Here is a 55,774-nt window from a genome sequence, read left to right as displayed (position 1 = left end):
CCGCAGCGGCCGCGAGCTGGCGCTGGCGCTCGCCGAGCCACAGCAGCAAAGGATTGCACGCGCCTTCGAGGGGATGACCGCTGACGACCGCAATGCCGTGATGCGTTTTCTTGCCGGAATGCAGAACGCGCACAGAGATTGAAACGGAACAAGCAGGACTGGATCGCGATGACGACAGTTGAAAGACTCTCTGACGACGCCGCACACCTTTTGATCGTGGATGACGACAAACGCATCCGCGAGCTCTTGAGCCGTTACCTGACCGGCGAAGGCTTCCGCGTAACGGTGGCCAGCGACGCCGACGAGGCGCGCCGCAAGCTGCAGGGGCTCGATTTCGACCTGATCATCATGGACCTGATGATGCCCGGCGAAAGCGGACTGCAACTGACCCAAAGCCTGCGCTCGATCCGCACCGTGCCGATCATCATGCTGACGGCGCTGACCGAGACCACCGCCCGCATCGAAGGGCTGGAGGCCGGCGCCGACGATTACCTCGCAAAACCGTTCGAGCCCCGCGAACTGGTGCTGCGCATCAACAACATCCTCAAGCGCAACGCTCAACCGACAACGCCGAAGATCGAGCAAGTCATGTTCGGGCCATACACCTTCTCTATCGTTCGCAAGGAACTCAAGCGCGGTGGCGATCCGATCCGGCTGACCGATCGCGAACAGGAAATCATGCTGCTCTTTTCGCTGCGCGCGGGCGAGACAATCCCACGCCACGAACTGATCGGCGAGGAGACGGACGTGGGCGAGCGGACGATCGATGTCCAGATCAACCGCCTGCGGCGCAAGATCGAGGATGACCCGACCAATCCCATCTGGCTGCAGACGGTGCGCGGCATCGGATACCGGCTAAGCACCGACTAAGATATGGTGTCCAGAGACGCGCGGTGTTTTTGGACATGACGAAAGCTGAGCAAGCGCGATGCAGAAATGACGACACTCGAAACCCTCAAGCGTGATCTCGAACGAGCACCATTGGCTGGCTGGCGGCGGTTCGCCAAATGGCTGCGCCGGCAATTGCCGACGGGACTGTACACACGCTCGCTGCTGATCATCATCATTCCGATGGTGCTGCTGCAGTCGGTTGTCGCTTTCGTCTTCATGGAGCGGCACTGGCAGCTCGTCACGCAACGCCTGTCGATGGCGGTCACCCGCGATATCGCCGCCATCATTGACCTGATCGACACGTTCCCGAACGACAGCGATGATGCAGAAATCGTCCGGATCGCTCGAGAGCGGATGGACCTCAACATCGCCATCGAGAAGGGTGACGATCTGCCCCCGCCGCGGCCGAAGCCGTTCTTCAATATCCTCGACCAGATTCTCAGCGAGCAGATCACAAAGCAGATCAAGCGGCCGTTCTGGATCGACACGCTCGGCGACAGCAATCTCGTCGAGATCCGCATCCTGGTGGACAATGACCGGACGCTACGCGTCTATGCCCGACGCAGTCACACCTATGCGTCGAACACCCATATCTTCCTGGTCTGGATGGTGGGCACCTCGCTGGTGCTGCTCACGATCTCGGTCCTCTTCCTGCGCGGGCAGATCCGTCCGATTCTGACGCTGGCATCGGCTGCCGAGAGCTTCGGCAAAGGACAGAAGATGCCCGAGGATTTTGCCCCGCGCGGGGCCGACGAGGTCCGGCGCGCCGGCCTTGCCTTCATGCTGATGCGCGAACGCATCGAGCGCCAGATGGAGCAACGCACCGCAATGCTGACGGGAGTCAGCCATGACCTGCGCACCATCCTCACCCGTTTCAAGCTGCAACTCGCGCTGGCCGGCAAGAATTCCGATCTGGACGGCCTGAACAAGGACGTCGAGGACATGCAGTGCATGCTTGAAGGCTATCTCTCCTTCGCCCGTGGTGAGGCCGAGGAGGATGTGGGACAGTTGAACCTCAGCGATCTGTTCGACAAGTTCGGGTTGGAGGCGGAGCTTCATGACAAGCAGCTGACGAGTGAAATCGACGGCGCGGACGAGGTCATGGTGCGGCCGCACGCGTTCTCGCGTCTGCTGGGCAACATCGTTTCGAACGCGCTGCGCTATGCCAACAAGGTCCATCTCCATGCCCGCCACAACGCCAAATGGCTGACGATCGTGGTGGACGACGATGGGCCGGGCATCCCGGAACGTTCGCGCGATGACGTGTTCAAGCCCTTCTTCCGCCTCGATGAGGCGCGCAATCTCGATTCCTCCGGCACCGGCCTCGGCCTCGCCATCGCGCGCGACATCGCCCGCAGCCACGGCGGCAACGTGACCCTGTCGGACAGTCCCTTTGGCGGCTTGAGGGCGACGGTGCGGATCCCCGTCTGAGCTGCGACTATGGGCTGATCAGATCGCCGCGCGCGTTTGGAGAGTGATCGCCGGCCGCGTCGTGGTGATGCCGTTGTCGTGGACCGGACGCAGCGATCGCACAACGAAACTCAATGCAGCCTTGCCCCGTTCGGAACCGGGCGTTCCGGCGCAGCCAGCACGACGGCGCCGGCCTCGTCGGCAAAGCCGAGCGTCAGCACCTCGGAGCGAACCGGGCCGATCTGCCGCGGCGGGAAGTTGACGACGGCCAGCACCTGGCGGCCGACCAGTTGTTCGGGCGCATAGTGGACAGTAATCTGCGCGGAAGATTTCTTCACGCCGATCTCCGGGCCAAAGTCGATCAGGAGCTTGTAGGCTGGCTTGCGCGCTTCCGGAAACTCGGCCGCCTCGACGATCGTGCCGACGCGGATATCGACCTGTTCAAAATCGGCATAGGAAATGGTTTCGGACATCTAGGACTCCCAGGAATTCTAACGGCAGGTCAGCTGCCGCGCCGGCCGGCGCGCAGCTTAGTAAAACGAGGCAGTCACCGTCCGAAGACGCAACCGCCGCGCTGCCTTTGCTGTTTCGGAAATGCGCAAGCGCGTCTTCAGCCGGCAAGTTCCTCGGCCCGCTTGCGGGCGGCGGCAATGGCGCGGTCGAAGATCGGCTGAATACCGTCGTCGGCCATCAGGACCGACAGCGCAGCCGCCGTGGTTCCGCCCGGCGACGTGACGTTCTGGCGAAGCTTCGCGGCGTCGTCGGGGGACTGGTGAAGCAGTTCACCAGCCCCCGAGACGGTTTCCCGCGCAAGACGCATGGCGAGGTCCGCCGGCAGGCCGAGCTTGCGGCCTGCCTCTGCCATGCACTCCACGAGATAGAAGACATAGGCCGGACCGCTGCCGGAGACAGCGGTGACGGCATCGATGTCGGCTTCGCTCGACACCCACTCGACCGGGCCGCTGACCTTCAAAAGCGCATGCACCTGGTCGCGCTTGGCGGCGCTGACGCCGTCATTGGCAAAGGCGCCGGTGACGCCGCGGCCGACCATCGCCGGTGTGTTCGGCATCGCGCGCACCATCGAGGCTTGCCCCAGATGCGCTTCGATATTGGCCAGCGTCTTGCCGGCCGCGACCGAGACGATGACGGTCTCGGGACCGACCAGGCTCTTCAAAGGAGGCAGAACGATATCCATGAGCTGCGGCTTGACCGCGATGAACAGAATACCCGCCGTGACATCCGCGGGGGCTGCCGTCTCGTGGCGCGCGCCATTGTCGGCAATCAGCTTCAGCATGGCCGGCGATGGGCCGGGATCGAGAACAAGAACCGAGGAGCCTGGGATGCCGCTCTTCAGCCAGCCGGCGAGCATTGCGCCCCCCATGTTGCCGGCTCCGACCAGTACGATAGGCCCCACAGATTCAACGCTCATGGCTACGCTTCTCCAACCGTCTCGAACATCACCGCTTCGACCGCGGCCTGCGCCTCCATACCCGACCAGACGACGAACTGGAAAGCCTGAAAATAGGCCTCGCAGGTATCAAGCGCGCTCGAGAGCAGGACTTCGACCTGCCGGTTCGTCGGCTCGGCGCCGCCGGCGAGCAGCAGCGACTGGCGGAAAATCACCACGTCCTCGTGCCGCCAGAGGTCGAAGTGCCCCATGAGGACCTGACCGTTGACGTGCGACAGCAACCGGATGACTTCATTGACACGGCTTTCGGGCACCTTGATGTCGAAGGCGCAGGCGAGATGCAGCGCTTCGAACTCCTCCATCCAGGAGAAGGAAACATGATAGTCAGCCCACCTGCCCTCGACCGTCATGGCGATTTCGTCTTCGCCGGAGCGCTCGAACGACCAGTCGTTGTTCGCCGCGACGAACTCGATCATGTCGACCGGGTTCGACTGGCGTGCGATTTCCAATTCCATCAGGCTCATGCGGCACCCTCTAGACCGGGAGACGCGCGTCGTCGCGATCACGCACGACACGAACGCAGCAACCTACCCGGAAACAACACTGAATGATTGCGCGACTACGCCAGTAACCTGACTTACTAACCCTGCCCCAAGCTGGCGTCGCCGTCTCGAATCATCATTTAAAATCAGTCTATAATGGTAGAGTCCCGACACCAGCCCCCACGCGGCTATTTTGTCGCTCACGTTGTGGACAGACGTTGTCAAAATGATTCAGCCCGACACCTTAACCGACTCTGCGATAAGGCTTTTTTAACGATGTCCACAGGGGCGAAAAAACGCCAAAAAAAGAGGCCGGCGCGAAGCAGATCGCGCCGGCCTCACGTAACGGAAGCGAAGGGGTCGGAAGCGGGTTATTTCTTGGCCGAAGCCAGTTTTTCCTCCAGCGCCTCGATGCGCTTGAGGAGTGCTTCATTCTCGTCGCGCGCCTTCACGGCCATTTCCCGGACAGCCTCGAACTCATCCCGCTTGACGAGATCCATCCCGTTCAGGAAACGCTCGGCCTGGGCATGGAAGACCGTCTCCATCTCCTTGCGCACACCCTGCGCCGCACCGGCGGCGTCGGTCATCAATTTGGCGAAATCGTCGAGAATTCGACTGGTTCCGGTTGCCATGGTCCGGCCCTCCTCGGCTTCAGATCTATGCTGGCGGCCCATGCCGCGTCCTGTTTCTGAGGTAGGGGGTCAATCCTTGCGATGCAAGCGGAATCGCATCCGCCCCCATCCAAACCGCCGGCAGGACTGGCGAAACCGCAAAACCGCTTGACCATCCCATGGCCGGACGCCATCTTCCGGCCAAGCCAACCGGACCCGAACCCTTGATCCCAGCTGCCGAACTCTTCGCCGTGATGGCCTTCCCGAATATCGACCCCGTCGCATTTTCGGTCGGTCCCCTTGCCGTCCATTGGTACGGCCTCGCCTATGTGACGGGCATCCTGCTCGGATGGTTCTACGCTCGCAGGCTGGTCACGCGCGCCGATCTCTGGGCGAAGGACTCGCCGATGACGGTTGCCCAACTTGACGACTTCCTCGTCTGGGCAGCGCTCGGCATCGTGCTGGGGGGTCGCATCGGCTATATTCTCTTCTACGATTTTGCAGCGATCGTGGACAATCCGCTGCGCGCAATCGAGATCTGGAACGGCGGCATGTCGTTCCACGGCGGCCTCACCGGAACGGCCATAGCCATCATCCTGTTTGCACGCAAGCACAAGATAGCAATCTGGAGCCTGTTCGACGTCGTTGCTGCCGTCGCCCCCATAGGGCTTTTCTTTGGCCGCATCGCCAACTTCGTCAACGGCGAACTCTGGGGCAAGCTGTCCGGCGCCCCATGGGCCTTCGTCTTCCCGAACGCCGGCCCCTTCGCACGCCATCCGAGCCAGCTTTACGAGGCCGGTCTTGAAGGGCTCGTCCTCCTGTCCGTGCTCGCCGTCGCTGTCTACGGATTCAAGGCACTGAAGCGGCCCGGCTTTGTCACCGGCCTGTTCGTCGCTGGTTACGCGCTCTGCCGCATCTTCGTGGAATTCTTCCGCGAGCCCGACGCCCAGATCGGCTATCTCTTCGGCGGCTGGCTGACGATGGGCATGCTGCTGTCGCTGCCGATGCTTGCGCTCGGCCTTTGGGCTATGCTGCGCGCCCGGCAGGTAGCCGTCCACGAGGGCTGACATGTCGACACCGCTTGCCCGTAAGATCAAGGCGCTGATCCACACCAACGGGCCGATCAGCGTCACCGACTATTTCTCGCTCTGCCTCGCCGATCCCGAGCATGGCTACTACCGGACGCGCGAGCCCTTCGGACGCGAGGGCGATTTTGTCACAGCGCCCGAGGTCAGCCAGCTTTTCGGCGAAATGCTCGGCGTCTTCATGGTGCACGCCTGGCAGAAGCACGGCATGCCGAATGGCGTGCGCTTCGCCGAAATCGGCCCCGGCCGCGGCACGATGATGGCCGACATGCTGCGCGTCATTGCCAGGCTCGCCCCCGCCCTCTACGACAGCGCCAGCTTCCACCTGATCGAAACGAGCGAGCGGTTGCGCGCCGTGCAGAGACAGACGCTGGGCACACATGGCGAACGGATCAGTTGGCACGACAGCTTCGACCAACTGCCCGTCGGGCCGCTGCTTCTTGCGGCAAACGAACTGTTCGACGCCATCCCGATCCGCCAGTTCGTCCGGACGCAAAATGGATTTCGCGAACGCATGGTCGGCCTCGACGCCGATGGCGAGCTTGCCTTTGCCGCAGGCATCGCCGGCATCGATCCGGCACTGCTGCCGGAGGGCTACAAGAGCCAGCCCGTCGGAGCAATCTTCGAGTTTGCGCCAGCCCGCGAGGCGGTGATGACGGCCATCAGCGAGCGGCTGCGCGATCACGGCGGCACGGCGCTGGTCATCGATTACGGGCACGTCGCCAGCGGCTTCGGTGACACGCTGCAGGCGGTTCTACGCCACGCCTTTGACCCTCCCCTCGCCCATCCAGGCGAGGCGGACCTGACCAGCCATGTGGACTTCGAACGGCTCGCCACGGTGGCTCGCGATGCGGGCCTGCACATTCACGGCCCTCAACCCCAGGGCGATTTCCTGATGGGGCTGGGTCTGGCCGAACGGGCCTCGGCGCTCGGTCGGGGACGGGACGAAAGCCTGCAAAGCCAGATCATCGCCGACGTCGAGCGGCTGGCAGGTTCGGGCGCCGGAAACATGGGCGACCTGTTCAAGGTTCTTGCCGTCACCAGCGCCGACGAGCCGCTCGCCCCGTTCCGCCGGGCGGATTGACAGCCCCAATCGCGGCGGTCAACATCGCCGCGATCCGAATCGGACACCGCATTGTCCGCAGCCCACCGAAGCGCCGGCAGCCTATTCCAGGGTGCTTCGAAGCGATGAAGGATAATGCCCTGTGCTTTCCCCCGTCCAGAGCCCGTTGATCGCCCGCTCCACCGGCAGTTCCGTTCTGCACGGCTTTTTCACACGCCATGGCGGCGTCTCCGAGGGCATCTATGCGGGCCTCAATGTCGGCCTCGGCTCCAATGACGACCGGGAACGCGTGATCGAAAATCGCACCCGTGTCGGTCAATGGTTCGGAGCATCCCCTGACCGACTGGCGACCGTCCACCAGGTCCATTCGCCGGACGTCTTCACCGTCGATGGCAGCTATGCCGGCGAGCGGCCCACCGCCGACGCGCTCGTCACGGCGACACCCGGCCTGGTCCTCGGCGTTTTGACCGCCGACTGCGGGCCGGTGCTTTTCGCCGACCCGACAGCCGGCGTCATCGGCGCGGCCCACGCCGGCTGGAAAGGCGCCCTCACCGGCGTTCTGGAAAACACGGTCGCCGCAATGGAGACGCTGGGCGCGTCCCGCAGGCACATCGTCGCCGGCCTGGGGCCATCGATCAGCCGTCGCCATTACGAAGTCGGTCCCGAATTCGTCGAGCGTTTCCTTGGAACAAACCCCACCTATGCGGATTTCTTTTCCCCGTCCCAGCGGCAGGGTCACGCCATGTTCGACCTGCCAGGCCTGACGCTGAAAAGGCTTGCCGAGGCCGGCATCGAGGCCGAGAATCTCGACATTTGCACCTACCCGGCCGAAGCGGACTATTTTTCCTATCGGCGAACAGTGCATCGCAAGGAACCGGACTACGGGCGGCAGATCTCGGCGATCATGTTACGATCGGATCGAGAACAGGACTAGGAGCAAAGCATGGCACTGCAATTCGACAGCGAGGAATATGCCAACAGGCTGCAACGTCTGACCGCCAGGATGCGCGACGAAAAGCTCGACGCCATGCTGCTCTTCGCCCAGGAAAGCATGTATTGGCTGACGGGTTACGACACCTTTGGCTACTGCTTCTTCCAGACGCTGATCGTGAAGGCCGACGGTGATATGGTGCTACTGACCCGCTCCGCAGACCTGCGGCAGGCCCGCCAGACGTCCAACATCGCCAAGATCGAGATCTGGGTCGACCGCGCGAATGCCGACCCGGCAATGGATTTGAAAAACCTGCTGTCCGACTTGGACTTGCTGGGATGCCGGATCGGCGTCGAGTACGACACGCATGGATTGACCGGCAGGAATGCCCGACTCCTGGACAACCAATTGCAGAGCTTCGGCGAACTGGTCGACGCCTCGCGGCTGGTCAGTCGCCTGCGGCTGGTCAAGAGCCCGGCGGAACTGGCCCATGTCGAGAAGGCCGCTTCACTTGCTGACGACGCGTTGGACGCCGCGCTGCCGCTGATCGGCCCCGGCGCCGACGAAGCGGCGATTCTCGCGGCGATGCAGGGCGCGGTGCTCGCCGGCGGCGGCGACTATCCGGCAAACGAGTTCATCATCGGCTCGGGAATCGACGCACTGCTGTGCCGCTACAAGTCCGGCCGGAGAAAGCTCGACGCAAACGACCAACTCACCCTCGAATGGGCGGGCGTCAGCGCACATTACCACGCCGCGATGATGCGCACCGTCATCATCGGCGAACCGACCAATCGCCACCGCGAGCTCTACGGTGCCTGCCGCGACACGATACAGGCCATCGAAACGGTCCTGCGTCCCGGAAACACCTTCGGCACGGTGTTCGACACGCATGCCAGGATCATGGACGAGCGCGGTCTCGCCCGCCATCGCCTGAATGCCTGCGGCTACTCGCTCGGCGCCCGTTTCTCGCCCTCATGGATGGAACACCAGATGTTCCACGTCGGCAATCCACAGGAAATCCTACCCGACATGTCGCTGTTCGTGCACATGATCATCATGGACTCCGACAGCGGCACCGCAATGACACTGGGGCAGACCTATTTGACCACCACCGACGAACCGAAGGCCTTGTCGCGCTACGGCCTCGATTTCATCAACGTTTAAACAGGTGATTGCGCGCCTCCAAGATCCTGCGATTGACACGCCGCATTACGGCAAAGCATAAATTTGCTCGGGTATGAAGGAACAACGCAACCTCCGGCACAGCGGACGGAAACGGATGTATCATCTGAAGCCATGGCTGGCTCTTGCCGGCCTACTCCTGGCGCTCGCGGGCTGCAACAGCACGGATGCGCTGACCCCACAGGTCGATGTCGGCAGCGGTTCCCCCCAGTCCTCGCCCGTCACTCAACGCGATCTCGACCAGGTGAGCGCTTATAATCAGCCCGTGGGCAGCGCGCAGGCGAATGCGATGGCCGGTCATCCGGCATCGGCCGGCACGCTGGAAGCGCAGGCCGACGCGCTGACCCATAACCAGACCAATCCCGTCGCGAGCGGCGAAGGCGGGATGGTCGTGGGCGGGTCTCAGGCCGACCACACATCGTCGCCGGCGCCGCAGGCACAGACCGCCGCCCTGACGCCCGCCACCGATGGCGAGAGCGTCCGATTTTTGCCGATCATCGGCGCACCGGTTGAGTCTGTGACCCCGCTGTCCAGGCAACTCGGGGCGCAGGCCCGCGCCAACGGCCTGACGATCAAGAGTTCCTCCGACAACACCAGCCGGTACATCCTGAAGGGCTATTTCTCCGCCATGCAGGATGGTAACAAGACGACCGTCGTTTACGTCTGGGACGTACTGGACAGCTCGGGCGGCCGCCTCCACCGCATCCAGGGCCAGGACAGTGTGAATGCGACCGCGTCCGATCCGTGGCGTGCCGTGCCGGCAGGCACCATGGAAGCGATCGCTCAACGAACGATCGAGGAGTACATGAGCTGGCGTAAACAGGCGGGTGGTTAGGGCATCGAGCATAACCAGTGGTGGTCCCGAACCGCCCCTCGCCAACCATCTTGCCTATCGCGACTGCGAAAGATTGGGAAAACCGTGCGGCACGGGACTTGCATTCACGCTCGGGAACGCTAAAAGGCAGCCCATCAGCATTCTCGTAGGCCATCACACAGGCGGACCATAGATGAAGGTTTTCGCGGGCAACTCGAACCGGCTGCTGGCCGAAGCGATCTGCAACTATCTCAATGTTCCCCTGGGCCGCGCCACCGTGCGCCGCTTCGCCGACCAGGAGATCTTCGTCGAGATCCAGGAAAACGTGCGCGGCGAGGACGTATTCGTCGTCCAGTCGACCTCGTTTCCGACGAACGACCACCTGATGGAACTCCTGATCATGATCGATGCGATGCGGCGCTCGTCCGCCCGGCGCATCACGGCCGTGATCCCCTACTTCGGCTATGCCCGTCAGGACCGCAAGCCCGGTCCGCGCACGCCGATCTCGGCGAAGCTCGTCGCCAACCTGATCACCGAAGCCGGTGCCGACCGCGTTCTGACGCTTGACCTGCATGCCGGCCAGATCCAGGGCTTCTTCGACATCCCGACCGACAACCTCTACGCCGTGCCGATCCTGGCGCGTGACGTGAAGGAGAACTACGACCAGAAGAACGTGATGGTCGTTTCCCCCGACGTCGGCGGCGTGGTGCGCGCCCGCGCGCTTGCCAAGCGGCTCGACTGTCTGCTCGCGATCGTCGACAAGCGCCGCGACCGCCCCGGTGAGTCCGAAGTGATGAACGTCATTGGTGATGTCTCCGGCAAGGACTGCATCCTGATCGACGACATCGTCGATTCCGGCGGTACGCTCTGCAATGCGGCCGAAGCCCTTCTGAAGAACGGGGCGATCAGCGTCACCGCCTACATCACCCACGGCGTTCTCTCCGGCGGTGCCGTCGCCCGCGTCACTTCGTCGAAGTTGAAGGAACTGGTGATCACGGACTCGATTCAGCCGACGACGGCCGTTCAGTCCGCGCACAACATCCGCGTTCTGACGACGGCGAATCTGCTGGGTGAAGCAATCAACCGCACGGCCGCCGAAGAATCCGTTTCCAGCCTCTTCGACTGAGCAACGCTAATACCGCACCGATCGTGCCACGGCAGCCCAGAACGAATGGGCTGCCGTTTTGCATTGGCGAAATGCACCCGCTCCCCTTCCGCACCGAGGCAAGCAAAACGCACGCCATCGGCCTACCCCAATTGTTGCCATTGATCCGACCGATGGATCGCTATAGGTGCAACCACGGCGGTGCGTTGATCAGTCAATCGCCACCGGCACCAGACGCCGAACAATATGACGCAGGAGGACGAGCTATGCTGATGGGACACCGAATTTCCAGGTTCGTCGCGAAGGTGCCCGGCTTGCTGCGCAAGACGCGCACGTGTGCAGCGCTTCTCCTGCTGCCGCTGGTCGCTGCCTGTACTGTGGAAACCTCCCCCGGTTATGTCGGCGGCGGGCGACCGGTGTCGCGACCACCTGTCTGCACGATGGAGTACGCCCCTGTCTGTGGTGAGCGCGGCGGACGTCTCCAGACCTTTGCCAACGCCTGCGAGGCGCGCAGCCGGGGCTTTGATATCGCCCATCGTGGCCAATGCCAACGGGAACCGACCCCGGACCGCGCCTGCACGCGGGAATATGATCCGGTCTGCGCCGAGCGCGGTGGACGCCGACAGACCTTCGCCAACGCCTGCACGGCGAGAAGCGACGGTTTTCGCGTCGTCAGCCGCGGCGAGTGCAGACGGGAGCCGGCGCCAGACCGCGCTTGCACGATGGAATATGATCCGGTCTGCGCCGAACGCGGCGGGCGCCAGCAAACCTTCGCCAACGCCTGCACGGCCAGGAACGACGGTTTTCGAGTTGTCAGCCGCGGCGAATGCAGGCGAGAACCGGTGCGGGACCGCGCCTGCACGCGCGAATTTTCACCCGTCTGCGCAGAGCGGAGCGGCACGCGACGCACCTTTGCGAACGCTTGCGAGGCTCGGACGGCGGACTTTCGGGTCGTGCGCCAAGGCGAATGCCGCCGCTGACGGGTGCCGTTGGCCGCTTGAAGGCGGCGGCGCGGGCGGGGTAGTTTCGCTTCCGCACGAAGTTGTGCTAGGACCACGGTTCCCGTCCACAACGCCCCGCCTCACGCCATGCTACGCGATTTCTCCGCACAAGCGCTCTTCATGGGCCTGCTGACCGCTTTCGTCGGCTTCGCCAGTTCCTTTGCCGTCGTACTGCATGGCCTCACCGGCGTCGGCGCAAGCGAGGCGCAGGCGGCCTCGGGCCTAATGGCGCTGTCGATCTCCATGGGCCTGTGCGCGATCGTACTCAGCCTATGGACCCGGCTGCCCGTCTCGATCGCCTGGTCGACGCCGGGGGCGGCGCTGCTCGCCAGCTCGGGTGCGGTCGAAGGCGGCTTTTCCGCCGCCGTCGGCGGTTTTCTCGTTTGTGCGGCACTGATCGTCGTCGCGGGCCTGTGGAAGCCACTCGGCCGCATGGTTGCGGCCATCCCTGCCACGCTCGCCAACGCGATGCTCGCGGGCGTCCTGCTCGGCCTCTGCTTCGCCCCGGTCAAGGCGGTCGCGTTCAATCCCCTCCTCGGCCTGCCGATCGTTGCAGCCTGGGTCGTCGTTGGTGCGGTCAACCGTCTCTATGCGGTCCCGGCGGCGCTCGTCGCTTTCGTCCTGGTGCTGGCCTTTGGTGTCGACATTCCGGATGGCGCCTTGCATGAGATCGCCCGCAACCTTTTGCCAAGCCCTGAATTCGTCGCTCCGGACTTCAACCTGGCCGGTCTCGTCAGCATCGCGCTGCCGCTATTCATCGTCACCATGGCCTCACAGAACATCCCCGGCATCGCCGTGCTGAAGGTCAACCACTACGAACCGACGCCCGGACCGCTGTTTGCCGTCACCGGCCTCTTTTCGATCCTGAGCGCCCCCTTCGGCGGCCATGCTGTCAATCTCGCCGCGATCACCGCGGCGATGTGCGCGGGTGAGGATGCCCACCCCGACCCGCGCCGCCGCTATTGGGCGGCGGTCAATGCCGGCATGTTCTATATTGTTTTCGGCCTGTTGGCTGGCGCCGTGACAGCCTTTGTCAGCCTCGCCCCGCCGATCCTCATCCAGGCCGTCGCCGGTCTCGCCCTGATCAATGCCCTCGCCGGCTCGGCGATGAACGCCTTCAAGGAGCCGGAGACGCGTGAAGCAGCCGCCCTCACCTTCCTGACGACCGCCTCGGGCGTCAGCTTCGGCGGGATTTCGGGCGCCTTCTGGGGCCTCGTCGCCGGCGGCCTGATGCTCGGATTGAACCGCCTCGTCGTCGCGCGCCGGGCACGCAAGGTGTAACGCTGCCGCGGGGCGCTCTACCCCCGGGCAGACCCTTGCATTTTCCGGTATTCTCCGCTAAGCGACCCCGTCCGCGCAGACACCCTTGGAGGCAACGCGGATGAGGTTTCCATCAGGATCCTCAAGTTTCTATCGGCCGGAGCGGAAGCTGCGACCGGCGAGACTCTCCAGTAACACTTGAAAGGTCAATGCTATGAGCAACGCATCCTACGAGCTCAAGGCCCAGACGCGCGAACGGGTTGGTAAGGGGTCCTCCCGCGAACTTCGCCGCAACGGTCTTATCCCGGCTGTCATCTATGGTGACAAGAAGGCCCCGCTTTCGATCGCCCTGTCGACGAAGGAAGTCACCCAGCGCATCCACGCCGGCGGCTTCATGACGACGATCGCGACGATCGACGTCAACGGCGAGAAGATCTCCGTCCTGCCGAAGGAATACCAGCTCGATCCGGTCCGCGACTTCACGATGCACGTCGACTTCCTGCGCGTGTCGGCCGACAGCAAGGTCACCGTCCAGGTTCCGGTCCACTTCATCAACGAAGAGAAGTCCCCGGGCATCAAGATCGGCGGCATGCTGAACATCGTTCGCCACGAAATCGAACTCCACTGCCCGGCCAACGCCATTCCGGATGCCATCACTTTCGACCTCGACGGTCTGAAGATCGGCGACAGCATCCACATCTCGCATGTCAAGCTGCCGAAGGGCACGAGCCCGGTCATCGCCGACCGCGACTTCACCGTCGCGACCATCGTCGGCACGGCTGCTGCCAAGGAAGAGGAAGCGGCCGAAGGCGAAGCATCGGCCGAATAATCGGCGGAAATTGCCAGCTACATTCGGAATCCGCCTTCGGAAACGGAGGCGGATTTTTCGTGTTTGCACAGCCCCCTTCAACAACATTTAAGGAATAAATGGAAAGCTGTTCTACCGATCGGGAGAAGGGCGCATCGTGCCGGCAATTGTGGAGAAAACCGTGGGGGCCACGGGATGAGGATGCACTCGGTGGAGAGCCGGTTCATCGCCATCGTTATCGGTGCGCTCCTCGTGTTCGTGGCGCCGCTTTTCTTTTTTTTCCTCGTCCTGTCGTCGGACCGCGTCGCGCGCGAAAGACTGAAGCACACCGAGGTGCTGATGCAGGCCAACGCCCAGGCGCTAGGCAAGCCGATCTGGGACTTCGACCTCGACAGCATTGCCCAGATCGTGGATACACTGAGGACCGGCGCCAACATAAATTACGTGCAGATCCGCGACACTTCGGGGCTGATCAACATCCGGGATCCCGAAGTCGAGCCGGCACGGGGCGCAATCCAGTCCATCGTGACCGCGGACATCCTTCATCGGACGAATGAGGGCATTCGCAAGGTGGGCACGGCGGAGATCGCGATTGCGCGGGATGGACCGTTTTCGCGGTTCTCCACGGACGAACTGGCTCTTTTCTCGATCTTCCTCTTCGCCGTCGGCACGCTCTTCACCGCAGCGATCATCGGCAACCGCATCACCATCATTCGGCCACTGATGCGCCTGACCGCCGCGATCGAAGCGACACGCAGGCTGGGCTCGCGCCATCACGTTGACTGGACGTCGAACGACGAAATGGGCCATCTCGCCCACAACTTCAACGAGATGCAGAGCAGGCTGGAGCAGGAAGAGAACGAGCTGAAGCTGGCGCACGCCCGCACCACCGAGATCTACAACAAGACGCCGGCAATGCTCTTTTCCACCGACCGGGACAATTCCATCACGGCGGTCAGCGACTATTGGCTCGTTGCCACCGGTTACAGCCGCGATGCGGTCATCGGCCATAGCTTCACCAAGTTCGTGGATGCCGCCGATCACCTGATCTACCGCGACCGGCACCAGACTGGACCGAGCAGCAAGGGGATTTGCGAAGTGACGGTGCGCTTCCATCGTGCCGATGCAACGGTGATGGACGTGCTCGTGCTCGAGACGGGACTGGCGATGGTCGACGCCGGCGCCGAAACCACCCTGTCGGTGATGACGGACGTGACCGATCTGAAGGAGGCGGAAAGCCGCAACCTCCGCCAGGCGATCACCGATCATCTCACCGGCCTTCTCAACCGCCAGGGCTTCGAGTCCGTGCTCGGCGAACTGATCCACAAGGCCGAGACCGAAGACCAGAACCTTGCCTGCCTGTTCCTCGATCTGGATCGGTTCAAGTGGATCAACGACAATCTGGGTCACGCCGTCGGCGACGAAGTCCTGTGCCAGGTGGCAAACCGGCTGCGCGACCAGTTGCGGTTCAACGACGTCGTGGCAAGGCTGGGCGGCGACGAATTCGCCGTCCTTCTGCTCTCCCCGGAAGCGGCACAACTGGCCGTGGACGTTGGCAGCCGGCTGTGTACCGCATTGAAAGAGCCCATTTTCGTAAAGGGCAGTCGGCTGAACGTCAGCGCCAGCATCGGCATCGCAGTCTACCCGGATCACGCTGCGACAGCGGCGGACCTGCTCCAAAAGTCCGACATGGCAATGTACGCACGAAAGCGCGGCGGCAAGAACGGAACGCAAGTGTACCACGACGACATCGTCGACATCGCCCGCCGGCGCCTCGAAATCGAGCAACGCATCGAAGAGGGCCTCCGCGAGAATAGGTTCGATGCCTATCTCCAGCCGATTGTCAGCCTGAGTGACGGCCGTATCGCCGGATTTGAGGCACTCATGCGCCTTTGCCACCCGCAGGATGGTATTCTCTCACCCAACGAGATCATCGGCGTGGCAGAGGAAAACGGGGCTATCGGAAAGATCGGTGACGTCATACTGGAAAAGGCGGTCCGCGATCTGGCGGCCATTTCGGCTATTGACGGAATGGCCAACAGCTATCTGGCGGTGAACTTCTCTCCCCTGCAGTTCGACGCAACCCTGCCGAACCGGCTCGCCGCACTCCTGCTGGGTTGCGGCGTGACACCATCGCGCATCGTTATCGAGATCACCGAAGCGGTGCTGATGCTCGACAATCCCGTGATACGCCAGACCCTGGACGCACTAACGGAATTGGGATGCAGGATTGCGCTGGATGACTTCGGTACGGGTTATTCCTCGATGAGTTACCTCAACCGCTTCCCGGTAGATATCGTGAAGGTCGACCAATCCTTTATTCGCTCGCTCGGTAGCGACCAGCAGAAGATCAGCGCAAAGAGCCGAACCCTGATCGAAGGCATCCGGATGATCTCGCATCAGATGGGTTGCGTCGTCGTTGCCGAAGGGATCGAAACCGAGAACGAACGGCAGGTGCTCGAAGAGATGGGGATCGACCTTGGTCAAGGCTATCTCTTCAGCGAGCCGCTGCCATTTGCCGAGTTGATGCGGGCGCTGGAGAACATCTCGGAGCGAACACGAGGGAAACAATCCGCGGGCCGCTGATCATTTGCGAACGGAAATGGGAATTGGGAATGATGTCGATAAAAAAGCTTGCAGGCTCGTTGGCCCTCGCCGCTCTCTTGTCACAGCCCGTTAAGGCGGGCGACATCACGTTCGTCACCGAGGAGTATGCCCCTTTCAGTTATTCCGACAGTGGAACGATCAAGGGCGTCGCCGTCGAGCAGGTTCATCAGATTGCCGTGGCGGCCGGCCTCTCCTACCGGATCGAAATCATGCCGTGGGCGCGCGCGGTTGTCTTGGCGGAACGCCGCCAGGACCATTGCGTCTTCACCACCGGTCACAACCGGGCGCGCGACAAGAGGTTCCGCTGGGTCGAGCCGCTGCTGAAGGATCAGATGGTCATGGTGAGACGCAAGGGAAGCGATGTCGCGATCACGGCGCCGAGCGATATCCACACGTTGCGGGTGGGTGCTCAACGCGGCGATTTCGCCGTTGAAGCACTTCAAGAGCATGGCTTTTCGAATATTGATCTCGCCGCAGACATATCGGTCTCGCTCGGCAAGCTGAAGAGTGGACGCATCGATCTGATGCCAACCTCCGTCAAGACCTATGAAAAGATGCTGGAGGACGGACAGCCAGTCGAAAAGGCGATGCTGCTCGATGGACAGATTTACGGCATCGCCTGCCACAGGGCCATGCCGCTGGACACCGTCGCGGCCATGCAAAAGGCGCTCGACGAACTGATCACCAGCGGCAAACAGGACGCAATTTTTGCAGCCTACGGCCTGCCGCCGGATACGCGCGCCGCTGCGCGCTGATCGTCAGATCGGCAATAAGGGTTGACATCGCCCGCGATTGGCTGTGGGACAAACTAAAGAACACAAGCCACGACGCGAGCGCTTCCCATGCTGATCATCGCAGGCCTCGGCAATCCCGGACCGAAGTATGCCGCCAACCGCCACAACATCGGCTACATGGCGGTGGACGCCATTCACCGCAAGAACCCCTTCTCGCCCTGGTCGAAGAAGTTCAAGGGGGAAATCTCCGAAGGCGAACTCGGCGGGGAGAAGGTGCTGCTCATCAAGCCGCAGACCTTCATGAACCTCTCCGGCGAATCCGTCGGCGATGCGATGCGCTTCTACAAGCTTGCGCCGAATGACATCGTCGCGATCTACGACGAACTCGACCTTGCCCCCGGCAAGGCGCGCATCAAGGTGGGCGGCGGCCATGGCGGCCACAACGGGGTGAAGTCGCTCGATGCCCATTGCGGCAAGGACTACCGACGCCTGCGGCTCGGCATCGGCCATCCGGGCGTCAAGGAATTGGTGCACAACCACGTTCTCGGCGACTTCGCCAAGGCGGACCATACCTGGCTCGATCCGCTGCTCGACGAACTGGGGCTCAATGCCGACATGCTGGTGCGGGGCGAGGATTCGCAGCTGATGAACAAGCTGGCGCTCGCCGTCGGCGGCACGGCGGAAGACAAGCCGAAGGCGGAAAAGAAACCGGGCGGCCAGTCGCATATCCGCGCCGCCCGCAACCATGCCCAGCCGAAGGCGCTGCCGGCGAGCGGGCCAATGGCGGCGATGCTGAAGAAACTGTTGGGCAAGGCAGACTAATTCTCGCCAAACAGGCGAAGTACATAGCGTCTGACCGGGCGCTTAGGTTGCCTCTACTCTTCCGGCTCAGTCGTGAACAGCAGGGGAAAGCCCGCCTCCTTCGCCAGATCCACCGCCTCCGTGGCCTTGGTTTCGGCGATATCGCGGGCGCAGACCACCACGACACAGGTGCCCATCTTGTGGGCCGTCATCATGACACGGTAACCGGTCTCCTCCGTCATGCGGAAGACGGCGCGCAGGACGAGGATGACGAACTCACGCGGCGTGTAGTCATCGTTGATGAGAATGACCTTGTAGAGCCGCGGGCGCTGCAGCTTCGTCGCCGTTTTTGGGCTGACTGCGGTATCCTTGTTGCTCATCGGAGGGTCCTCTCCTGATGATCGTGCCGTCATTCCATGACCTGGCAAAACCATCTTGCTACGCGAACTCCGAAGCGGCAAGTGCGCGGGCGGTCTCCTTTGGTTCGGGGTAGCAGCACGTCCCCTGCCGGATGCTTTCCAAGCCCGCAGGCTTGACCATCCCTCGCCCTTCCCCCATAGCGAAGGCAAAGATTTCCAAGACACGGACGGACCATTCCATGGGTTTCAAATGCGGTATCGTCGGGCTGCCCAATGTCGGCAAGTCCACCCTCTTCAACGCGCTGACGAAGACGGCCGCCGCACAGGCGGCGAACTATCCCTTCTGCACGATCGAGCCGAACACCGGCGAAGTCGCCGTGCCCGACCCGCGCATGCAGAAGCTCGCCGAGATCGCGGGCTCCAAGGAAATCATCCCGACGCGCATCTCCTTCGTCGACATCGCCGGCCTCGTGCGCGGCGCCTCAAAGGGTGAAGGCCTCGGTAACAAGTTCCTCGCGAACATCCGCGAAGTCGACGCGGTCGTGCATGTGCTGCGTTGCTTCGAGGACGATGACATCACCCACGTCGAGGGCCGCATCAATCCGGTTGGCGACGCCGACACGATCGAGACCGAGCTGATGCTCGCCGACCTCGAAAGCCTCGAGCGCCGCGTCGAGCAGACCCGCAAGCGCGCCACCGGCAAAGACAAGGAGTCCATCGCCCAACTGCCGGTCATGGAAGCCGTGATCAAGCTCTTGAACGAGGGCAAGCCGGCCCGCCTCCTCCTCAAGACCCTGGCACCGGAAGAGATCGAAGTCCTGAAGGGCCTCAACCTTCTGACGTCGCATCCGGTTCTCTATGTCTGCAACGTCTCGGAGGCCGACGCCTCGACCGGCAACACGCACACCGAAGCCGTCGCCGCCATGGCCAAGGAACAGGGCGCCGAATGCGTCATCATCTCGGCTGCGATCGAATCCGAAGTCGCCCAGCTTCCGGAAGAAGAAGCGGCAGAATTCCTGTCGGCGCTCGGCCTTGCGGAAGCGGGCCTCGATCGCCTGATCCGCGCCGGCTACCACCTGCTCGACCTCATCACCTATTTCACCGTTGGCCCGAAGGAAACGCGCGCCTGGACCATCGTGCGCGGCACCAAGGCGCCGCAGGCGGCCGGCGTCATCCATACCGATTTCGAACGCGGCTTCATCCGAGCCTTCACCATCTCCTTTGACGACTACATCGCCTACAAGGGCGAAGTCGGCGCCAAGGAAGCGGGCAAGGGCCGCGACGAAGGCAAGGAATACGTCGTCCAGGACGGCGACGTCATCCACTTCCGCTTCAACACGTAATGCATGCCGCCTGAGTGACGGATTCGGGAATAAGAAAGTGACTGAATGGCGCGAAATCCGTTTCGCGCCATTTGCTTTAGGATCAGGCGCTTGCGCGTCGTCAATGAACGGCGTGCAACTTTTCGGCAACGGCAGGCGGGATATGGCGCATGACGAGACGCCGCAGCGCCTGCCAGAAGATGCCGATGCCGAGCACGACGATACCCACGGCCAGGATCGTCACATAGACATAGATCGACGCCGCGAAGTCGTTCTGGCCGAGCAGCGTCCAGACCGCAAAGCCGAGCGAAAGAAGCCCCGACGTCACGAAGGCGCGCCGGTCGATCACAAGTCCGATCAGCATGAAAACCGCCACGATCGCGATGACCATCGCAGCGTGAATGTAGGATGTGTCCTTGGTCCACCAGTCGCCCGACAGGTTGCCGAGAAAGACAAAGGCCAGCATCGCATAGAGAAGGATTGGCGCGGCCCCAAGGTGCAGCCAGAATGCGATATCGGAGCGGCGGGTCAGCCGTTGCGGATCGGCGAGATCATAGCGCATGGCCACGGCAAAAAGACCGAGTGCAGCAACAAAGAAGATCAGCGCCGAAAGCAGCCTGTGATCGGCGATGAACTGCTCCGCCCCCATCAGGCGGCCAAGAAGCGTGAAAACCACCAGGACCGCCAGCCCGAAAAGCGAGATCAAGGCCAGCGCCAGTGCTAGCGGCACGCGATAGCGCCAGTAATAGAGACCGAGCAGAACGGGATAGCTTGCGATGAAGGCGCACCAATAGGACACGCCGCCATTCCAGCCCGGAACCAACGACTCCAGTCCAGCGGCGATCAGATAGCCTGCCCCCTGGACAAAAGCGATGGTGAGCACAAAGGCCGGAAGCGCCAGTCGCTGCCGACGTACCAGCACCTCGCTCAGCAAAATGACTGCGGGAATGAGCGCAAAAAGGCTCGCAACGCCCGAGAGGCCGACGAGTGCCACGACAACGCCGATGGTGATCAGCACGTCGTGGAAACCGCGCACGAACCGTGGCGCCTCCGTGTCCTCGAGATCGGCGGGAGGATCGGCGATCGCACCATGGATGGCCCCGGCCCCGGCCCCGGCCCCGGCCCCGGCCCCGGCCCCGAGCGAATTGGCCACGTAGGTCCCGTTTGCCAGCAGGTACGCTTCAAGCGGCTCAACATGGCTTTCGGTGATGATGCCACGTTGAGCTGCGCGCCGCAGCGTGTCTTCGAGTTCGGTCATAAGCTGCTTTCCGAGCATGTTGAAAACCGTTCGATCCGGCAAATATCAGGAACCGAAGCGGACGTGTTCTGCTATCCATAGCGTGCACAAGGAGATAGCGCGATGCTCTGTTTCGAAGATTTTCCGGTCGGCCGACGGTTCAACTTTCCCGTACGGCAGGTGACGGCGGAAGAGATCGTCGCCTTTGCCGGCGAGTTCGACCCGCAGCCGATGCACGTCGACGAGGCTGCAGGCAGGGCCAGCATCCTCGGCGGCCTGTCGGCATCCGGCTGGCATACCAGCGCAATCATGATGCGCATGCTCTGCGACAGCTATATCGGTCGGACCGCCGCGGAGGGTTCCCCGGGCGTCGACAGCATGGAGTGGCGGAAGCCGGTTCTGGCCGGAGACACGCTTTCAGGACATGTCACGGTCACCGAGGCGCGCCTGTCGCGTTCGCGGCCCGAGATCGGCATCGTCCGCTTCGTGGCGGAGGTGACGAACCAGCGCGGTGAGACGGTCGCCGTCTGCGACTATGCCAACATGATCCGCGTCGAGGCAGAGGAAACGGTGCATGCGCCTGGCTGAGCTTTATCCCGCCAACGAGAAGATCAACCTCGGCTCCCATCACTTCGACGCTGACGCGATCATCCGCTATGCCCGGCAGTTCGACCCGCAACCGTTCCATGTCGATGCTGATGCGGCCAGGCACTCGCTGTTCGGCGGGCTTTGCGCCTCCGGCTGGCACACCTGCGCGGGCTGGATGAAGACCTTCGTGGCGTTCTGGAGCGCCGAATACATTCGATCGAAGACGGCGGGCATCGCTCCGCCGGAACTCGGGCCGTCCACCGGTTTCCGCAAGTTGCGCTGGTTTCGGCCGGTCTTTGCCGGCGACACGATCACCTATTCGGTGACGCTGCTCACGTCGCGGCCACTGGCCTCACGCCCCGGACGCCTGATCAACACGATCCTCTGCGAAGGGAAAAACCAGCACGGCGAACCGGTCGTCAGCTTCGAGAGCACCGTGCTGGAATTCGTCTGAGCTCAACATCGCCCGAACCACGACCAATTTGGTCCGTCATGCCGGACCTGATCCGGCATCCAGCGCGCTCAAGTCCTTGAGCGCAAAAGACTCCTTCGCGCCGCAGACGCGGCTCTGCTGGATCCCGGCTCAAGGCCGGGATGACGGAATGAGGACGCTGACCACAAGCCTAAGTTTTCCAGCGAGCTGAAGCGACGCACGTCCCCCTCAATGCCCCTCATAGGCGACGAGCGTGCGAACCTCGACGCCGAGATCCTCGAGCTTCATCCGGCCACCGAGGTCCGGCAGGTCGATAACGAAGCAGGCAGCAACGATGTCGGCGCCGAGCTGGCGCAGCAGATTGACCGCCGCAACCGCCGTGCCGCCGGTGGCGATCAGGTCGTCGACCAGGATCACCTTGTCGCCCGGCTTCAGCGCATCCTTGTGCACTTCCATCTCGTCCACGCCATATTCGAGACTATAGGCGATGCGCACGGTTTCGCGCGGCAGCTTGCCCTTCTTGCGGATCGGAATGAAGCCGCTCGACAACTGGTGCGCCATGGCACCGCCGAGAATGAAGCCACGCGCCTCGACGCCAGCCACCTGCGCGACACCCATACCCGCGTAGGGATGGACCAATTCGTCGACGGCGCGCCGGAACGCACGGGGATTGCCCAGCAGCGTCGTGATATCGCGGAAGATAATTCCCGGCTTCGGATAGTCCGGAATGTTGCGGATCGCCGCGATCAATTCGTCGTGGAGCGTGTTCATGTGCAGGTTCCGTATGGCGGATCAGGAAAAGAGATGGGCAACGGTTGCCGAATGCAAGGGATAATCGTCAGCGCATGAAAAAAGGCGGCACGGGGCCGCCTTCTTTACGTTTCGGTGGAACCGCTCAGTGTTCCTTGTTCGCGTAGACCGACTTCTTCGTCAGGTAGATCAGGCCGGTGAAGATCGCCAGGAAGACCATGACCATGAAGCCCATGCGCTTGCGTGCCTCCAGGTGCGGTTCCGCAGCCCACATCAGGAACGCCGAGACGTCGTGTGAGTACTGGTCAACCGTCTGCGGCGAACCGTCGTCATAGGTGACCTGGTCGTCGGAGAGCGGGCTGGCCATGGCGAGCGTGGCCGAGTTGGCGAAGTACGGGTTGTAGTGTGTGCCTTCGGCGACATCGACGCCTTCCGGCGGATCCTGGTAACCGGTCAGCAGCGAGTAGATGTAGTCCGGCCCGCCTTCCTGGTACTGGGTGAAGATGTCGATGACGAACTGCGGGAAGCCGCGGGTGATGCCGCGGGCCTTCGCGATCAGCGAGAAGTCCGGCGGTGCCGCACCGTTGTTGGCAGCCGCAGCCGCCTCATGGTTCGGGAACGGCGACGGGAAGTAGTCGGATGCCACGGCCTTGCGGGTGAACATCTCACCGTCGGCGTTGGGGCCATCCTGGACTTCGTAGTTCGCGGCGAACGCCTTGACCTGAGCTTCCGAGTAACCGAGGTCCTCCAGCGTGCGGAAGGCGACCAGGTTCATCGAGTGACAGGCGGCACAGACTTCGGTGTAGACCTTCAGGCCGCGCTGCAGCTGGCCCCTGTCGTACTTGCCGAAGGGACCGGCGAAGGACCAGTCCTGTTCGCGCGGCTTGTTGATCGGATAGTGCGGCGTGGCATGCTCTGCCGCCGCACCGCCAGCCGCGGCATGGTCCTCCTGTGCGGTGGCGATCGATACACCGAGGCCGGCGACGACTGCGAGCGACAGAATGCTTGCAAGAAGCTTTTTCATTTTGTTCGGTTCCTTTCGTCGCGTCGCGATCACGCCTTGGCCAGCTTTGCGTTGGCGTTCTTCTGTTCCAGAACCGCTTCCGTGATGGAGTTCGGAATGCGCTTCGGGGTCTCGATCAGGCCGAGAACCGGCATGATGACGAGGAAGAAACCGAAGTAGTAGAGCGTGCCGAGCTGCGAAAGGATGACGTAGATGCCTTCTGCGGGCATGGCGCCGAGCCAACCGAGCATGATGGAGTTGGCGACGAAGAGCCAGAAGAACAGCTTGTACCACGGACGGTAGACGGCCGAACGGACCTTCGAGGTGTCGAGCCAGGGCAGGAAGAACAGGATGATGATCGAGCCGAACATCACCAGAACGCCGCCAAGTTTGGAGTCGATCGGGCCGACGTTGAAGGTGATGGCGCGCAACATCGCGTAGAACGGCAGGTAGTACCATTCCGGAACGATGTGAGCCGGGGTTTTCAGCGGATCAGCCGGGATGTAGTTGTCCGGGTGACCGAGGAAGTTCGGCATGTAGAAGATGAACCAGGCAAAGACGATCAGGAAGACCGAGACGCCGAACGCGTCCTTCATCGTCGCATAGGGTGTGAAGGGAACGGTGTCGGTCTTGGACTTCACCTCGACGCCGGTCGGGTTCGTCTGGCCGGTGACGTGCAGCGCCCAGACGTGCAGGACGACGACGCCGGCAATCATGAAGGGCAGCAGGTAGTGCAGCGAGAAGAAGCGGTTCAGCGTCGGCTGGTCGACGGCGAAGCCGCCAAGCAGGAACTGCTGGATCCACTCGCCCACCAGCGGGAAGGCCGAGAAGAAGCCGGTGATAACGGTCGCGCCCCAGAAGGACATCTGACCCCAGGGCAGAACGTAGCCCATGAAGCCGGTCGCCATCATCAGGAGGTAGATGACCACGCCGAGAATCCAGAGGATTTCGCGCGGCGCCTTGTAGGAGCCGTAGTAGAGGCCACGGGCGATGTGCAGATAGACTGCGATGAAGAAGAACGACGCACCATTGGCGTGCATGTAGCGCAACAGCCAACCGTTGTTGACGTCGCGCATGATCTTCTCGACCGAGGTGAAGGCCTCGCCGGTGCTGGCGACATAATGCATCGCGAGCACGATACCGGTGAGGATCTGCGCAATCAGCATCACCGACAGCATCGCACCGAAGGTGTAGCTGTAGTTCAGGTTGCGCGGCACCGGATAGGAAACAAAGCTGTCATGGATCATGCGCGGCAGCGGCAGGCGCGAGTCAACCCATTTTTCGATGCCGGTCGTCGGCTGGTAGGTGGAGTGTTCAGCACTCATAATCAGTATTCCCCCTCAACCGATCTTGATGACTGTGTCTGAAACGAAGGCGAAGGTCGGCACGTGGAGGTTCTCCGGCGCCGGACCTTTGCGGATGCGGCCGGCCGTGTCGTAGTGCGAACCGTGGCAGGGACAGAACCAGCCGCCGAAATCGCCGGCCTGGCCGAGCGGCACGCAGCCGAGATGGGTGCAGGAACCGATCATCACGATCCAGTTTTCCTTGCCCTCGCCGGCGGAACGCTCAAGGTCGGTGGCTTCTGCATCGGCCGGAACGTTCGCGTTGCGCGCGTTCAGATCCTTCAGATCGCCGAGCGGAACAGCCTTGGCCTCTTCCACTTCCTTGTCGGTGCGGTTGCGGATGAAGATCGGCTTGCCGCGCCACTTCGCCGTCAGCGACATGCCCGGCTCGAGGCTCGAAACATCGACCTCGATCGATGCAAGCGCAAGCGTCGAAGCATCCGGACGCATCTGGTCGATAAACGGCCAGGCGAGCGCGGCCGCACCGACCACGCCGGCCATCCCCGTCGTAATGTAAAGAAAATCGCGGCGCGTGGGTTCGCCCGCGGTCCCGCTTGTTGTGTCGTGTTCGCTCACGGCCTGACCATCCTCTCACGCAAAGTCTGCGGTTACCGCACTGACCTCATGGTTACCGAGAATCCGGACACAATGCGGCCATAGATTCCCCGCCAATCGGGCGCGTTCTAAGCTCGAACGCAAGTTATGTCCAGCCTTGGCAAGCGCAGGTGGGCACATTGTCGCGGGAAAAGCCAGTGCAGTGATTTCATTGCCGAAGCCGACATCCCGCACCTTGCGGGGCAGCGGACGACCGCGGAACGGTCTCCATTGCGTTTCGTCTATTCCGCGGCTTGATCCCGCGCAAGGAATCCGCCCGATTGACGCGCCCAGAGTTCGGCGTAGAGGCCACGCCGAGCCACGAGCTCGATATGCGTTCCCTGCTCGACGATCCGGCCACGGTCCATCACGACGAGACGGTCGAGTGCAGCGATCGTGGAGAGGCGGTGCGCGATGGCAAGAACGGTCTTTCCGCGCATCAGCTTCTCAAGGTTCGACTGGATGGCGGCCTCTACCTCCGAGTCGAGTGCGGAGGTCGCCTCGTCGAGCACCAGGATGGGCGCATCCTTCAGCATCACCCGCGCGATGGCAATCCGCTGGCGCTGGCCACCCGAGAGCTTCACACCGCGCTCGCCGACATGCGCATCGAAGCCCTTGCGGCCGCGCTGGTCTTCGATGCGCTGGATGAACTCGTTGGCCTCGGCGCGGCCGGCGGCGGCGATCACCTCGGCCTCGCTCGCATCCACCTTGCCGAACAGGATGTTGTCCCGGATCGAACGGTGCAGAAGCGCGGTATCCTGGCTCACCATGCCGATGTTGGCGCGCAGGCTTTCCTGTGTCACCCCGGCAATCTCCTGCCCCCCGACAAGGATGCGGCCACCCTCCAGGTCGTAGAAGCGCAGCAGCAGGTTGACGAGCGTCGACTTACCCGCCCCCGAACGGCCGACGATGCCCACTTTCTCGCCGGGGCGGATGGTCAGCGAAAGATTGTCGATCACCCCTGACGGACGTCCATAGTGGAAGCGGATGTTCTCGAAGCGAATTTCCGGCCGCGTCATCACAAGGGGCCGGGCGTCCGGCCGGTCAACAAGGCCGATCGGCTGCGAAATCAGCTCGGCGGAATTCTGGATCGTGCCGATGTTGCGCATGATGCTGTTGAGCTGGGTCATCAGGCGGTTGAGCAGGAAATTGAGCCGCAGGACGAGCGCCATGGTAAAGGCGACCGCGCCCGCGCTTATCATCGAGGAGAGCCACAGGTGGATGCACAAGACGGCCATGCTGACGATCATGATCCCCGAAAGCAGGCCCAGGGACGCGCGAACCCCCGTCAAGAAGCGCGTGAAGCGCAGGATCGTCGCCTGATAGGTCTCAAAGCCCTGCAACATGTAGCGATCGTTGACGTCGTCGCGACCGAACAGCTTCAGCGTCTGGATGTTCGAATAGGCGTCGACCATGCGGCCGTTCAGCATGGACGCCGCTTCTGCGGATTCCTTGGAATGGTAGCGGATGCGCGGCACGAAGAACCGCGCCAGCAGCGCGAAGACGCTGATCCAGACGCAGACGACGGCGGCCAGCCAAAGATCGAGGCCGCCGATCAACACCAGCGTCGAGGCGGCATAGATCATCACGAACCAGATGCTTTCCATGAAGGAAGTGATGACGTCGCCCGTCGCCTGCCCGGATGACCAGACCTTGGTGACGATGCGTCCGGAGAAGTCGTTCTGGAAGAAGGAAAGCGACTGGCGCGCGACATGCGCGTAGGACTGCCAGCGAACGAGATTGTAAAAGCCGGGCGTGATGACCTGCTGATCAAACAGCGCCATCAGGAAGGTAACGCCGAAGCGGACGATGCCGATGAGAAGCAGCATCGCCAGAAGCTCATAGCCATGACCGGCAATCAGTCCGGACCAGCCATCGGCCGGCTTCACCGTGCCCAGGATGTCGACTAGCCGGCCGACGAACCAGAAGGTCGCCGCCTCGATCGCCGCCGTCAACCCGCCAAGGATCATCAAGGCGACGAACGGTCCCGGCGCCTGGCGGACGTAAAACCAGATGAAGGCGATCAGGCCGGCGGGCGGGCGCAAATCCTCGGTGCGAGCAAACGGCTTTATCCAGTTCTCGAAATGGGAAAAGATCGCGCGCAGAACCATGGGCAAGATATAGGCCGATTCCCGAGGGCAGCAAATTAAAGTTCGGACAGGAGCCTGCCCGCCATTTGGCGGACAGGTCCGTTTCACTCACTCTGCCGCGGCTTCCGCCTTCTCGTCGTCGGCAATGAAGCCACCGGACTGGCGGTTCCAGAGGTCGGCGTAGATGCCTCCGCGGGCGACGAGTTCGGCATGGGTGCCCATCTCGTGGATATGGCCCTTGTCGAGGACGACCAGGCGGTCCATCTCCGTCAGCGTCGACAACCGGTGGGCAATCGCGATCACCGTCTTGCCTTCCATCAGCGCGAACAGGTTCTCCTGGATCGCCGCCTCGACCTCGGAGTCGAGCGCCGAGGTCGCCTCGTCGAGGATCAGGATCGGCGCATCCTTGAGGAAAACGCGCGCGATCGCGATACGCTGGCGCTGGCCGCCGGAGAGCTTGACGCCGCGCTCGCCGACCTGCGCATCGAGGCCGCTGCGGCCCTGCTGGTCGACGAGGTCGTCGATGAAGCTCCAGGCATTGGCGCGTTTGGCCGCCTCGATGATCTCCGCGTCCGTCGCCTCCGGCCGACCGTAGGCGATGTTGTCGCGGATCGATCGGTGCAGCAGCGAGGTGTCCTGCGTCACCACGCCGATCTTGCTGCGCAGGCTGTCCTGCGTGACCTCGGCGATGTCCTGGCCGTCGACGGTGATGCGGCCCTTCTCCAGGTCGTAGAAGCGCAGCAGCACGTTCATCATCGTCGTCTTGCCGGCGCCGGAGCGGCCGACGAGACCGATCTTCTCGCCCGCCTTGATCGACAGCGACAGGTCTTCGATCACGCCCTTGCTCTTGCCGTAATGGAAGCCGACGCGGTCGAACTCGATCGCGCCCTTCCTTGCGGCAAGCGGCGGCGCCTGCGGACTGTCGGTAATGTCGTGCGCCTTCGTCATCATGCCCATGCCGTCATAGACGGTGCCGATGTTCTCGAACAGCGCGGTCACTTCCCACATCACCCACTGCGACATGCCGTTGATGCGCATGGCGAGCCCGACGGCGACCGCCACGGCGCCGACCGTCACATCGCCCGACATCCAGAAATAGATGCCGATGGCCGCAGTGAAGAACATCGTGATGACGTTGTTGACATCGATCAGGATGTTGAACCGCGTGATGAGGCGCATCTGCTTGTGGACCGTCTGCAGGAACTCGTCCATGCCCTCGCGGGCATAGGTTTCCTCGCGGCCGGCATGCGAGAAGAGCTTCACGGTCGCAATGTTCGTATAGCTGTCGACGATCCGGCCCGTCATCATCGAGCGCGCATCCGCTTGTTCGCGCGAAATCACCATGAGCTTCGGCACGAAATAGCGCAGGATGCTGACATAGATGACGAACCACAGAAGCAGCGGCACGACCAGACGCGGGTCGGCCGAGGCGATGATCGCGATCATCGAGACGAAGTAGCTCACCACGTAGATGAAGACGTCGATGATCTTCATGACGGTCTCGCGCACGGCGAGCGCCGTCTGCATCACCTTCGTCGAGACGCGACCGGCGAACTCGTTGGCGAAGAAGGTCATGCTCTGGCGGATGAGGTAGCGGTGCATCTGCCAACGGGCGATCATCGGGAAATTGCCCGCAAGCGCCTGATGCATCGTCATCGTGTGCAGCGCGCCGAAGCCCGGAATGAGAACGAGCAGCAGCACGGCCATCCAGACCAACGTGCCGCCCTCGCGGGCAAGGAACGTGCTCGGATCACCAGCCGAGAGCCAGTCGACGATATTGCCGAGGAACCGGAACAGCAGTACTTCCGCGATGCCGAGCACCATGGAGCAGAAGCCGAGCAGCACCAGCCACGGCGCAGCCGGCCGCGTGTAGTGCCAGAGGAAGGCAAGAATTCCCTTCGGCGGGAGCGTCGGCTCCTCGGAGGGATAAGGATTCAGTCTGCGTTCGAACCAGCCGAACATGGTGGTCTTCTCCGAAATCTGCCCGGGGTCACGTGGTACGGCTTTCGCAGGAGCGTAGGCCTGACAGGGGATGCCCGGGAGACCGCGAGGCGAGCGACGGGGCCACCCACGGTCGATTGAAAATTCAAGTTTGAAAGAGCGCCGAGCGCCTAGGCGAGACGGTAAGTGATGCCGTCAAGGAGGCGTTGTCGATATGCTGTGTCCATATGGATGCCTCCCTGTTCTCGCGTTGAAGATGAGCCTTGTTACCGTGAAATGCGACATTTTGCCAGAGGAAACCGTCGGAAATCGCGCCATTGCCGGTCGCTGTTGCCGGATCGGCACAACCTGGCCGTTCCACTGCCGGCCGCAATGGCGTCGGACCGGCTCGTGCGTGATGGCTCCGCCGCGGCCCCGACCTGCGCATGGCACAGGCCGGATTTCGATTCCGATGCGAGGGTTTATGCGCTAAGGCGAAAGCCATGTCGCAACTCCGCATCGCCCTCTACCAGCCCGACATCGCCGGCAATACCGGCACGATCCTGAGGCTCGCCGCCTGCCTCGGGCTCGGCGTCGACATCATCGAACCCGCCGGCTTCGACATCTCCGACCGCAGCCTCAGGCGCGCCGGCATGGACTATCTCGCCGCCGTCACGCTGACCCGACACGTCACTTGGGAGCGGTTCGCGGAATGGCGCGAGGCCAGCGGCCGGCGGCTCGTCCTCGCCTCGACCAGGGCCGCAACACCCTATGTCGACATCGCCTACCAGCCGGACGATATCCTGCTGTTCGGCCGGGAAAGCGCCGGGGTTCCGGACCACGTGCACGAAAGTGCGGATGCCCGCGTGCTGATCCCCATGGTCGAGGGACAGCGCTCCATCAACGTCGCCATGTCGGCGGCAATGATCGCCGGGGAGGCTTTGCGGCAGACGGGTTTCTGATGCGCCCGAAACCAGCCCGACCAATCCGGCGACGCTGCGGCGCTGTCGTAGACCGTCCCAGCGCACAGCCCGGAGCCCCCTGCCCCAGGGCCGCGCTCGGCAATCGGCTATTCGATCTTGCTGGCAAGCAGCTTGTCGATGCGGCGGCCATCCATGTCCACGACCTCGAACTGCCAGCCCTGGGTCTGGATGACCTCACCCGTGACCGGAAGATGCTGGAGCAGATCGATGATAAGGCCGGCAGCCGTCTGGTAGCTTCGGCTGTCGGACAGCGACAGGCCGAGTTGGTCCGCCATTTCGTCGATCGGCATCGAACCGGGGATCAGCCAGGATCCGTCGGCACGCCGGACGGCATAGTCGTCCTCCTCGCCTTCGCCGATATCGGAGCGGAACACGCCAGCGATGGCCTCCAGCACGTCGGCCGGCGTCAGCACGCCCTCGAAGTGGCCGTACTCGTCGTGGACAAGCAGCATCGGCACGTCGGAAGAGCGCAGCGCTTCGAGCACGCGCATCGCGTCCATGCTGTCGGGAATGACCGGCGCCTGGCGGATGTAAGTGCGAATGTCGAACGGCGCGCCGGACGAGGCCGCAGGCAGAAGCTCCTTCACCTGCAGGATGCCGATGATCGATTCGATGCCGCCGTCGCCGACGGGCAGGCGCGAATGCGGACTTGCGAAAATCTGCTGGCGGATTTCGTTCCGATCGTCGCTGAGGTCGATCCAGTCGACGTCCTTGCGCGGCGTCATCAGACCCCTTGCCTCGCGGTCGGAGAAGCGCATCACGCCGGCGATCATGCTCTGCTCGCCGCTCTCGATGACGCCAGCCGCTTCGGCCTCCGCCATGACGGCCTTGATCTCCTCGTCGGTGACGACGCTCTCCGGTGTTTCGTGCAAGCCGAGCACGCGAAAGATCAGCCGCGTGGAGCCGTCCAGCAACCAGACGAACGGGCCGCCCGCCTTGGAAAGCAGCAACATGGTGGGGGCGACCGCACAGGCAAAGCGCTCCGGATTGCGCAGGGCGACCTGCTTGGGCACGAGTTCGCCGACGACGACCGAAAGATAGGTGATGATCGTGATGACGATGCCGTAGCCGAGCGGTCCGGCGAGCCAGCTCGACACGCTCGCATCGCGCAGGATCTCACCCAGGCGCAGGCCAAGCGCCGCACCCGAGACGGCACCGGCCAGGATGCCGACGAGGGTGATGCCGATCTGTACGGTGGACAGGAATCTGCCGGGATTGTCGGCGAGGCGGATGGCCGCCTCAGCCCCTCGCTTTCCCTGCGCAGCAAGCGTCTTCAGGCGGATTTTTCGCGACGAGACGATGGAGAGTTCGGAAAGGGCAAAGACCCCGTTGATGACGATAAGAACAAATGCAATCGCAAGCTCGAACAAGCGGTGTTCGCCGGACGCATTTCTCGAACCGGCACCTTTCAGCTGTTTCAGATGCGCCGCAAACTACGGGGCAACAGGTCCGCGGTCAATGCAAACCTCGCCGAACCTTTGGGCAAATCTGCAACCATAGATGCCAGGCAGCGGGTAAGTCGGGATACGGCGCGAATTGATCGCAAGTTGAGAGCCACAGCAAGACCTTCCGACGTCAAGTTCGCTCCCGCTTGTATTCCTCCCAAGGTTTGGAGGTTTCGCGCAGCATTTCGACCGCGGCCCTGCCCTCTTCTGGCGACTGCTTGTCTAAGGCAAGCGTACGCACGATCTGCGCCATCGCCTGGAGCTTGACAGGTTCGGGATCGGGAAACGCGTTCGCCTCAGCCAGCTCCGCGTCGTAAGCCGAATGCCTCTCCGCAACATTCCCCTTGAAGATATCTCCCATCATCGCGGCTTTGGACGGAATTGTCGTCTCGATCGACGCACCGTTAGGCAGCTCCGTGCGGATCGAAAACTGCTCCGGCGGAAATGCCTCTCGGTTCTTAATGATTACGTCGGTGAGCGCGTTGTGCTTTGCATTGTCAGGATGGATTCTGGTCCCATCGGGGGCTGCTTTTTCCATCCACTTTCTGAATTCAGCGGTAAACTGCTTTTGGAATTCCTTGCTAGCAGCGAAGGCGTCAAACACCGCCAGGAGCGCATCATTCGAGCTTGCGCTGACCACGGAGGAGGAGAGGAAATCGGTGGCGGACGGGTTTCGCTCGGACGACTGAAGAATGGCCAGTGCCGCAGCGTTGTTCACGAAAGAGACGGATACCATGAAAGCCCCTGGGCGCATCCCTCACATGAATCGAGAGGTAAGGCCGGCTGTCCCGGAGCTTTCATGCTCGGAGTCGCTTATGGGTCCGGTTATACCCGCATAGTCCTTAACAGACACACAATGGTTGCAAACAAATCAGATACACAATCTTGTAACCTCTAAAGGCCAGCGTCAATCCGCGCTCGGCAGCCGCCGCATGGTGAACTCGATCCGATCGCCTTCGAGCGGACGCCAGCTTTCCACCTCGGTCCAATAGGCGGCCTTCGGCCAGGTATCGAACCATTCGCGGGCCTTCTGGCGCGCAGCGCCGCGCTCGAGGCGATAGGTCTCGCGGATGAAGTGGCCCTTTTCCTGTCCGGCCCGTTCGCGTCGGCTCTGTTCGATCCGTCGTCTCAGGCCATCGAGCGGCGGGGGCCCTGGAATACGCGCCATGCAGATTTCCTCCGGCAGCACATTCATGGCCTAAACATAGGATGTCGCCGGCGCTTTGGCGAGTCCTCCTGCCCCGGCGCCGACGGGCGCATGGTTGCCAAGTGTGGCATAAAAATGGGAAGTGTCGGGAAAGCCGAATCGGCCGTAGAATGTGGCCCGACAATCAGGAACAGATCATGGAAAGACCGGACCTGCCGCAGGGCCTGCCGGATGACATCGAATCCAAGAAGGCGCGTGCGCGCGCCTGGTTCGAGGCGTTGCGCGACCATCTTTGCGCGTCCTTCGAAACGCTCGAAGACGAGTTGCAGGGTCCCCTGAGCGATCGTGCGCCCGGCCGCTTCGTTGCGCGCGACTGGCAGCGCGATGACGGCGACGGCGGCGGCGGCCGCATGTCGATGATGGAAGGCCGGGTCTTCGAGAAGGTCGGCATCCACACATCGACCGTCTACGGCGAATTCTCTCCCGAATTCCGCGGACAGATACCGGGTGCAAGCGAAGACCCGCGTTTCTGGGCCTCCGGCATCTCGCTGATCGCCCATCCGGTCAATCCGAACGTTCCGACCGTGCACATGAACACCCGCATGGTGGTCACGACCAGCCACTGGTTCGGGGGCGGCGCGGACCTGACGCCGATGCTCGGCCGTCGTCGGCTGCAGACCGATCCCGACACGCTCCTTTTCCACCGGGCCATGGAGATCACCTGCACCCGGCATCCGGTCGCCGACTATCAGAAGTTCAAGACCTGGTGCGACGAGTACTTCTTCCTCAAACACAGGAACGAGCCGCGCGGCATTGGCGGCGTCTTTTACGATTGGCAACATTCCTCCGAGGAAGCCGGCGGCTGGGAAGCCGATTTCGCCTTCACCCAGGATATCGGCAGGGCATTCGGGCTGGTCTATCCGAAGATCGTTCGCTCGAACTTCAACAACGGCTGGACCGAAGAAGACCGGGACGAACAATTGATCCGGCGCGGCCGCTACGTCGAGTTCAACCTGCTCTACGATCGCGGCACCATTTTTGGCCTGAAGACAGGCGGTAACGTCGAGTCGATCCTCTCGTCGCTCCCTCCGGTCGTCCGCTGGCCCTGACCCGATTATCGCAGGCCCGAGACGTCATTCGAATTCCGTGCCATCCTGTTTCATGTTAGCATTTCCTCGCATGGTTCCATCGGAGGAGGGTTATCATGACGAATGCGACTGCCGGTGTGCCGAGTGACGCCGAGCCCGGCCAGCATAGCGCCGAATTCCTCAATCGGATCGCCGAGAAAATGCGCCTCGAAAGCGGCAGCGGCCTGCCGCGAGACTATTTTCTGCAGCTGGTTCGCCGCCAACTCGTCGACACCGGCTCTGCAAATCCGCCCAAGGATGCCAGGTACCAGTCCTCCGCCTGCTTCGACGCTTGGGCAAAGCCCGACAGCAAGATCGGCTGACCCGGTCAGAATGGGCCCGTCCGGACACGGCGGAACTGGATCTGTTGTGTCCAAGGCGCCTCACGCATCGTCAAGGCAACCAAGGGAGACACGCCATGAGACTGTTTGAATGCGGAACGCTTGTCCCAGGCTGTGAATGGCATACCCGCGCCGACAATGACGCTGAAGTCGTGCGCCGCGTCGTCGAGCACATGCGCGACACGCATGGTGAGACGGTGATCCGCGAGAACATGCTCGAAAACATCAAGGCCCGGATCGTCGACGAGCCGACGGTGGAGAGTGCCTAAAGCGCGTCGCGATCTTTCAGATTCGCCCACCGCGCTCTAGGTCCTTGTTCTTTCACATGTCTTTATGAAGGGCGCCGGGCGCGCATCGAAAAGGTAATGCGCGCCGGAAAGTTCCTATTTCGCGAGCGCTGCCAGTCGGGCAAGAAGGCTTGCCCGGCCGAGGGTGAAGTTGCTCTCGACCCACTCGTCTTCCAATGTTGCGAGGATTTCACCCACCTTCGGGCCGGCCGGAACGCCAGCCGCCAGCACGTCCGCGCCGGAGAGCGGAAAGTCGGGCTTCGACCAGCGTTCGGCACGCGCGAGCAATCGCTGGCAAAGGCCGCTGAAGGCCATGGCCTGCGGTTCAGCCTCGGCCTTCGCTCGCGACGACGCGAATGCCAGCCTCAGGCGAACGACGATCCCCTGCGCACCATTGCGGTAGAGCATGCGGTCGAAGGTCGTCTCTGCGAGCGTGGCTGGGATCTCGGGCGCGCTGGTCCACTGGGCCAGGTAGGCCGCTTCCGCGCGAGAAAGCTTCAGACGCGCCGCCAGCCTCGCGAGCCGTTCCGCATCCGGCGGCACGATCGCGGCCAGCCGAAGCATCGGATCCGGCGTCCAACCGCAGGCGGTCTCGGCGGCGATCAGGGCGGGAACGGCATCGATGCCCCATTTCTCCGTTTCCGGCAGGATCTCGGTCAGAACACCCGACTGGCGCATCCACAGGAGGGCGCGGAACGGATCGGGTGCGGAAAGCAGCTTCTTCGTCTCTGACCAGATGCGTTCGGCCGACAGGGAGGCGAGCTTTGCCTTGGCACGCGCGCAGGCGCGAAGGCCATCGGCGTCCGGCCGCCCGCTGCCGTAGAAGGCGAAGAAGCGGAAGAAGCGCAGAATCCGCAGGTAGTCCTCTGCGATCCTCTGATCAGCGTCGCCGATGAAGCGCACCGTCCGCGTTTCGATATCCGCCAGGCCATCGACGAGGTCGATCACCGAGCCGTCGGCCGTCGCGTAGAGCGCGTTGATCGTGAGATCGCGCCGTTCGGCGTCCTCCTGCCAGTCCGTGCCGAATGCCACCTGCGCACGCCGGCCGTCGGTTTCCACATCGCGGCGCAGCGTCGTGACCTCGAAGGGGGATCGCTCCACGACAAGCGTCACCGTGCCATGGTCGATGCCGGTGGGCACAGCTTTGACCCCGGCAGCCTTGGCACGCGTGATCACCTCCGTCGGAACAAGGGTGGTGGCAATGTCGACATCGCCCACCGGCATCCCCAACAGGCTGTTGCGCACGGCGCCGCCTGCGACGCGCGCCTCACCGCCATCTTCGTTGAGAAGCCTCAACACGCGCTGCAGCGCCGGATCCTTGAACCAGGCCTGATCCGCAACCGATGTCATGCATAAAGCCTTTCATAGATCACCCGGACGATGCCCGCAGTGATGCCCCAGATGTTTCGGCCCTCATAGGGCATGCGATAATAGTGGCGCTCGGTGCCGAGCCAGACGCTGCTTCCCATCGCGTGATTGGCCGGATCCATCAGGAAGGACAGCGGCACCTCGAAAACCTCGTCGACTTCGTCCGGATTGAGGTGCAGGGAAAAGCCGGGCTGCACCACTGCAAGGACCGGCGTGATGCGAAACCCGGACAGCGCCATGTAGTCCGGGAGCCGCCCGACCGACTCGACCAGCCGGCGATCGAGCCCGATCTCCTCCTCCGCCTCGCGTGCGGCCGCCTCTTCCATGTCGCGGTCGGTGTCGTCCACCGCGCCGCCCGGAAAGGCGACCTGGCCCGAATGCTTGCGCAGCGAGGCGGTGCGCTGCGTGAAGATCAAGCGCGCGTCGTCACCGTTGTTGACCGCCGCGATCAGCACGGCGGCGTCCTTCAGCTTCATGCCCTCGACATGGGCAATGGTCGTCGGATTGAGCTTCGCATCGCCGTTCTCGCGCCAGTCCTCCGGATGCAGCGTCAGGGACTGCGCCATGGCGCGGCGACGGAATTCGGCGGCGCTGTAGAGGGGAAAGCTCATCGCGACAGCGTTTCCAGCTCGGCCGCCGGCATGATCGGGAACACGGCTCCACCGGAGCGCACCGCGAACATCGGCGTTCCGTCGATGTCGATTGTCTCGCCGAGTGCGACGATGTCGTACATCACCGGCCGCGACACGAGTGCTTCGAGCCTTCCGCGCACATGAAGATACGGCTTCAACTCATTGTTTTCGCCAAAAATGACGAAACGCAAGGGATGCCCGGTTCCGGCCTCCACAACGTCGCCGACATTGGTGCGAAAGGTGAGCGTCTGGCCTTCCCCGTCACCCTGCACGTCCATCTCGACAGCCACGAAGGGGGCGTCGACGACGCGGATGCCGACCTTTTCCACAGGGGTTACGAGATAGGTCTTTCCGTCCTCGTCGCGCCGCAGCACCGTGGAGAAAAGCCGCACGAGAGGCGCCCGGCCGATCGGCGTGCCCATGTAGAACCACGTCCCATCGGCGCGGATCTCCATGTCGATATCGCCGCAATCCGGCGGATTCCACTTGTCCACCGGCGGCAGGCCGCGGTTCTGCCCACCCGTGTCCGCGGCAGCGCGCGCGATCAGCGCCGCGAGCCCGGCCGGGTCGCCCGTCGCCTGAAATTCGCCTTTCGCCATTGTTCCGTCCCGGTTGCCCCCTATCTCATTCCTATGTCACGAGATAGTCATTTCATGGCCGCTTGTCAGCAGCGGGCGAGCCTATAAGCTCAATATTCGACCGGCGGTATCGCCGGACTGTAAAACTGGCACCTGGAGACCACCATGGGCGTCGCGAAATCCCCCGAAACAGGCCTGGACGAAAAAGCCGTCATCGCTGCCGCCGAGCACGCGCTTGCCGATATCGCGCTGGTGCGCAAGGAAGTCGGAAAGGTGATTTTCGGCCAGGAGAGCGTGGTCGAGCAGACCATGCTCGCCATCCTCTCCGGCGGCCACGCGCTGCTCGTGGGCGTGCCGGGGCTGGCGAAGACAAAGCTCGTGGCGACGCTCGGCACCGTGCTCGGCCTCTCCTCGAGCCGCATCCAGTTCACGCCGGACCTGATGCCCTCCGACATCCTCGGCTCCGAAGTGATGGACCAGGACGAAAACGGCAAGCGTTCGTTCCGCTTCGTCCCCGGTCCGATCTTCACGCAATTGCTGATGGCCGACGAGATCAACCGTGCTTCGCCGCGCACGCAGTCGGCACTGCTGCAGGCGATGCAGGAATACCATGTGACGGTTGCGGGTCGCGCCAACGATCTTCCCCGCCCCTTCCACGTACTTGCCACGCAGAACCCGTTGGAACAGGAAGGCACCTATCCGCTGCCGGAAGCCCAACTCGACCGCTTCCTGCTGCAGGTGGACGTGAACTATCCGGATCTTGCCGCCGAGCGGCGGATCCTGCTTGAGACGACCGGCACCGGCGAAGCGCATGCGGGACAGGCGATCACCAGCGCGCGGCTGCAGGAAATCCAGACGCTGATCCGCCAGATGCCGATTGGCGAGACCGTACTCGACGCGATCCTCTCGCTGGTCCGCTCGGCCCGTCCAGGCAACGGCAATGCCGCAACCGACAAGCAGGTCGCCTGGGGCCCCGGCCCCCGCGCCGGCCAGGCGTTGATGCTGTGCGCCCGCGCCCGCGCGCTCTACGACGGCCGGCTGGCGCCGTCGGTGGACGACGTGCTGGCGCTCGCCGAGCCGGTGCTGCAGCACCGCATGGCGTTGACCTTCGCCGCCCGCGCCGAAGGGATTTCCGTGCGCGACGTCATCGCCTCGCTCGTCAACCGGGCCCGCGGCTGACGGGGAGCGCACCATGCCTGCAATCGGCGAGATCGTCCGACGCACACCGACAGCCGAGGTTCTGTCGCGGGCGCAGGCGCGCGCGGCGCTGGTACCGGACTGCCTGGTGGAGGCGCGCCGCCTTGCCAACACCGTGATTGCCGGCTGGCATGGCCGCCGGAAGCGCGGCATCGGCGAAAACTTCTGGCAGTTCCGTCCCTACGTAACCGGCGAGAGCCTTGCGCGGATCGACTGGCGGCGCTCGGCCCGCGACGACCATACCTATGTGCGCGATCGGGAATGGGAGGCAGCGCACACGATCTGGCTCTGGGCCGATCTGTCGCCCTCGATGATGTACAAGTCGAGCCTCGGCGCGGTGTCGAAGGAAAGCCGCGCGCTGGTGGTGCTGCTGGCGCTCGCCGAGATCCTAGCACGCTCGGGCGAGCGGATCGGCTGCCCGGGCATCATGGAGCCGATCGCGGCCCGCAATGCGGCCGAACGGCTCGCGACCGCCCTTGCCCACAGCACACTCGCCGACGGCCTCCCCTCCACCGAGATGATCCGCGGTTCGAGCGATATCGTGCTGATCGGCGACTTCCTTGATCCGCCGGATGCGGTGATGGAGCGGCTCGGGCCACTGGCCAAACGCGGCCTGCGCGGCCACGTGATCGAAATCGCCGATCCGGCCGAAGAACTGTTCCCCTATGCCGGCCGCACCGAGTTCACCGACCCCGAATCCGGGGAGAAGTTGACGGCCGGTCGCGCCGAGACGCTCAAGGACGATTACGCACGTGCCTATCAGGCCCGCCGTACCACGCTGGCCGATAACCTGCGCCATCTCGGCTGGAGTTTCGTCGTGCACCGCACCGACCATCTCGCGTCCGAAGCGATCGTCGCTGCGCACATGTACCTCTCCGGTCTGCCGGACATGAGGGCTGCGGGAGCACACCGATGAGCAGCCTCGTCTTCGTCTATCCGGCCGTCCTTGCCGCACTCGTGCTTCTCCCGGCGATCTGGTGGCTCCTGCGGCTGACGCCGCCAAGACCCGTCGTCGAAGCCTTTCCGCCGTTTCGCATTCTCGCCTCGATCCTGAAGCGCGAGGAGACGCCGGCGCGGAGCCCATGGTGGCTGACGTTGCTGCGAATGCTGATGGCGGCCGCCGTCATTCTCGCGATCGCCGAGCCTGTGCTCAATCCGCGCGAAAACACCCTTTCAGCCGCCGGTCCGCTCGTGCTCGTCATCGATAACAGCTGGGCCACCGCCACCGACTGGCAGCGGCGCGTCGACACCGCATCCGCCCTGATCGACGATGCGGAGGCGCGTAACGTTCCCGTTTCGATCGTGTTCACCGTCGAACGGCACCACGATGCCGTGCCGACCGACGCGGCAACGGCCCGCACGCGCCTCGCCGCGACCCAGGCGCTCCCCCTGCCGGGAAATCGCGACTCTGCACTCGCTGCCCTGAAGACGGCGCTCGCAAACACGCCGCCGGGCACGCTTGCCTTCCTTTCCGACGGGATTGCCGGCGGTGATGACGACGGCACGCTTTCAGCGTTGAAAGCACTGCAGCCGGCAAATCTGCGCCTGATCGAGGGGGACGGCAGAGGGACCATCGCGGTAACGTCCGCCAACAACGACGCGGAGGCAATGACGGTCAGCGCAAGTCGTCTATCGACGGGCGAAGCGCGAACGCTCGCCCTGACCGCCCACGACACGCGCGGCCGGCCGATCGGCAACGGAACGCTCACCTTCAGACCCGGCGAAGCAATGGCGACCGGCAGCATTGCGGCGCCTTTCGAACTGCGCAACGATTTTGCCCACATCACCGTCGATGACCTGGCCTCGGCCGGTGCGACCTATCTCCTGGACGACGGCTTTCGGCGGCGGCGTGTCGCCTTCCTGAGCGGTGAAACACAGGATGCCAGCCAACCGCTGCTTTCCCCGCTGCACTACATCGAAAAGGCGCTCGCCCCCTATTCAGACCTGATCCGCCCAGGCGTTGCCGACCTCGCCACCGCCATTCCTGAACTCCTCGAACAGCGCCCGTCGGTGGTGATCATGGCCGATATCGGCCGGCTGCCGGAGGAGGCTTACGCGCCGATGAACAAATGGCTGGAGGCGGGCGGCATGCTGATCCGTTTCGCCGGCCCCCGTCTCGCCGCAGCCCCCGCCGATGATCCGCTGGTGCCCGTCATGCTCCGAAAGGGCGAACGCGCGCTTGATGGCGCGCTTTCCTGGTCTGAGCCGCAGCCGCTCGCCGACTATCCGCCGACGAGCCCCTTCGCCGGATTGCCGCGAGCGGACGACGTGCTGGTCAAGCGCCAGGTTCTTGCCGAGCCGACGCCGGACCTTCCCGAGCGGACCTGGGCGAGTCTTGCCGACGGAACACCGCTTGTGACGACCGGAAAAATCGGCGCCGGGCGGATCGTGCTTTTCCACGTCAGTGCCGAAACCGGCTGGTCGAACCTGCCGCTTTCGGGCGACTTCGTCGAGATGCTGCGCCGCACCGTGCAGCTTTCGCACGGCGGCGGCGTGGCCGTATCGGGCGAAACGCAGGGACAGCGCCTGCCGCCGTTCCGTCTGCTGACCGCGGTCGGCACGCTGACCACCGATACCGGCGAGGCCAAGCCGCTCGATCCGGCCACTGCCGGCAAGGTTACGGCCACGGAAGACAATCCTCCGGGTCTCTACGGCGCGCAGGATGGCTTTGTCGCCCACAACCTGTTTCCGGCCGGCCAGAGGCTGGCACCGCTTCCAGCAGCCGCCGACGTGGCGATCGAGCGCGAAACCCTGATCGGCGAGGTGGCGAAATCGCTCAAGCCGACGCTGTTCCTGATCGCAACCCTGCTGTTGATCGCAGACTGCCTCATCGTGCTTGTCATGAGCGGTGCCTTCGCCCGCACCATCAGGCAGGCGCCGGCGCGCGCCGCCGCCCTCGCCCTCCCCTTCGCGCTGTCATTGGCGTTGCTGGCCCTTTCGCCAGGATCGTCCCTTGCCGACGACACCAAGCCCGGCGACGATGCGCTGCTGGCCCGCCTGGACACGACCCATCTCGCCTATGTCGTCACCGGCGAAAGCGATGTCGACCACACCTCGGAGCGCGGGCTCGCAGGTTTGACCGAGTTTCTCACCTACCGGACGACGCTTGAACCCGGCGAGCCGGTCGGCGTCGACATCGCGACCGACGAATTGGCCGTCTATCCCCTGCTTTACTGGCCGGTCAGCGCAAGCGCGGAAATGCCGACGCCCGCCGCCATCAGCCGCATCGATGCCTACATGCGCAACGGCGGCACCGTATTGTTCGACACGCGCGACCAGTTTTCCTCGATCGAGAACGCCAGCGAAGCCAGCCCCAATACGCAGCGGCTGCGCGCGATCCTGGCTGACCTCGACATTCCGCCGCTGGAGCCCGTGCCGGCCGACCACGTCCTGACAAAGGCGTTCTACCTCCTGACCAATTTTCCCGGCCGCTACGCCGGAAGCCCCCTCTGGGTCGAGGCGGAACTCGACCACAAGGATGATCCAAACCGGCCGGTGCGGTCCGGCGACGGCGTGACCCCGATCATGATCACCGGCAACGATTTTGCCGGCGCCTGGGCGATCGACGACAACGGCATGCCGCTGCTGCCGACAGTCCCCCCAGACGAGGTCCAGCGCGAGCACGCATTCCGTGCTGGCGTCAACATCATGATGTATATGCTGACCGGCAACTACAAGGCGGACCAGGTCCACGTTCCCGCTCTTCTCGAACGGCTGGGGCAGTGACATGAGCATCGCCTTCTCACCGCTCATTCCCTGGTATGCACTCGCCGTACTCGTAGCAGTTGCCGTGCTGCTGAGCGCCTTCGGGCTCTGGCGCGGCCTGCGCGGTTCGGCGTTGCGCGCGCTGGCGCTCGCATTGCTGATGCTGGCGCTCGCCAACCCGGTCGTCACACGCGAGGAGCGCGAGCCGCTTCCGACAGTGGTTGCCGTCGTCGTCGACCGCAGCCAAAGCCAGCAGAACGCCGATCGAACCGCGATGACCGACAAGGCCGTCGAGGAGCTCAAGGCACGCTTGGCCCGTTACCCGCGCCTCGAGCCGCGCATCGTCGAGGCGGGCAACGATCCCGACTCCGACACGCCCTCGACCCGCCTCTTCGACGCACTGACGGCGGCCCTTGCCGACGTTCCCCCCTCGCGGGTCGGTGGCGCCATTCTCGTGACGGACGGGCAGGTGCACGACATCCCCGACCCGGCCGCCTTCACCAGCTTCGATGCACCCGTGCACGCGCTGATCACCGGCCGGCCGGACGAATTCGACCGGCGCATCGAGGTCCTCAGCGCACCGCGCTTCGGCATCGTCGGCGAGCCGCAGGAACTGAAGTTTCGCGTGACCGACGACGGCAAGGGGCCGGGAACGACGGCGCACGTGACGATCCGTTTGAACGGCAACGAGATCGCCTCGGAGATGGCGACCCCTGGCGCGGAAACCCCCTTCAGCTTCACGGTGCCCCGCGGCGGCAGCAACGTGCTGGAATTCGCCGTCGAGCCGGTCCCCGGCGAAATCACCACCGCCAACAACCGCGCCGTTCATCTCATCGACGGCATCCGCGAGAACCTGCGCGTGCTGCTCGTGTCCGGCGAACCGCATGCCGGTGAACGCGCCTGGCGCAACCTGCTGAAGTCGGACACGGCGATCGACCTCGTCCACTTCACGATCCTGCGCCCGCCGGAAAAGCAGGATGGAACGCCGATCAACGAGCTGTCACTGATCGCATTCCCGACCCGGGAACTGTTCGTCGACAAGATCAACGAGTTCGACCTGATCATTTTCGATCGCTACCAGCATCGCGGCGTGCTGCCGATCCTCTATTACGACAACATCGCCCAGTACGTGGAAAATGGCGGGGCGCTGCTGATTGCCGCCGGCCCCGAACATGCCGGCAGCGATTCGATCGCCTATACGCCGCTGTCCGCGGTGCTGCCTGCAACGCCGACCGGCGTGATAAACGAGAAGGCCTTTTATCCGCGGCTCACCGAACAAGGTAAGAAGCATCCTGTCACGCGCGGGCTGGAGGGGGCACTGGAGGAGCCGCCGCACTGGGGACGCTGGTTCCGTACGGTCGACGTGGCCCCACCGCAGGGTAGCGTCGTCATGGAGGGCGCGGACAACCACCCGCTCCTGGTGCTCAACCGCCACGGCAAGGGGCGCGTCGCCATGCTGCTGTCCGATCAGGGCTGGCTGTGGGCGCGCGGCTTCGAGGGCGGCGGCCCGCACGTCTCGCTCTATCGCCGCACCGCCCATTGGCTGATGCAGGAACCGGCGCTCGAGGAAGAAGCCTTGACGGCGCGCGCCTTCGGCCGGACCCTGGAAATTACGCGCCAGACGATCAAGGAGGCTCCAGGCCCCGCAATCATGAAATTGCCCTCGGGCAAGACGAGTTCCGTCGACCTGAAGGCCGATGGCCCCGGACTTTACCGCGCCGAGGTCAAGACGGCGGAAACGGGCCTCTATGAAATCGAAAACGAGGGATTGACGGCACTCGTGCATGTCGGCGCAATCGATGCCCCGGAATTCAAGGCAACGATCTCGACCACCGAGACGCTTCAGCCGCTGGCCGACAAGACCAAGGGAACGGTGCGGCGTTTGGCGGACGCCGAAAACGCCCTCGACATGCCGCCGCTCCTGCCGGTCTCCGGTTCCGTGCGCGCGTCCGATCCGCAGCGCCTTTCGCTCCGCATGACCAACGAGACAGCGCTGAAGAGCGTCGACAGCCTGCCGCTCTTTGCCGGATTCGCCGGTGTGGGGCTGCTGCTGCTTGCGCTATCTGGCATGTGGTATCGTGAGGGTCGCTGAATCGGCGCGTCAGCGCTGAGCGGAGACGCGCCAGGACAGGTGTTCATCGGGCCGATGACGGCCCCGCACGGGATGGAGGTTTCGATGCCCTCAACCTTCAACGTCCACGATTCAAACGGCTATGAACAACTGATGGGGCGCTGGAGCAGAATTCTCGCCCTCCAGTTCATAGATTTCGCGGGGCTTACCGACGACGAGAAAATCATCGATGTCGGCTGCGGCACCGGCAGTCTCACCTTCGCCCTCGCCAAGGCTGCCAATGTCGAAGAAATTGTCGCGATCGACTATTCGCCAGTCTTCGTCGAAGCGGCGACCCGGAGCAACACCGATCCGCGCGTAACGATCCGTCAGGCGGATGCCTGCGCCCTGCCCTTCGACGCTGGCAGGTTCGATCGCGCCATGGCGCTGCTTGTGCTCCATTTCGTGCCCGACGCTGCCAAGGCCGTCGCCGAGATGCGGCGCGTCGTCCGACCGGGCGGCGTGGTTGCGGCGGCCGTGTGGGATCACCTTGGCGGCATGCCCGGCATGCGCATGATGGTCGATACGGTGGCGGCACTTAGCGAAAGCGGGCGTCAGCTGCGCGGCCGCTATTGCTTCCAGCCCATGATGCAACCCGGTGAATTGAAGCGGACTTTCGTCGAGCAGAGCCTCGTGGACGTTACGGAAACCCAGCTCATGGTTCGAATGGACTACCAGAATTTCGACGACTACTGGGCGCCGATCGCTGCGGGCGAAGGACCTCTCGGCCAGTATGTCGCCGCACTCGGCACCGAAGAGCGGGCGCGCACCGACGCAGCCGTGCGCGATGCCTACGAGGCTGGCCGGCCGGATGGCCCGAGGTCGTTCGCAAATGTCGCAGTGGCCTGCCGGGGCATCGCTCCCTGAAACGAGGCAGGCGCGGCAATTCTCCTGCTAGCGCTGGCGATGGCCGTCGCGCTCAGCCCGCCGCAACGCGCTTTGCTGGCGCCACTGCAGCCGCGTCATCGGGCCGCCAGCCGATCTCGCCCTTCAGCCGCTCGTGCGTGTCGACGGAAATTGGCACCACCAGCACCCGCTTCGGGTCGACCGGACCGGGGAAGGTCAGCGCATTAAAGGCGACCTTCTCGAAGCCGAGCGGGCCGTAATAGGGCGGATCGCCGACAAGGATGACGGCCTCAGAGCCCTTCCGCTTTGCCGCCTCCACCGCGATCCGCACCAGTTCCCGGCCGATTCCCATGTTCTTGTGCGATGGCCGCACGGCGAGCGGGCCAAGCAGATGCGCCTTCACGTCGCCCGCCATGACCGGCGTCATCCGTACCGAGGCGATCGTCTCGCCGTCGTCGGCGCAGATGAAGGACAGCGACCGGTCGTGCGGTCCCTGCTCGCGGATCCTTGCCGCGGCGCGCACGTGCCGTCCGGGGCCGAAGGCTTCTTCATTGATGTGTTCAATGGCGGCGTCATGGGACGCGTGTTCGGTCAGGTAGACGAGGTCGTGCTTATGCATGGGAACAGGAACCGTTTGCGAGACAATAGGATGACTTCGCCTCGAGAGAGGCGTTTGAGAGCATCAGCGTCGTCGCGGGTTTCCTGCAAAGAACATCGTTCGAACCGAAATCCTGTTCGTGCCACTGCGGCACGCGTTTTCTAACCAGCGCGGATAGCAGAAAAATGTCGTCTGTCAAAGCCCAAAACGCACTGTTCAAGAAACAGCACCTATTCGCTCCCGACCGTTGAACCTATTTAGACAGTGTATCGACAACCGTAAGGAGCTCGGAATGGGAAAGCTTGTGGACGGCATCTGGCATGATGTCTGGTACGACACCGCGGCCACCAAGGGTCATTTCAAGCGGGCGGCCTCGCAGTTTCGCAACTGGATCACGCCCGACGGCGAACCCGGCTCCACCGGCGATGGCGGTTTCAAGGCCGAGGCCGGTCGCTACCATCTCTATGTCTCGCTGGCCTGTCCCTGGGCGCACCGCACGCTGATTTTCCGCAAGCTGAAAAAGCTGGAAGACCTCATCACCGTGTCGATCGTCGATCCGGTGATGCTGTCGAAGGGCTGGGAGTTCAAGGGCGAAAACGGCGGCACCGTCGACCATCTTTTCGGTGCAGAGACGCTCTGGCAGATCTACACCAAGGCTGATCCGCACTATTCCGGCCGCGTCACGGTTCCGGTTCTCTGGGACAAGCAGCAGGACCGCATGGTCTCCAACGAATCGGCGGAGATCATCCGCATGTTCAATTCGGCTTTCGACGGGATCACCGGTTCGCGCGCCGACTATTATCCGGCGCACCTGCGCGCCGAGATCGACGCGCTGAACGAGCACATCTACGACACGGTGAACAATGGGGTCTACAAGGCCGGCTTCGCCACGACGCAGGACGCCTACGAGGAAAACGTCGCGCGTGTGTTTGCAACGCTGGACGAACTGGAGCAGTGTCTCGCCCGCCAGCGCTACCTGACCGGCGCCCAGATCACCGAGGCCGACTGGCGCCTGTTCACGACGCTGGTGCGCTTCGATGCCGTCTATGTCGGCCACTTCAAGTGCAACATCTGCCGCATCGCCGACTATCCGAACCTGTCCGGCTACCTGCGTGACCTCTACCAGGTGCCCGGCATCGCCGAGACGGTGAACCTGTTCCACATCAAGCAGCATTATTACCGCAGCCACCTGACGATCAATCCGACCGGGATCGTTCCGGTCGGGCCGGAACTCGACCTCGCCGCACCCCACAGGCGCGAGGGGCTGCTGGCCGCCTGAAAAGACTGCTGCGGCTGCCTTCGCGCGTCGTCACCAAAAGTCGGCCGGCGGTGTTCGGCCGCCCACCTCGTCGAGCCTGCGCAGCGTCGCGGGCGTCACCCCTTCCGGCAAGGCGTCCAGGGAAAAGAAACCGGCCTCGCGAATTTCCCGGTCTGGCCGTTTCGGCGCACTCTGCCGCACGTTGTCGCAGACGTAGAACAGCACGTGATCGCGCTTGCTGGTTCTTCTGTTGAAGTAGACGTGAAACAGACGCGGCGGATCGCCGGCAAGAAGATTGCCCTCCTCGCGCATTTCCTTGGCAAGCGCCTGCGGCGCGGTCTCGCGCCGCTCGATGCCGCCGCCTGGCAGGTGCCAGCCCGGCACATAGCTGTGCCGGACGAGAAAGACGCGTCCCTCGGCATCGAAGCAGGCCGCGCGCACGCCGAGCGTCATTCCGCGCGCATAGGCGAAATAGCCATGCACCACGCGGGTTACCAGACGGGCCAAGAGGCTTCGCATTTCCGGCGGCCGTTCGCTGCTCATGCGCCTCCCCGTTCATCGCGCATCTGCCTCACCCGCAAGGCTTTACCCAAGAGCCGGCTGAATCAAGGCCGGACCGGTGGGCTCGGCGAATTGTCCACGCGCAATACAGAGAACAACCCTCCCAGGCAACGAATCGGAGCGGGTGGCATTCCCTTCACGCCATGACTCGGTTTATGGAAAGCCATGTTTCGCCTCGCCCACATCTCCGACATTCACCTCGGCCCGCTGCCCGCACTGTCCGTGATCGAGCTGGCGTCGAAGCGGATCACCGGCTTTGTGAATTGGCACCGCAACCGCCGCCGCCATCTCTTTGCCAACACGCTTGACCTGCTGATGGACGATCTGGAGCGGCGCAATCCGGATCACCTTGCCATCACCGGCGACCTCGTCAACCTCGCAGCGGCCGCCGAGATAGAAACGGTCGCTTGCTGGCTGAAGGACGCGGGCAAGCCCGAGAACATATCGGTTGTGCCCGGCAATCACGACGCCTACGTGCCCGGCGCCCGTGAGCGCTCGAGCCGGGCCTGGTATCCCTATATGCGCGGTGACGATGCCCCGGTCGAACGGAGCGCCGACCACCCGGTTTTTCCCTATTTGCGCGTGCGCGGCAATGTTGCCCTTATCGGCTGCTCGACCGCAGTGGCAACGCCGCCCTTTGCGGCAAGCGGCTATTTCGGCCGGCGCCAGGCACGAGCGACGGTCAACCTGTTGCAGGCGGCAGGCGAAGCGGGGCTGTTCCGCGTCGTGATGATCCACCATCCGCCGATCCAAGGCGCGACCTCCCTCCACAAGCGCATGATCGGCATCCGCCGCTTCGCCGCGACGATATCCTCCGGCGGTGCCGAGCTCGTGCTGCACGGCCATACCCATTTCAACACCGTTCATTGGCTTCGTAGTCCCACCGGCGGCCAGGTTCCCGTCGTCGGGATTGCTTCGGCTTCGCAGGGACCGGGCGGGCATAAGCCGCCGGCGGCATACAACCTTTTCGAGATTTCCGGAGAGCCGGGACGCTGGAACCTCATGCGCGAGCGCTACGAGCTCGACGCGTCCGGATCAGACATCATGCTTGCCGAAACGACGCGCTTCCCGATGGGGGAATAAAGCGCCCTTCGATTGCGTCTAATCTCGTGAATGCGCTTCGCGGCGAAGAACGAGAGCGACCTTCGCGCGACGCGCCTTCTGCTATCGGCACCCTCCCGAGGAAGGATCGAAGATGTCTGTGAACCGCACCACCCTCGCCGCTGTCCTTGCGCTTGCCTTCGTGCCGGCCGGCACCCTCTCTGCCGCCGACAGCGGCAACGGCTCTCCACCAGCATCGACGCCGACCACGACGACGTGCACCAACGGCAAGGTCTGGAGCCCGGAGCGCAAGGCCTGCCTCACGCCCGACCAGATCAAGGCCAATGCCAAGAAGAACGGCACACAGAAGAAGAGCGAGCTGAAGCCCGACGACATTCTCTACGAGGCGGCACGCGAATTCGCCTATGCGGGGCAGTACGGCAATGCGCTCAATACGCTGAAGGCGGCGGAAAACCAGAACGATCCGCGCATCCTTAACTATTACGGCTTCACCTACCGCAAGATCGGCCAAGTGGAACGTGCCATGACCTACTATCGCAAGGCACTGCAGGCGGATGAGAACTATATCCTCGCCCGCTCCTACATGGGTCAGGCCTTGATCGAACAGGGCGATATCCAGGGCGCCCGCGTACAGCTTGTCGAGATCCGCGATCGCGGCGGCGAGAACAGCTGGGCCTACCGGTCGCTGCTCCAGTCGCTCGGTGGCGACCGCAGCACCTACTGACCGGCCTCGGCCGATCACATGGCAGGGATTGGCCAGTATCATGGTCGCGCCGATCCCTGCCATCCACCGGGCGCATCCCCAACAGTTTTGGCCGAAACACCCGAAACTTCCAAGTCTGCCTGAACCTGCGCTTGCAGAGCGCAGCGCAAATGTTCCATATCAATACTCGCGGGCAGGTTTGCGGCGAATATTGGTCTGATCTCGAACGTTCCCTTGGAAGCACAATGCATCCCACGGCAGAATCGAATGAATTCCGGCGTGAATTGGTTGGTCTTTTGCCTAAGCTGCGCCGCTTTGCCATGACATTGACCCGAAACGGCAGCGATGCCGACGATCTCGTTCAGGAAGCCTGCGAACGCGCCATCACCCGCAGCCACCTGTGGAACGGAGAGGGACGGCTGGAAAGCTGGATCTATGCCATGACGCGCAATCTCTGGGTGGACGAGATCAGGAAGCGCAAAGTCCGCACCGGGTCGGGAACGGTCGATTTCTCCGAGCAGGACGACCTGCGCATCGAGGCATCGGCCGACAAGGCCGTCTATGCCAAGCAACTGCACAAATTGATCATGACGATGCCGGAAGGCCTCTCGAGCGTGTTTCTGCTGGTGAACGTGGAAGGCCACAGCTACCGGGAGGCGGCGGACATTCTCGGAATCCCCATCGGGACCGTCATGAGCAGACTTTCGACGGCGCGCATAAGGCTTGCCGCAATGATCTCGGAACAGACAGAAAGGAGGACCTGAGCTTGGAAAGCACGCAGGGTCTCCCGCTCGAGGTGCGCTTGTCGGCCTATCTGGACGGACAGCTATCGCATGCGGAAGCAAATGAAATCGACGGAATTCTCGCGCATGACGAAAAAGCGCGCACGCTCTTCAACCGGCTGAAGCTGGGAAGCGACCTGGGACGCAAGGCGTTCGAGGATATGCTTCACGAGCCGGTGCCACTGGATCTTGTCCGCAACATCAAACTGGTTTCGATCGACGGCGGACAGGATGCAGGACGTCCGCTCCCGAGCGCGCGCCCCAAGGAAGTCGCATCCTACGGCACGTCGACACGCCTTGGTGCCGCAGGACTGGTCTTGCTCCTGGCCGGCGGCAGCGCCGGCTACCTGCTTGGCGCGCAGCACGCCGCCCCGGCAGCGCCGGCACAGGTGGCGCAGTCGCGAAGCTGGCTGGACGACATTGCCGACTATCACCGCATCTACGCACGCCAGACCCGGCATCTCGCGGAGGTTCCAGCCGCGGAGAGCGCGCACATCACCGACTGGCTCACCGCAGCAGTCGGCGTCGACTTCAAGATTCCCGACCTGACGGCCAACCGGCTGAGCTTCCAAGGCGCCCGGCTTCTGGTCGCCGGCGGCAAACCGACAGCGCAACTCCTCTACAAGGACGACGACGGCGAAATCTTCGCGGTCTGCTTCCAGCGAATTGATCCCGCCGTCGAAAAGACCGAGCTCGATGACAGCATTCGCGATGACCTCGGCTTGATTTCCTGGCAGGCCGGCACCGCCTCCTTCGTCGTCGTCGGTCCGTCGTCTGATCCGGCACTGGAAACGATCGCGCAGGCAGTGGCGCAGACGATCTGAATTTGCGGTAGCCGCGCCGTTGTCGCCAGATACACAAAAGCCGCCCCGGAAACCCGGAGCGGCTTTGTGGTTTCGAAATCCGCGTTCGATCAGCGGCTGGATTCTTCCAAAACCCGGTTGGCGGCGGAAACGATCGCCTCGAGCGAGGCTGTGACGATGTTGGTGTTCATGCCGACCCCAAAGAGCTTGCCGCCGGGATACTCGATCTCGACATAGGCGATCGCCGCGGCGTTCGAACCCTGCTGCAGCGAGTGCTCCGAATAGTCGACGACTGACATGTCGACGCCGGTATGGACGGAAAGCGCATGGATGAAGCCGTCGATCGGCCCGGTGCCCTGCCCTTCGATCTGTTTCGTCTCACCCCTGTCTGTGATCTCGGCCAAAACGATGCGGACGCCCTTTCGGGTCGTGTCGGGATAGGTGTGGTGGTCGACGAAGCGCAGCCGCGCATCCGGCTGGGTGACGTAGCGGTCGAGGAAGCGCTCGTAGATGCGCTTCGACGGCAGCTCGACGCCTTCCTCGTCGGTGATCCGCTGGATGTCCTCGCGGAACTCGACCTGCAGGTTGCGCGGCAGGTTGATGCCGTGGTCCTGCTGCAGGATATAGGCGATGCCGCCCTTGCCCGACTGCGAGTTGATGCGGATGATCGCCTCGTAGGTGCGGCCGACATCCTGCGGATCGATCGGCAGGTAGGGCACTTCCCAGAGCGGCTTGTTGGCGGTCTTGATCGCCTTCATGCCCTTGTTGATGGCGTCCTGATGCGAGCCGGAGAAGGCGGTGTAGACGAGTTCGCCGACGTACGGATGGCGCTCCGGGATGACCATCTCGTTGGAGTATTCGTAAACCGCCTTGATGCGCTCGATATCGGTGCAGTCGAGCTTGGGGTCGACCCCTTGCGTGTACATGTTCAGCGCCAGCGTGACGACGTCAACGTTGCCGGTGCGCTCGCCATTGCCGAACAGCGTGCCCTCGACGCGGTCGGCACCGGCCATCAGGCCGAGCTCGGTCGCAGCGATCCCGGTGCCACGGTCGTTGTGCGGATGCAGCGAGATGATCAGGTTCTCGCGGTTGTCGAGATTGCGGCACATCCATTCGATCTGGTCGGCATAGATGTTTGGCGTCGCCATCTCGACGGTCGAGGGCAGGTTCATGATCAGCTTGTTGTCAGCCGTCGGGCGCACGATCTCGGTGACGGCGTTGCAGATCTCGAGGGCGACCTCGAGTTCCGTGCCGGTAAAACTCTCCGGCGAATACTCGAAGCGGTAGTCGCCGCCGGTCGCGGCGGCCATGTCCATGATCATCTTTGCCGCATCGGTGGCGATCTGCTTGATGCCGGCAACGTCCTTGGCGAACACGACGCGGCGCTGCAGTTCGCTCGTCGAATTGTAGAAGTGGATGATCGGCCGCTTGGCGCCCTCAAGCGCCTCGAAGGTGCGGGTGATCAGTTCAGGCCGGCATTGGACCAGAACCTGCAGCGAGACGTCGTCGGGGACGTTGCTTTCTTCGACGCACCAGCGGGCGAAATCGAAGTCCGTCTGCGAGGCGGAGGGGAAGCCGATCTCGATTTCCTTGAAGTTCATGTCGAGCAGCAGCTGGAACATGCGGGCCTTGCGGTCGTGGCCCATCGGATTGACCAGCGACTGGTTGCCGTCGCGCAGGTCGACCGAGCACCAGATCGGCGCCTTGGTGATGGTATTGCTCGGCCAGGTGCGGTCGGGAATGCTGATCTGCGGGTACGCCTGATACTTCGCCGCCGCGTTGGGCATGCCTTGATTGGGAGTATGGGTCTTTACGGTCATGTGCCTGTCTCTTCGTCATCCCGGCTTTCGCGCGAAAACGTCATAGCCGATAGCGGCACGCTTGGCGACGGCGAAAGCTGGCCTTCCAAGGGCCCGGGTCGAAATTACAATATGGGTGATGCGAGGAGCACTTGCGCCGGTGGGCTATTCGGCCACCGGGCGCTCCTCAAAGAACCCGGCAACCGCGCGTAAGGCCGAGAAGAAGGAGCGAGGAGAAGCTGCGCGAACGCTCGCGGGCAACCTGCTGGCTGCGCGAAATACGTTCAACGATGGTGCTTCTTGTCTTCGACATGGGTTGGCTTATATCGGCGCAACCGCCGTGACGCAAGCCATGCGCGAGAGGATTTGTGCAGGAGGAGCTCAGGCGGTAGTCTTTGACACGCGGCGGCTATCCCGGCACGCCGCAGCGGAGGAATGGGGCTATGAAGTATATCGCCTTGGTACTGCTTGCCGTGCTTGCAGGCTGCCAATCCGCACCGCTCGATCCAAAGATGCAAGCAGCCCGGAACTATTGCTTCGCGCAATACGGCGGCCCGATGAGCGACCAATACGACTATTGTGTCTATGCGCGCTCCGTCGGCATGAAGGACTACGGTCCGCCGGGCTATTATTTAGGCCGGCAGTAACAAGACGCCCGCCCTTCCGCCACGAGGACGGAAGGGCGCTGACGTTGTTGAATGTCCGGTCGGATCAGATGTCGGCTTGCGAGGAGATGATCCGCGAGACAAGACCGTATTCCAGGGCTTCCTTGGCGGAGAGCCAGTAGTCGCGGTCGGTGTCCTTGGCGATTTTTTCAATCGACTGGCCGGTGGCTTCGGCGAAGATCTTGTTCAGGCGCTCGTTCATCTTGAGAATCTCGCGCGCCTGGATCTCGATGTCGGACGCCATACCACGCGTGCCGCCGGACGGTTGGTGCAGCAGGAAGCGCGTGTTCGGCAGGCAGAGGCGCTGTTCCTTCGGCGCGGCGACGAAAATCAGCGCGCCGGCGGAGGCGACCCAGCCGGTCCCGATGACCCAGACCTTCGGCTTGATGAACTTGATCATGTCGTGGATGCTGTCGCCCGACTCGACATGCCCGCCCGGCGAGTTGACGAAGATGCGGATGTCCTCGTCGCTGGCGGCGGCAAGCGCCACGAGCTGCGAGCAGACCTTCTGCGCCAACTCCTGGGTGATGCCGCCATAGATGAAGATCGAGCGCGACTTGAACAGGTTCGCCTCGGTTTCCTTGCCGAGCGGCAGCTCGGTCTTCTTGTCGTCGTCTTCGTCGTTCATCGGCAAATCTCCGCCTGTCGTCTCACAAATCCTTGCCGCAGTCAGATAATGCGACTCAGCCGCCAAGACAATGCAACAAAACGCCAGCGAGGCGATAGAGGGCGCCAAGGCCAGCGGCAAACAGGGTAAATGCAAGGGGCGCCCTTTGCATACCCATACGGATCCGTGAATGGGCACTACCTTCATGAATCTTGAAGGAAGCAAATATTAGCGTATTCTAATATCATGCTGTGCAATTGCGCACGGTGAATGCCTCATGGAGGTTGCGATGATGAAACTCATGTCCAGTCGGAGAGGTCAGGATCTGGTCACTCTGCTCCTGGCGGTCTGCCTGTTTCTGTCGCCCTGGGTGATCGGCTTTGTCGCCGACAGGACACCGAGCTGGAACGCCTGGCTCGCCGGCATCGTGCTTGGCGCCTTTGCGATCATGACACTTTCGGCCTTCGCGGAATGGGAGGAATGGGTAAACATGGTAGTCGGCCTGTGGTTGATCGTTTCGCCCTGGCTGCTTGGCTTCATGGCCAACACTCACGCTATGTGGACCCACGTGATCCTCGGAATCTGCACCGCCGCGGTATCGGCCTGGGCAGTCTGGGACTATCGCCATCCACATTCGCACGCCTAGCCTAAGCACGGCGCGCCACGAATGGCGCGCGGCGGCGCAAACAGCGGCGAATGCTCAGGACCGAATTCCAAACCCGAATATTCGGGCGGTTAGCCCGTTGCGTGAGAAAACCCACGCAACGGGCCTTATCATGGCTAAAGGCGCCGTCGCCTTTCACCCGCGTCCGCGATAGGGTGCGACGCCCTGATCCGGAAGCCAGACGCCCTCGGGCGGTGCGCCGGTCTGCCAGAACACGTCGATCGGGATGCCGCCGCGCGGATACCAATAGGCGCCGATCCGCAGCCATTTCGGCGAAAGCAGCTTCACCAGTCGCTTGGCGATGTCGAGGGTGCAATCCTCATGGAAGGCGCCGTGGTTGCGGAAAGAATGCAGGTACAGCTTCAACGACTTCGATTCGACCAGCCAGCCGTCCGGCACGTAGTCGATGACGATGTGGGCGAAGTCCGGCTGGCCCGTCATCGGGCAGAGCGAGGTGAACTCCGGTGCGGTGAAGCGGACGACGAAATCGGCGTCCTGATGCCCGCTCGGCACCTTTTCCAGCACCGCTTCCTCCGGGTTTGAAGGGAGGTCCACGTTCCGGCCGAGCTGCGAGAGATCTGAAACGTCCGTCTTGGTCATGGTTTGACCCTTTC

At 63.1% G+C, this 55,774-nt stretch carries 57 protein-coding genes and 1 pseudogene (2 of these 58 only partly in view); 34 read left to right on the top strand and 24 right to left on the bottom strand.

Going from position 1 to position 55,774, the window contains the following annotated elements; translation table 11 throughout:
• The 3 genes from AC1DDS_RS16300 to AC1DDS_RS16290 all read left to right on the top strand — a co-directional run.
• Positions 1-142: the final stretch of a MarR family winged helix-turn-helix transcriptional regulator gene (locus AC1DDS_RS16300; protein WP_477479847.1), read on the top strand. The gene continues 293 nt to the left of window position 1, outside the view; the window shows 142 of its 435 coding nt (coding positions 294-435); its start codon lies off the left edge, out of view; it ends in the stop codon at positions 140-142.
• A 26-nt stretch (positions 143-168) separates the two neighbouring features.
• On the top strand, positions 169-870 hold the full coding sequence (locus tag AC1DDS_RS16295) for a response regulator (protein ID WP_310419498.1): 702 nt from the start codon (positions 169-171) through the stop codon (positions 868-870).
• A 66-nt stretch (positions 871-936) separates the two neighbouring features.
• Positions 937-2,322 carry an ATP-binding protein gene (locus AC1DDS_RS16290; RefSeq protein ID WP_477479846.1) on the top strand — a complete coding sequence of 462 codons (1,386 nt, stop codon included), beginning with the start codon at positions 937-939 and terminating at the stop codon, positions 2,320-2,322.
• A 110-nt stretch (positions 2,323-2,432) separates the two neighbouring features.
• Here AC1DDS_RS16290 and AC1DDS_RS16285 read toward each other — a convergent pair whose 3' ends face one another.
• The 4 genes from AC1DDS_RS16285 to AC1DDS_RS16270 form a co-directional block, all read right to left on the bottom strand.
• Positions 2,433-2,774, bottom strand: a complete 342-nt coding sequence (locus AC1DDS_RS16285; protein ID WP_477479845.1) for a tRNA-binding protein — start codon at positions 2,772-2,774, stop codon at positions 2,433-2,435.
• Between the two features lie 137 nt (positions 2,775-2,911).
• The gene (gene proC, locus AC1DDS_RS16280) at positions 2,912-3,730 is read right to left on the bottom strand and encodes a pyrroline-5-carboxylate reductase (RefSeq protein ID WP_477479844.1); all 819 of its coding nucleotides are present in this window, start codon (positions 3,728-3,730) and stop codon (positions 2,912-2,914) included.
• A 2-nt stretch (positions 3,731-3,732) separates the two neighbouring features.
• Complete coding sequence (locus AC1DDS_RS16275; RefSeq protein WP_310419487.1) at positions 3,733-4,233, bottom strand: type III secretion system chaperone family protein; 501 nt, start codon at positions 4,231-4,233, stop codon at positions 3,733-3,735.
• A gap of 389 nt (positions 4,234-4,622) precedes the next feature.
• Positions 4,623-4,883, bottom strand: a complete 261-nt coding sequence (locus AC1DDS_RS16270; protein WP_310419484.1) for an accessory factor UbiK family protein — start codon at positions 4,881-4,883, stop codon at positions 4,623-4,625.
• Positions 4,884-5,086: 203 nt separating this feature from the next.
• Between AC1DDS_RS16270 and lgt the strand changes: the two genes are divergently transcribed.
• The 12 genes and pseudogenes from lgt (at position 5,087) to pth (ending at position 18,274) form a co-directional block, all read left to right on the top strand.
• On the top strand, positions 5,087-5,929 hold the full coding sequence (gene lgt / locus AC1DDS_RS16265) for a prolipoprotein diacylglyceryl transferase (protein WP_477479843.1): 843 nt from the start codon (positions 5,087-5,089) through the stop codon (positions 5,927-5,929).
• A 1-nt stretch (position 5,930) separates the two neighbouring features.
• Entirely contained in the window at positions 5,931-7,031 is a 1,101-nt protein-coding gene (locus AC1DDS_RS16260) for a class I SAM-dependent methyltransferase (RefSeq protein ID WP_477479842.1), read from the top strand.
• A gap of 121 nt (positions 7,032-7,152) precedes the next feature.
• Entirely contained in the window at positions 7,153-7,944 is a 792-nt protein-coding gene (gene pgeF, locus AC1DDS_RS16255) for a peptidoglycan editing factor PgeF (protein WP_477479841.1), read from the top strand.
• A 9-nt stretch (positions 7,945-7,953) separates the two neighbouring features.
• Positions 7,954-9,105: a M24 family metallopeptidase gene (locus tag AC1DDS_RS16250; protein WP_310419473.1), complete on the top strand. Its 1,152-nt coding sequence runs from the start codon at positions 7,954-7,956 to the stop codon at positions 9,103-9,105.
• A 115-nt stretch (positions 9,106-9,220) separates the two neighbouring features.
• Positions 9,221-9,958: a hypothetical protein gene (locus AC1DDS_RS16245; RefSeq protein WP_477479840.1), complete on the top strand. Its 738-nt coding sequence runs from the start codon at positions 9,221-9,223 to the stop codon at positions 9,956-9,958.
• Between the two features lie 172 nt (positions 9,959-10,130).
• Entirely contained in the window at positions 10,131-11,063 is a 933-nt protein-coding gene (locus AC1DDS_RS16240) for a ribose-phosphate pyrophosphokinase (protein ID WP_310419468.1), read from the top strand.
• A gap of 251 nt (positions 11,064-11,314) precedes the next feature.
• A pseudogene (locus AC1DDS_RS16235) lies at positions 11,315-11,875 on the top strand (Kazal-type serine protease inhibitor domain-containing protein); the annotation flags it as partial.
• Positions 11,876-12,130: 255 nt separating this feature from the next.
• Complete coding sequence (locus AC1DDS_RS16230) at positions 12,131-13,324, top strand: benzoate/H(+) symporter BenE family transporter (protein ID WP_310419465.1); 1,194 nt, start codon at positions 12,131-12,133, stop codon at positions 13,322-13,324.
• A gap of 193 nt (positions 13,325-13,517) precedes the next feature.
• Positions 13,518-14,132, top strand: a complete 615-nt coding sequence (locus tag AC1DDS_RS16225) for a 50S ribosomal protein L25/general stress protein Ctc (protein WP_477479839.1) — start codon at positions 13,518-13,520, stop codon at positions 14,130-14,132.
• Between the two features lie 180 nt (positions 14,133-14,312).
• Positions 14,313-16,697 carry a putative bifunctional diguanylate cyclase/phosphodiesterase gene (locus tag AC1DDS_RS16220; RefSeq protein WP_477479920.1) on the top strand — a complete coding sequence of 795 codons (2,385 nt, stop codon included), beginning with the start codon at positions 14,313-14,315 and terminating at the stop codon, positions 16,695-16,697.
• Positions 16,698-16,726: 29 nt separating this feature from the next.
• A complete protein-coding gene (locus AC1DDS_RS16215) occupies positions 16,727-17,473 on the top strand; it encodes a substrate-binding periplasmic protein (RefSeq protein WP_477479838.1) in 747 nt (248 codons plus the stop codon).
• Between the two features lie 87 nt (positions 17,474-17,560).
• Positions 17,561-18,274, top strand: a complete 714-nt coding sequence (pth, locus tag AC1DDS_RS16210) for an aminoacyl-tRNA hydrolase (RefSeq protein WP_477479837.1) — start codon at positions 17,561-17,563, stop codon at positions 18,272-18,274.
• A gap of 53 nt (positions 18,275-18,327) precedes the next feature.
• Here pth and clpS read toward each other — a convergent pair whose 3' ends face one another.
• Positions 18,328-18,633, bottom strand: coding sequence for an ATP-dependent Clp protease adapter ClpS (clpS, locus tag AC1DDS_RS16205; RefSeq protein WP_310419447.1), 306 nt, complete (start codon positions 18,631-18,633; stop codon positions 18,328-18,330).
• 218 nt (positions 18,634-18,851) lie between these two features.
• Here clpS and ychF point away from each other — a divergent pair, with 218 nt between their 5' ends.
• Positions 18,852-19,955 (top strand): redox-regulated ATPase YchF, encoded by a 1,104-nt coding sequence (gene ychF / locus AC1DDS_RS16200; RefSeq protein WP_477479836.1) that lies wholly within the window; start codon positions 18,852-18,854, stop codon positions 19,953-19,955.
• A gap of 100 nt (positions 19,956-20,055) precedes the next feature.
• On the opposite strand, the gene AC1DDS_RS16195 is transcribed toward ychF, so the two are convergent.
• Positions 20,056-21,192, bottom strand: a complete 1,137-nt coding sequence (locus tag AC1DDS_RS16195) for a hypothetical protein (RefSeq protein WP_477479835.1) — start codon at positions 21,190-21,192, stop codon at positions 20,056-20,058.
• Between the two features lie 102 nt (positions 21,193-21,294).
• Here AC1DDS_RS16195 and AC1DDS_RS16190 point away from each other — a divergent pair, with 102 nt between their 5' ends.
• Both AC1DDS_RS16190 and AC1DDS_RS16185 read left to right on the top strand, forming a co-directional pair.
• Positions 21,295-21,759 (top strand): MaoC family dehydratase, encoded by a 465-nt coding sequence (locus AC1DDS_RS16190; protein ID WP_477479834.1) that lies wholly within the window; start codon positions 21,295-21,297, stop codon positions 21,757-21,759.
• A complete protein-coding gene (locus AC1DDS_RS16185) occupies positions 21,746-22,213 on the top strand; it encodes a MaoC family dehydratase (RefSeq protein WP_477479833.1) in 468 nt (155 codons plus the stop codon). The genes AC1DDS_RS16190 and AC1DDS_RS16185 overlap by 14 nt, the downstream gene beginning before the upstream one ends.
• 207 nt (positions 22,214-22,420) lie before the next feature.
• Here AC1DDS_RS16185 and AC1DDS_RS16180 read toward each other — a convergent pair whose 3' ends face one another.
• The 6 genes from AC1DDS_RS16180 to AC1DDS_RS16155 all read right to left on the bottom strand — a co-directional run bounded on the left by AC1DDS_RS16180 (position 22,421) and on the right by AC1DDS_RS16155 (position 29,934).
• Positions 22,421-22,963 carry an adenine phosphoribosyltransferase gene (locus AC1DDS_RS16180; protein ID WP_310419435.1) on the bottom strand — a complete coding sequence of 181 codons (543 nt, stop codon included), beginning with the start codon at positions 22,961-22,963 and terminating at the stop codon, positions 22,421-22,423.
• 124 nt (positions 22,964-23,087) lie between these two features.
• On the bottom strand, positions 23,088-23,966 hold the full coding sequence (locus AC1DDS_RS16175) for a cytochrome c1 (RefSeq protein ID WP_477479832.1): 879 nt from the start codon (positions 23,964-23,966) through the stop codon (positions 23,088-23,090).
• A gap of 29 nt (positions 23,967-23,995) precedes the next feature.
• Positions 23,996-25,270, bottom strand: a complete 1,275-nt coding sequence (locus AC1DDS_RS16170) for a cytochrome b (protein WP_477479831.1) — start codon at positions 25,268-25,270, stop codon at positions 23,996-23,998.
• A gap of 15 nt (positions 25,271-25,285) precedes the next feature.
• The gene (gene petA, locus AC1DDS_RS16165) at positions 25,286-25,864 is read right to left on the bottom strand and encodes a ubiquinol-cytochrome c reductase iron-sulfur subunit (RefSeq protein WP_310419427.1); all 579 of its coding nucleotides are present in this window, start codon (positions 25,862-25,864) and stop codon (positions 25,286-25,288) included.
• A gap of 260 nt (positions 25,865-26,124) precedes the next feature.
• Positions 26,125-27,993: an ABC transporter ATP-binding protein gene (locus AC1DDS_RS16160; RefSeq protein ID WP_477479919.1), complete on the bottom strand. Its 1,869-nt coding sequence runs from the start codon at positions 27,991-27,993 to the stop codon at positions 26,125-26,127.
• Between the two features lie 87 nt (positions 27,994-28,080).
• The gene (locus AC1DDS_RS16155) at positions 28,081-29,934 is read right to left on the bottom strand and encodes an ABC transporter ATP-binding protein (RefSeq protein WP_477479830.1); all 1,854 of its coding nucleotides are present in this window, start codon (positions 29,932-29,934) and stop codon (positions 28,081-28,083) included.
• Positions 29,935-30,395: 461 nt separating this feature from the next.
• On the opposite strand from AC1DDS_RS16155, the gene AC1DDS_RS16150 reads away from it, so the two are divergent.
• Positions 30,396-30,854 (top strand): tRNA (cytidine(34)-2'-O)-methyltransferase, encoded by a 459-nt coding sequence (locus AC1DDS_RS16150; protein ID WP_477479829.1) that lies wholly within the window; start codon positions 30,396-30,398, stop codon positions 30,852-30,854.
• A gap of 107 nt (positions 30,855-30,961) precedes the next feature.
• Here AC1DDS_RS16150 and AC1DDS_RS16145 read toward each other — a convergent pair whose 3' ends face one another.
• The 3 genes from AC1DDS_RS16145 to AC1DDS_RS16135 form a co-directional block, all read right to left on the bottom strand.
• A complete protein-coding gene (locus AC1DDS_RS16145; protein ID WP_477479828.1) occupies positions 30,962-32,245 on the bottom strand; it encodes a hemolysin family protein in 1,284 nt (427 codons plus the stop codon).
• A gap of 205 nt (positions 32,246-32,450) precedes the next feature.
• Positions 32,451-33,056, bottom strand: coding sequence for a hypothetical protein (locus AC1DDS_RS16140; RefSeq protein ID WP_477479827.1), 606 nt, complete (start codon positions 33,054-33,056; stop codon positions 32,451-32,453).
• 171 nt (positions 33,057-33,227) lie between these two features.
• Positions 33,228-33,488, bottom strand: coding sequence for a hypothetical protein (locus tag AC1DDS_RS16135; protein WP_477479826.1), 261 nt, complete (start codon positions 33,486-33,488; stop codon positions 33,228-33,230).
• Positions 33,489-33,664: 176 nt separating this feature from the next.
• On the opposite strand from AC1DDS_RS16135, the gene hemF reads away from it, so the two are divergent.
• From hemF to AC1DDS_RS16120, 3 genes are all read left to right on the top strand, one after another.
• The gene (gene hemF / locus AC1DDS_RS16130; protein WP_477479825.1) at positions 33,665-34,576 is read left to right on the top strand and encodes an oxygen-dependent coproporphyrinogen oxidase; all 912 of its coding nucleotides are present in this window, start codon (positions 33,665-33,667) and stop codon (positions 34,574-34,576) included.
• A gap of 95 nt (positions 34,577-34,671) precedes the next feature.
• Positions 34,672-34,917, top strand: coding sequence for a hypothetical protein (locus tag AC1DDS_RS16125; protein ID WP_477479824.1), 246 nt, complete (start codon positions 34,672-34,674; stop codon positions 34,915-34,917).
• A gap of 95 nt (positions 34,918-35,012) precedes the next feature.
• On the top strand, positions 35,013-35,204 hold the full coding sequence (locus AC1DDS_RS16120; RefSeq protein WP_477479823.1) for a DUF1059 domain-containing protein: 192 nt from the start codon (positions 35,013-35,015) through the stop codon (positions 35,202-35,204).
• Between the two features lie 114 nt (positions 35,205-35,318).
• Here AC1DDS_RS16120 and AC1DDS_RS16115 read toward each other — a convergent pair whose 3' ends face one another.
• From AC1DDS_RS16115 to AC1DDS_RS16105, 3 genes are read right to left on the bottom strand one after another with little or no spacing between them, the layout of a single operon-like run.
• Entirely contained in the window at positions 35,319-36,572 is a 1,254-nt protein-coding gene (locus tag AC1DDS_RS16115) for a CCA tRNA nucleotidyltransferase (RefSeq protein WP_477479822.1), read from the bottom strand.
• Positions 36,569-37,201, bottom strand: coding sequence for a CoA pyrophosphatase (locus AC1DDS_RS16110; RefSeq protein ID WP_477479821.1), 633 nt, complete (start codon positions 37,199-37,201; stop codon positions 36,569-36,571). Before AC1DDS_RS16110 ends, AC1DDS_RS16115 begins: the two co-directional genes overlap by 4 nt.
• Positions 37,198-37,821: a DUF1285 domain-containing protein gene (locus AC1DDS_RS16105; RefSeq protein WP_477479820.1), complete on the bottom strand. Its 624-nt coding sequence runs from the start codon at positions 37,819-37,821 to the stop codon at positions 37,198-37,200. Before AC1DDS_RS16105 ends, AC1DDS_RS16110 begins: the two co-directional genes overlap by 4 nt.
• Before the next feature lie 144 nt (positions 37,822-37,965).
• On the opposite strand from AC1DDS_RS16105, the gene AC1DDS_RS16100 reads away from it, so the two are divergent.
• From AC1DDS_RS16100 to AC1DDS_RS16080, 5 genes are all read left to right on the top strand, one after another.
• Positions 37,966-38,979 (top strand): AAA family ATPase, encoded by a 1,014-nt coding sequence (locus AC1DDS_RS16100; protein ID WP_477479819.1) that lies wholly within the window; start codon positions 37,966-37,968, stop codon positions 38,977-38,979.
• Positions 38,980-38,992: 13 nt separating this feature from the next.
• Positions 38,993-39,913: a DUF58 domain-containing protein gene (locus tag AC1DDS_RS16095; RefSeq protein ID WP_477479818.1), complete on the top strand. Its 921-nt coding sequence runs from the start codon at positions 38,993-38,995 to the stop codon at positions 39,911-39,913.
• Positions 39,910-42,723, top strand: coding sequence for a DUF4159 domain-containing protein (locus AC1DDS_RS16090; protein ID WP_477479817.1), 2,814 nt, complete (start codon positions 39,910-39,912; stop codon positions 42,721-42,723). Before AC1DDS_RS16095 ends, AC1DDS_RS16090 begins: the two co-directional genes overlap by 4 nt.
• Position 42,724: 1 nt before the next feature.
• Positions 42,725-44,794: a glutamine amidotransferase gene (locus AC1DDS_RS16085; protein WP_477479816.1), complete on the top strand. Its 2,070-nt coding sequence runs from the start codon at positions 42,725-42,727 to the stop codon at positions 44,792-44,794.
• Positions 44,795-44,878: 84 nt separating this feature from the next.
• Positions 44,879-45,679 carry a class I SAM-dependent methyltransferase gene (locus tag AC1DDS_RS16080; RefSeq protein WP_477479815.1) on the top strand — a complete coding sequence of 267 codons (801 nt, stop codon included), beginning with the start codon at positions 44,879-44,881 and terminating at the stop codon, positions 45,677-45,679.
• A 52-nt stretch (positions 45,680-45,731) separates the two neighbouring features.
• On the opposite strand, the gene AC1DDS_RS16075 is transcribed toward AC1DDS_RS16080, so the two are convergent.
• Complete coding sequence (locus AC1DDS_RS16075) at positions 45,732-46,277, bottom strand: GNAT family N-acetyltransferase (protein ID WP_477479814.1); 546 nt, start codon at positions 46,275-46,277, stop codon at positions 45,732-45,734.
• 271 nt (positions 46,278-46,548) lie between these two features.
• Here AC1DDS_RS16075 and AC1DDS_RS16070 point away from each other — a divergent pair, with 271 nt between their 5' ends.
• A complete protein-coding gene (locus AC1DDS_RS16070; protein WP_477479813.1) occupies positions 46,549-47,535 on the top strand; it encodes a glutathione S-transferase family protein in 987 nt (328 codons plus the stop codon).
• 30 nt (positions 47,536-47,565) lie between these two features.
• Here the strand turns inward: AC1DDS_RS16070 and AC1DDS_RS16065 are convergent, their stop codons facing one another.
• Entirely contained in the window at positions 47,566-48,057 is a 492-nt protein-coding gene (locus AC1DDS_RS16065; RefSeq protein WP_477479812.1) for an NUDIX domain-containing protein, read from the bottom strand.
• 183 nt (positions 48,058-48,240) lie between these two features.
• On the opposite strand from AC1DDS_RS16065, the gene AC1DDS_RS16060 reads away from it, so the two are divergent.
• The 4 genes from AC1DDS_RS16060 (at position 48,241) to AC1DDS_RS16045 (ending at position 51,446) form a co-directional block, all read left to right on the top strand.
• Positions 48,241-49,158, top strand: a complete 918-nt coding sequence (locus tag AC1DDS_RS16060; protein ID WP_477479811.1) for a metallophosphoesterase family protein — start codon at positions 48,241-48,243, stop codon at positions 49,156-49,158.
• 112 nt (positions 49,159-49,270) lie between these two features.
• Entirely contained in the window at positions 49,271-49,861 is a 591-nt protein-coding gene (locus AC1DDS_RS16055) for a tetratricopeptide repeat protein (RefSeq protein ID WP_477479810.1), read from the top strand.
• 224 nt (positions 49,862-50,085) lie between these two features.
• On the top strand, positions 50,086-50,604 hold the full coding sequence (locus AC1DDS_RS16050) for an RNA polymerase sigma factor (RefSeq protein ID WP_310419364.1): 519 nt from the start codon (positions 50,086-50,088) through the stop codon (positions 50,602-50,604).
• A 2-nt stretch (positions 50,605-50,606) separates the two neighbouring features.
• Positions 50,607-51,446, top strand: a complete 840-nt coding sequence (locus tag AC1DDS_RS16045) for an anti-sigma factor family protein (protein ID WP_477479809.1) — start codon at positions 50,607-50,609, stop codon at positions 51,444-51,446.
• Positions 51,447-51,535: 89 nt separating this feature from the next.
• Here AC1DDS_RS16045 and leuA read toward each other — a convergent pair whose 3' ends face one another.
• The gene (gene leuA / locus AC1DDS_RS16040) at positions 51,536-53,245 is read right to left on the bottom strand and encodes a 2-isopropylmalate synthase (RefSeq protein WP_477479808.1); all 1,710 of its coding nucleotides are present in this window, start codon (positions 53,243-53,245) and stop codon (positions 51,536-51,538) included.
• Positions 53,246-53,667: 422 nt separating this feature from the next.
• Between leuA and AC1DDS_RS16035 the strand changes: the two genes are divergently transcribed.
• Positions 53,668-53,871, top strand: a complete 204-nt coding sequence (locus tag AC1DDS_RS16035; RefSeq protein ID WP_310419355.1) for a hypothetical protein — start codon at positions 53,668-53,670, stop codon at positions 53,869-53,871.
• Positions 53,872-53,935: 64 nt separating this feature from the next.
• Here the strand turns inward: AC1DDS_RS16035 and AC1DDS_RS16030 are convergent, their stop codons facing one another.
• The gene (locus tag AC1DDS_RS16030) at positions 53,936-54,517 is read right to left on the bottom strand and encodes an ATP-dependent Clp protease proteolytic subunit (RefSeq protein WP_310419352.1); all 582 of its coding nucleotides are present in this window, start codon (positions 54,515-54,517) and stop codon (positions 53,936-53,938) included.
• A 268-nt stretch (positions 54,518-54,785) separates the two neighbouring features.
• Between AC1DDS_RS16030 and AC1DDS_RS16025 the strand changes: the two genes are divergently transcribed.
• Positions 54,786-55,142, top strand: coding sequence for an SPW repeat protein (locus AC1DDS_RS16025; protein WP_477479807.1), 357 nt, complete (start codon positions 54,786-54,788; stop codon positions 55,140-55,142).
• Between the two features lie 153 nt (positions 55,143-55,295).
• Here AC1DDS_RS16025 and queF read toward each other — a convergent pair whose 3' ends face one another.
• Both queF and AC1DDS_RS16015 read right to left on the bottom strand, forming a co-directional pair.
• Positions 55,296-55,760: a preQ(1) synthase gene (queF, locus tag AC1DDS_RS16020; RefSeq protein ID WP_477479806.1), complete on the bottom strand. Its 465-nt coding sequence runs from the start codon at positions 55,758-55,760 to the stop codon at positions 55,296-55,298.
• On the bottom strand, positions 55,757-55,774 hold the end of the coding sequence (locus tag AC1DDS_RS16015) for a cation diffusion facilitator family transporter (protein WP_477479805.1). Its footprint extends 900 nt past the window's final position; only the last 18 of its 918 coding nucleotides appear in the window; the start codon falls outside the window, past its right edge; the stop codon is at positions 55,757-55,759. Before AC1DDS_RS16015 ends, queF begins: the two co-directional genes overlap by 4 nt.

The sequence above is a fragment of the Mycoplana sp. 10N416 genome (assembly GCF_056394765.1).
The sequence above is the reverse complement of the archived record's forward strand: the minus strand, read 5'-3'. Positions and strand labels throughout refer to the sequence as shown.

Coding starts and splice junctions, on each gene's coding strand:
- AC1DDS_RS16135 (WP_477479826.1), bottom strand. CDS start 33,488: ATGGCGCGTATTCCAGGGCCCCCGCCGCTCGATGGCCTGAGACGACGG.
- AC1DDS_RS16060 (WP_477479811.1), top strand. CDS start 48,241: ATGTTTCGCCTCGCCCACATCTCCGACATTCACCTCGGCCCGCTGCCC.
- AC1DDS_RS16080 (WP_477479815.1), top strand. CDS start 44,879: ATGCCCTCAACCTTCAACGTCCACGATTCAAACGGCTATGAACAACTG.
- AC1DDS_RS16175 (WP_477479832.1), bottom strand. CDS start 23,966: ATGAAAAAGCTTCTTGCAAGCATTCTGTCGCTCGCAGTCGTCGCCGGC.
- AC1DDS_RS16230 (WP_310419465.1), top strand. CDS start 12,131: ATGCTACGCGATTTCTCCGCACAAGCGCTCTTCATGGGCCTGCTGACC.
- AC1DDS_RS16190 (WP_477479834.1), top strand. CDS start 21,295: ATGCTCTGTTTCGAAGATTTTCCGGTCGGCCGACGGTTCAACTTTCCC.
- AC1DDS_RS16275 (WP_310419487.1), bottom strand. CDS start 4,233: ATGAGCCTGATGGAATTGGAAATCGCACGCCAGTCGAACCCGGTCGAC.
- AC1DDS_RS16185 (WP_477479833.1), top strand. CDS start 21,746: ATGCGCCTGGCTGAGCTTTATCCCGCCAACGAGAAGATCAACCTCGGC.
- AC1DDS_RS16030 (WP_310419352.1), bottom strand. CDS start 54,517: ATGAACGACGAAGACGACGACAAGAAGACCGAGCTGCCGCTCGGCAAG.
- leuA (WP_477479808.1), bottom strand. CDS start 53,245: ATGACCGTAAAGACCCATACTCCCAATCAAGGCATGCCCAACGCGGCG.
- AC1DDS_RS16215 (WP_477479838.1), top strand. CDS start 16,727: ATGATGTCGATAAAAAAGCTTGCAGGCTCGTTGGCCCTCGCCGCTCTC.
- AC1DDS_RS16025 (WP_477479807.1), top strand. CDS start 54,786: ATGATGAAACTCATGTCCAGTCGGAGAGGTCAGGATCTGGTCACTCTG.
- AC1DDS_RS16260 (WP_477479842.1), top strand. CDS start 5,931: ATGTCGACACCGCTTGCCCGTAAGATCAAGGCGCTGATCCACACCAAC.
- AC1DDS_RS16140 (WP_477479827.1), bottom strand. CDS start 33,056: ATGGTATCCGTCTCTTTCGTGAACAACGCTGCGGCACTGGCCATTCTT.
- pth (WP_477479837.1), top strand. CDS start 17,561: ATGCTGATCATCGCAGGCCTCGGCAATCCCGGACCGAAGTATGCCGCC.
- AC1DDS_RS16250 (WP_310419473.1), top strand. CDS start 7,954: ATGGCACTGCAATTCGACAGCGAGGAATATGCCAACAGGCTGCAACGT.
- AC1DDS_RS16090 (WP_477479817.1), top strand. CDS start 39,910: ATGAGCAGCCTCGTCTTCGTCTATCCGGCCGTCCTTGCCGCACTCGTG.
- clpS (WP_310419447.1), bottom strand. CDS start 18,633: ATGAGCAACAAGGATACCGCAGTCAGCCCAAAAACGGCGACGAAGCTG.
- AC1DDS_RS16050 (WP_310419364.1), top strand. CDS start 50,086: ATGCATCCCACGGCAGAATCGAATGAATTCCGGCGTGAATTGGTTGGT.
- queF (WP_477479806.1), bottom strand. CDS start 55,760: ATGACCAAGACGGACGTTTCAGATCTCTCGCAGCTCGGCCGGAACGTG.
- AC1DDS_RS16035 (WP_310419355.1), top strand. CDS start 53,668: ATGAAGTATATCGCCTTGGTACTGCTTGCCGTGCTTGCAGGCTGCCAA.
- AC1DDS_RS16245 (WP_477479840.1), top strand. CDS start 9,221: ATGTATCATCTGAAGCCATGGCTGGCTCTTGCCGGCCTACTCCTGGCG.
- AC1DDS_RS16225 (WP_477479839.1), top strand. CDS start 13,518: ATGAGCAACGCATCCTACGAGCTCAAGGCCCAGACGCGCGAACGGGTT.
- AC1DDS_RS16155 (WP_477479830.1), bottom strand. CDS start 29,934: ATGTTCGGCTGGTTCGAACGCAGACTGAATCCTTATCCCTCCGAGGAG.
- AC1DDS_RS16055 (WP_477479810.1), top strand. CDS start 49,271: ATGTCTGTGAACCGCACCACCCTCGCCGCTGTCCTTGCGCTTGCCTTC.
- AC1DDS_RS16115 (WP_477479822.1), bottom strand. CDS start 36,572: ATGACATCGGTTGCGGATCAGGCCTGGTTCAAGGATCCGGCGCTGCAG.
- AC1DDS_RS16150 (WP_477479829.1), top strand. CDS start 30,396: ATGTCGCAACTCCGCATCGCCCTCTACCAGCCCGACATCGCCGGCAAT.
- AC1DDS_RS16105 (WP_477479820.1), bottom strand. CDS start 37,821: ATGGCGAAAGGCGAATTTCAGGCGACGGGCGACCCGGCCGGGCTCGCG.
- AC1DDS_RS16195 (WP_477479835.1), bottom strand. CDS start 21,192: ATGACCGAACTCGAAGACACGCTGCGGCGCGCAGCTCAACGTGGCATC.
- AC1DDS_RS16270 (WP_310419484.1), bottom strand. CDS start 4,883: ATGGCAACCGGAACCAGTCGAATTCTCGACGATTTCGCCAAATTGATG.
- AC1DDS_RS16240 (WP_310419468.1), top strand. CDS start 10,131: ATGAAGGTTTTCGCGGGCAACTCGAACCGGCTGCTGGCCGAAGCGATC.
- AC1DDS_RS16180 (WP_310419435.1), bottom strand. CDS start 22,963: ATGAACACGCTCCACGACGAATTGATCGCGGCGATCCGCAACATTCCG.
- AC1DDS_RS16220 (WP_477479920.1), top strand. CDS start 14,313: ATGCACTCGGTGGAGAGCCGGTTCATCGCCATCGTTATCGGTGCGCTC.
- ychF (WP_477479836.1), top strand. CDS start 18,852: ATGGGTTTCAAATGCGGTATCGTCGGGCTGCCCAATGTCGGCAAGTCC.
- AC1DDS_RS16070 (WP_477479813.1), top strand. CDS start 46,549: ATGGGAAAGCTTGTGGACGGCATCTGGCATGATGTCTGGTACGACACC.
- AC1DDS_RS16100 (WP_477479819.1), top strand. CDS start 37,966: ATGGGCGTCGCGAAATCCCCCGAAACAGGCCTGGACGAAAAAGCCGTC.
- AC1DDS_RS16110 (WP_477479821.1), bottom strand. CDS start 37,201: ATGAGCTTTCCCCTCTACAGCGCCGCCGAATTCCGTCGCCGCGCCATG.
- AC1DDS_RS16285 (WP_477479845.1), bottom strand. CDS start 2,774: ATGTCCGAAACCATTTCCTATGCCGATTTTGAACAGGTCGATATCCGC.
- AC1DDS_RS16095 (WP_477479818.1), top strand. CDS start 38,993: ATGCCTGCAATCGGCGAGATCGTCCGACGCACACCGACAGCCGAGGTT.
- AC1DDS_RS16065 (WP_477479812.1), bottom strand. CDS start 48,057: ATGAGCAGCGAACGGCCGCCGGAAATGCGAAGCCTCTTGGCCCGTCTG.
- AC1DDS_RS16295 (WP_310419498.1), top strand. CDS start 169: ATGACGACAGTTGAAAGACTCTCTGACGACGCCGCACACCTTTTGATC.
- AC1DDS_RS16075 (WP_477479814.1), bottom strand. CDS start 46,277: ATGCATAAGCACGACCTCGTCTACCTGACCGAACACGCGTCCCATGAC.
- hemF (WP_477479825.1), top strand. CDS start 33,665: ATGGAAAGACCGGACCTGCCGCAGGGCCTGCCGGATGACATCGAATCC.
- AC1DDS_RS16120 (WP_477479823.1), top strand. CDS start 35,013: ATGAGACTGTTTGAATGCGGAACGCTTGTCCCAGGCTGTGAATGGCAT.
- proC (WP_477479844.1), bottom strand. CDS start 3,730: ATGAGCGTTGAATCTGTGGGGCCTATCGTACTGGTCGGAGCCGGCAAC.
- AC1DDS_RS16085 (WP_477479816.1), top strand. CDS start 42,725: ATGAGCATCGCCTTCTCACCGCTCATTCCCTGGTATGCACTCGCCGTA.
- AC1DDS_RS16160 (WP_477479919.1), bottom strand. CDS start 27,993: ATGGTTCTGCGCGCGATCTTTTCCCATTTCGAGAACTGGATAAAGCCG.
- AC1DDS_RS16170 (WP_477479831.1), bottom strand. CDS start 25,270: ATGAGTGCTGAACACTCCACCTACCAGCCGACGACCGGCATCGAAAAA.
- AC1DDS_RS16290 (WP_477479846.1), top strand. CDS start 937: ATGACGACACTCGAAACCCTCAAGCGTGATCTCGAACGAGCACCATTG.
- AC1DDS_RS16125 (WP_477479824.1), top strand. CDS start 34,672: ATGACGAATGCGACTGCCGGTGTGCCGAGTGACGCCGAGCCCGGCCAG.